This is a genomic window from Actinoallomurus bryophytorum, from assembly GCF_006716425.1.
GTDB classification, from domain to species: domain Bacteria; phylum Actinomycetota; class Actinomycetes; order Streptosporangiales; family Streptosporangiaceae; genus Actinoallomurus; species Actinoallomurus bryophytorum.
In genome coordinates, this window is the sequence record NZ_VFOZ01000002.1 from 1,085,562 (window position 1) to 1,143,232 (window position 57,671).

51 protein-coding genes and 1 tRNA gene (2 of these 52 cut by a window edge) are annotated in these 57,671 nt (G+C 70.4%); 12 read left to right on the forward strand and 40 right to left on the reverse strand.

Going from position 1 to position 57,671, the window contains the following annotated elements; translation table 11 throughout:
• Window positions 1-1,217, reverse strand: the beginning of a protein-coding gene (gene polA / locus FB559_RS41010) for a DNA polymerase I (RefSeq protein WP_141962998.1). The gene continues 1,477 nt to the left of window position 1, outside the view; only the first 1,217 of its 2,694 coding nucleotides appear in the window; the start codon lies at window positions 1,215-1,217; the stop codon falls past the left edge of the window.
• 83 nt (window positions 1,218-1,300) lie between these two features.
• On the opposite strand from polA, the gene FB559_RS41015 reads away from it, so the two are divergent.
• The gene (locus FB559_RS41015; RefSeq protein ID WP_141963321.1) at window positions 1,301-1,699 is read left to right on the forward strand and encodes a PaaI family thioesterase; all 399 of its coding nucleotides are present in this window, start codon (window positions 1,301-1,303) and stop codon (window positions 1,697-1,699) included.
• Between the two features lie 307 nt (window positions 1,700-2,006).
• A complete protein-coding gene (locus FB559_RS41020; protein ID WP_185792718.1) occupies window positions 2,007-2,567 on the forward strand; it encodes a DUF4352 domain-containing protein in 561 nt (186 codons plus the stop codon).
• A gap of 42 nt (window positions 2,568-2,609) precedes the next feature.
• Here the strand turns inward: FB559_RS41020 and FB559_RS41025 are convergent, their stop codons facing one another.
• The 6 genes from FB559_RS41025 to FB559_RS41050 form a co-directional block, all read right to left on the reverse strand.
• Window positions 2,610-3,329 (reverse strand): ABC transporter ATP-binding protein, encoded by a 720-nt coding sequence (locus FB559_RS41025; RefSeq protein ID WP_141963002.1) that lies wholly within the window; start codon window positions 3,327-3,329, stop codon window positions 2,610-2,612.
• Window positions 3,319-4,128: an ABC transporter ATP-binding protein gene (locus FB559_RS41030; RefSeq protein ID WP_141963004.1), complete on the reverse strand. Its 810-nt coding sequence runs from the start codon at window positions 4,126-4,128 to the stop codon at window positions 3,319-3,321. Before FB559_RS41030 ends, FB559_RS41025 begins: the two co-directional genes overlap by 11 nt.
• Window positions 4,125-5,312: an ABC transporter permease subunit gene (locus tag FB559_RS41035; RefSeq protein ID WP_141963006.1), complete on the reverse strand. Its 1,188-nt coding sequence runs from the start codon at window positions 5,310-5,312 to the stop codon at window positions 4,125-4,127. The genes FB559_RS41030 and FB559_RS41035 overlap by 4 nt, the downstream gene beginning before the upstream one ends.
• Window positions 5,309-6,274 (reverse strand): branched-chain amino acid ABC transporter permease, encoded by a 966-nt coding sequence (locus tag FB559_RS41040; RefSeq protein ID WP_246122874.1) that lies wholly within the window; start codon window positions 6,272-6,274, stop codon window positions 5,309-5,311. Before FB559_RS41040 ends, FB559_RS41035 begins: the two co-directional genes overlap by 4 nt.
• An 83-nt stretch (window positions 6,275-6,357) precedes the next feature.
• On the reverse strand, window positions 6,358-7,533 hold the full coding sequence (locus FB559_RS41045) for a branched-chain amino acid ABC transporter substrate-binding protein (protein WP_141963008.1): 1,176 nt from the start codon (window positions 7,531-7,533) through the stop codon (window positions 6,358-6,360).
• Window positions 7,534-7,795: 262 nt separating this feature from the next.
• Window positions 7,796-8,404, reverse strand: a complete 609-nt coding sequence (locus tag FB559_RS41050) for an ANTAR domain-containing response regulator (RefSeq protein WP_246122875.1) — start codon at window positions 8,402-8,404, stop codon at window positions 7,796-7,798.
• Window positions 8,405-8,492: 88 nt separating this feature from the next.
• Here FB559_RS41050 and FB559_RS41055 point away from each other — a divergent pair.
• Window positions 8,493-8,565, forward strand: a tRNA-Leu gene (locus FB559_RS41055).
• A 2,258-nt stretch (window positions 8,566-10,823) separates the two neighbouring features.
• On the opposite strand, the gene pyk is transcribed toward FB559_RS41055, so the two are convergent.
• Window positions 10,824-12,260, reverse strand: a complete 1,437-nt coding sequence (gene pyk, locus FB559_RS41060; protein ID WP_141963010.1) for a pyruvate kinase — start codon at window positions 12,258-12,260, stop codon at window positions 10,824-10,826.
• Window positions 12,261-12,473: 213 nt separating this feature from the next.
• On the opposite strand from pyk, the gene FB559_RS41065 reads away from it, so the two are divergent.
• The gene (locus FB559_RS41065; protein ID WP_141963012.1) at window positions 12,474-12,971 is read left to right on the forward strand and encodes a DUF1003 domain-containing protein; all 498 of its coding nucleotides are present in this window, start codon (window positions 12,474-12,476) and stop codon (window positions 12,969-12,971) included.
• 19 nt (window positions 12,972-12,990) lie between these two features.
• On the opposite strand, the gene FB559_RS41070 is transcribed toward FB559_RS41065, so the two are convergent.
• Complete coding sequence (locus FB559_RS41070; protein ID WP_141963014.1) at window positions 12,991-13,548, reverse strand: type 1 glutamine amidotransferase domain-containing protein; 558 nt, start codon at window positions 13,546-13,548, stop codon at window positions 12,991-12,993.
• Between the two features lie 397 nt (window positions 13,549-13,945).
• Between FB559_RS41070 and FB559_RS41075 the strand changes: the two genes are divergently transcribed.
• Together FB559_RS41075 and FB559_RS41080 are read left to right on the forward strand one after the other, a co-directional pair.
• Entirely contained in the window at window positions 13,946-15,376 is a 1,431-nt protein-coding gene (locus tag FB559_RS41075; RefSeq protein ID WP_141963016.1) for an alkaline phosphatase family protein, read from the forward strand.
• 25 nt (window positions 15,377-15,401) lie between these two features.
• The gene (locus tag FB559_RS41080; protein ID WP_185792719.1) at window positions 15,402-16,520 is read left to right on the forward strand and encodes an SMP-30/gluconolactonase/LRE family protein; all 1,119 of its coding nucleotides are present in this window, start codon (window positions 15,402-15,404) and stop codon (window positions 16,518-16,520) included.
• Between the two features lie 31 nt (window positions 16,521-16,551).
• Here the strand turns inward: FB559_RS41080 and FB559_RS41085 are convergent, their stop codons facing one another.
• The 20 genes from FB559_RS41085 to FB559_RS41180 form a co-directional block, all read right to left on the reverse strand.
• On the reverse strand, window positions 16,552-17,127 hold the full coding sequence (locus FB559_RS41085; RefSeq protein ID WP_141963020.1) for a YceI family protein: 576 nt from the start codon (window positions 17,125-17,127) through the stop codon (window positions 16,552-16,554).
• A 248-nt stretch (window positions 17,128-17,375) separates the two neighbouring features.
• Window positions 17,376-18,839, reverse strand: a complete 1,464-nt coding sequence (locus FB559_RS41090; RefSeq protein WP_141963021.1) for a glutamate synthase subunit beta — start codon at window positions 18,837-18,839, stop codon at window positions 17,376-17,378.
• A gap of 10 nt (window positions 18,840-18,849) precedes the next feature.
• Window positions 18,850-23,421: a glutamate synthase large subunit gene (gene gltB, locus FB559_RS41095; RefSeq protein ID WP_185792734.1), complete on the reverse strand. Its 4,572-nt coding sequence runs from the start codon at window positions 23,419-23,421 to the stop codon at window positions 18,850-18,852.
• 169 nt (window positions 23,422-23,590) lie between these two features.
• Window positions 23,591-24,580: a hypothetical protein gene (locus tag FB559_RS41100; RefSeq protein ID WP_141963023.1), complete on the reverse strand. Its 990-nt coding sequence runs from the start codon at window positions 24,578-24,580 to the stop codon at window positions 23,591-23,593.
• 169 nt (window positions 24,581-24,749) lie between these two features.
• Window positions 24,750-25,418 carry a hypothetical protein gene (locus tag FB559_RS41105; RefSeq protein WP_141963025.1) on the reverse strand — a complete coding sequence of 223 codons (669 nt, stop codon included), beginning with the start codon at window positions 25,416-25,418 and terminating at the stop codon, window positions 24,750-24,752.
• Window positions 25,419-26,700: 1,282 nt separating this feature from the next.
• Complete coding sequence (locus FB559_RS41110) at window positions 26,701-27,483, reverse strand: hypothetical protein (protein WP_141963027.1); 783 nt, start codon at window positions 27,481-27,483, stop codon at window positions 26,701-26,703.
• Between the two features lie 93 nt (window positions 27,484-27,576).
• Window positions 27,577-28,305, reverse strand: coding sequence for a VIT1/CCC1 transporter family protein (locus FB559_RS41115; RefSeq protein WP_141963030.1), 729 nt, complete (start codon window positions 28,303-28,305; stop codon window positions 27,577-27,579).
• Window positions 28,306-28,321: 16 nt separating this feature from the next.
• The gene (gene lgt / locus FB559_RS41120) at window positions 28,322-29,761 is read right to left on the reverse strand and encodes a prolipoprotein diacylglyceryl transferase (RefSeq protein WP_246122879.1); all 1,440 of its coding nucleotides are present in this window, start codon (window positions 29,759-29,761) and stop codon (window positions 28,322-28,324) included.
• A gap of 99 nt (window positions 29,762-29,860) precedes the next feature.
• Complete coding sequence (locus FB559_RS41125; protein WP_141963032.1) at window positions 29,861-30,679, reverse strand: DsbA family protein; 819 nt, start codon at window positions 30,677-30,679, stop codon at window positions 29,861-29,863.
• Window positions 30,680-30,717: 38 nt separating this feature from the next.
• Window positions 30,718-31,230 carry a MauE/DoxX family redox-associated membrane protein gene (locus FB559_RS41130; protein WP_221640688.1) on the reverse strand — a complete coding sequence of 171 codons (513 nt, stop codon included), beginning with the start codon at window positions 31,228-31,230 and terminating at the stop codon, window positions 30,718-30,720.
• An 886-nt stretch (window positions 31,231-32,116) separates the two neighbouring features.
• A complete protein-coding gene (gene trpA / locus FB559_RS41135; protein WP_141963034.1) occupies window positions 32,117-32,959 on the reverse strand; it encodes a tryptophan synthase subunit alpha in 843 nt (280 codons plus the stop codon).
• On the reverse strand, window positions 32,956-34,203 hold the full coding sequence (gene trpB, locus FB559_RS41140; RefSeq protein ID WP_141963036.1) for a tryptophan synthase subunit beta: 1,248 nt from the start codon (window positions 34,201-34,203) through the stop codon (window positions 32,956-32,958). The genes trpA and trpB overlap by 4 nt, the downstream gene beginning before the upstream one ends.
• 94 nt (window positions 34,204-34,297) lie before the next feature.
• A complete protein-coding gene (gene trpC, locus FB559_RS41145) occupies window positions 34,298-35,104 on the reverse strand; it encodes an indole-3-glycerol phosphate synthase TrpC (protein WP_141963038.1) in 807 nt (268 codons plus the stop codon).
• A 142-nt stretch (window positions 35,105-35,246) separates the two neighbouring features.
• Window positions 35,247-35,666: a DUF2752 domain-containing protein gene (locus tag FB559_RS46010; protein ID WP_246122881.1), complete on the reverse strand. Its 420-nt coding sequence runs from the start codon at window positions 35,664-35,666 to the stop codon at window positions 35,247-35,249.
• 547 nt (window positions 35,667-36,213) lie between these two features.
• Complete coding sequence (locus FB559_RS41155; protein ID WP_141963040.1) at window positions 36,214-36,876, reverse strand: response regulator transcription factor; 663 nt, start codon at window positions 36,874-36,876, stop codon at window positions 36,214-36,216.
• A 523-nt stretch (window positions 36,877-37,399) separates the two neighbouring features.
• The gene (locus tag FB559_RS41160; RefSeq protein ID WP_141963042.1) at window positions 37,400-37,963 is read right to left on the reverse strand and encodes a Trp biosynthesis-associated membrane protein; all 564 of its coding nucleotides are present in this window, start codon (window positions 37,961-37,963) and stop codon (window positions 37,400-37,402) included.
• Window positions 37,960-38,319, reverse strand: coding sequence for a phosphoribosyl-AMP cyclohydrolase (gene hisI / locus FB559_RS41165; protein ID WP_141963044.1), 360 nt, complete (start codon window positions 38,317-38,319; stop codon window positions 37,960-37,962). Before hisI ends, FB559_RS41160 begins: the two co-directional genes overlap by 4 nt.
• Window positions 38,320-38,494: 175 nt before the next feature.
• On the reverse strand, window positions 38,495-38,698 hold the full coding sequence (locus FB559_RS41170) for a cold-shock protein (RefSeq protein ID WP_141963046.1): 204 nt from the start codon (window positions 38,696-38,698) through the stop codon (window positions 38,495-38,497).
• 316 nt (window positions 38,699-39,014) lie between these two features.
• Window positions 39,015-40,853: an ABC transporter ATP-binding protein gene (locus FB559_RS41175; RefSeq protein ID WP_141963048.1), complete on the reverse strand. Its 1,839-nt coding sequence runs from the start codon at window positions 40,851-40,853 to the stop codon at window positions 39,015-39,017.
• Window positions 40,850-42,631: an ABC transporter ATP-binding protein gene (locus FB559_RS41180; protein ID WP_141963050.1), complete on the reverse strand. Its 1,782-nt coding sequence runs from the start codon at window positions 42,629-42,631 to the stop codon at window positions 40,850-40,852. The genes FB559_RS41175 and FB559_RS41180 overlap by 4 nt, the downstream gene beginning before the upstream one ends.
• A gap of 99 nt (window positions 42,632-42,730) precedes the next feature.
• Between FB559_RS41180 and FB559_RS41185 the strand changes: the two genes are divergently transcribed.
• On the forward strand, window positions 42,731-43,369 hold the full coding sequence (locus FB559_RS41185) for a TIGR03085 family metal-binding protein (protein ID WP_141963052.1): 639 nt from the start codon (window positions 42,731-42,733) through the stop codon (window positions 43,367-43,369).
• 384 nt (window positions 43,370-43,753) lie between these two features.
• Here the strand turns inward: FB559_RS41185 and FB559_RS41190 are convergent, their stop codons facing one another.
• Window positions 43,754-45,226, reverse strand: coding sequence for an MFS transporter (locus FB559_RS41190; RefSeq protein WP_141963054.1), 1,473 nt, complete (start codon window positions 45,224-45,226; stop codon window positions 43,754-43,756).
• A gap of 109 nt (window positions 45,227-45,335) precedes the next feature.
• On the opposite strand from FB559_RS41190, the gene FB559_RS41195 reads away from it, so the two are divergent.
• Window positions 45,336-46,313 carry an Lrp/AsnC family transcriptional regulator gene (locus FB559_RS41195; RefSeq protein ID WP_141963056.1) on the forward strand — a complete coding sequence of 326 codons (978 nt, stop codon included), beginning with the start codon at window positions 45,336-45,338 and terminating at the stop codon, window positions 46,311-46,313.
• 41 nt (window positions 46,314-46,354) lie between these two features.
• Window positions 46,355-47,584, forward strand: coding sequence for a HEAT repeat domain-containing protein (locus FB559_RS41200; protein ID WP_141963058.1), 1,230 nt, complete (start codon window positions 46,355-46,357; stop codon window positions 47,582-47,584).
• On the opposite strand, the gene FB559_RS41205 is transcribed toward FB559_RS41200, so the two are convergent.
• On the reverse strand, window positions 47,568-48,704 hold the full coding sequence (locus tag FB559_RS41205) for an FAD-dependent monooxygenase (RefSeq protein ID WP_141963060.1): 1,137 nt from the start codon (window positions 48,702-48,704) through the stop codon (window positions 47,568-47,570). The genes FB559_RS41200 and FB559_RS41205 overlap by 17 nt on opposite strands.
• 99 nt (window positions 48,705-48,803) lie before the next feature.
• Between FB559_RS41205 and FB559_RS41210 the strand changes: the two genes are divergently transcribed.
• On the forward strand, window positions 48,804-49,364 hold the full coding sequence (locus FB559_RS41210) for a TetR/AcrR family transcriptional regulator (protein ID WP_141963062.1): 561 nt from the start codon (window positions 48,804-48,806) through the stop codon (window positions 49,362-49,364).
• A gap of 31 nt (window positions 49,365-49,395) precedes the next feature.
• Here the strand turns inward: FB559_RS41210 and FB559_RS41215 are convergent, their stop codons facing one another.
• Entirely contained in the window at window positions 49,396-50,448 is a 1,053-nt protein-coding gene (locus tag FB559_RS41215) for a glucose 1-dehydrogenase (RefSeq protein WP_141963064.1), read from the reverse strand.
• 143 nt (window positions 50,449-50,591) lie between these two features.
• Between FB559_RS41215 and FB559_RS41220 the strand changes: the two genes are divergently transcribed.
• The gene (locus FB559_RS41220) at window positions 50,592-51,137 is read left to right on the forward strand and encodes a hypothetical protein (RefSeq protein WP_141963066.1); all 546 of its coding nucleotides are present in this window, start codon (window positions 50,592-50,594) and stop codon (window positions 51,135-51,137) included.
• A 4-nt stretch (window positions 51,138-51,141) separates the two neighbouring features.
• Here the strand turns inward: FB559_RS41220 and FB559_RS41225 are convergent, their stop codons facing one another.
• Window positions 51,142-52,692 carry an MFS transporter gene (locus tag FB559_RS41225; RefSeq protein ID WP_141963068.1) on the reverse strand — a complete coding sequence of 517 codons (1,551 nt, stop codon included), beginning with the start codon at window positions 52,690-52,692 and terminating at the stop codon, window positions 51,142-51,144.
• Window positions 52,693-52,827: 135 nt separating this feature from the next.
• On the opposite strand from FB559_RS41225, the gene FB559_RS41230 reads away from it, so the two are divergent.
• Window positions 52,828-53,337: a 2'-5' RNA ligase family protein gene (locus tag FB559_RS41230; RefSeq protein ID WP_141963070.1), complete on the forward strand. Its 510-nt coding sequence runs from the start codon at window positions 52,828-52,830 to the stop codon at window positions 53,335-53,337.
• Here FB559_RS41230 and hisF read toward each other — a convergent pair whose 3' ends face one another.
• The 7 genes in view from hisF to hisD are tightly spaced (at most 2 nt apart) and all read right to left on the reverse strand, a layout consistent with a single transcriptional unit that may run on beyond the window.
• Window positions 53,338-54,090, reverse strand: coding sequence for an imidazole glycerol phosphate synthase subunit HisF (gene hisF / locus FB559_RS41235; RefSeq protein ID WP_141963072.1), 753 nt, complete (start codon window positions 54,088-54,090; stop codon window positions 53,338-53,340).
• On the reverse strand, window positions 54,087-54,809 hold the full coding sequence (gene priA / locus FB559_RS41240; protein ID WP_141963074.1) for a bifunctional 1-(5-phosphoribosyl)-5-((5-phosphoribosylamino)methylideneamino)imidazole-4-carboxamide isomerase/phosphoribosylanthranilate isomerase PriA: 723 nt from the start codon (window positions 54,807-54,809) through the stop codon (window positions 54,087-54,089). The genes hisF and priA overlap by 4 nt, the downstream gene beginning before the upstream one ends.
• 2 nt (window positions 54,810-54,811) lie before the next feature.
• Entirely contained in the window at window positions 54,812-55,144 is a 333-nt protein-coding gene (locus FB559_RS41245; protein ID WP_141963076.1) for a hypothetical protein, read from the reverse strand.
• Complete coding sequence (gene hisH, locus FB559_RS41250; protein ID WP_141963078.1) at window positions 55,141-55,767, reverse strand: imidazole glycerol phosphate synthase subunit HisH; 627 nt, start codon at window positions 55,765-55,767, stop codon at window positions 55,141-55,143. Before hisH ends, FB559_RS41245 begins: the two co-directional genes overlap by 4 nt.
• Complete coding sequence (gene hisB / locus FB559_RS41255) at window positions 55,764-56,429, reverse strand: imidazoleglycerol-phosphate dehydratase HisB (RefSeq protein ID WP_141963079.1); 666 nt, start codon at window positions 56,427-56,429, stop codon at window positions 55,764-55,766. Before hisB ends, hisH begins: the two co-directional genes overlap by 4 nt.
• Window positions 56,357-57,442, reverse strand: a complete 1,086-nt coding sequence (locus tag FB559_RS41260) for a histidinol-phosphate transaminase (RefSeq protein WP_141963082.1) — start codon at window positions 57,440-57,442, stop codon at window positions 56,357-56,359. The genes hisB and FB559_RS41260 overlap by 73 nt, the downstream gene beginning before the upstream one ends.
• On the reverse strand, window positions 57,439-57,671 hold the 3' end of the coding sequence (gene hisD / locus FB559_RS41265; protein WP_141963084.1) for a histidinol dehydrogenase. 1,075 nt of this gene lie beyond the right edge of the window; the window shows 233 of its 1,308 coding nt (coding positions 1,076-1,308); the start codon falls outside the window, past its right edge; the stop codon is at window positions 57,439-57,441. The genes FB559_RS41260 and hisD overlap by 4 nt, the downstream gene beginning before the upstream one ends.

Genomic DNA, 57,671 nt, shown 5'->3' on the forward strand with positions numbered 1-57,671 from the left:
ATGCCGCGCGCGGCGAAGGCCAGCATCGGGCCCTTCGCGTCGTGCATCGCCTTCGGCTGCTTCGGGTCGGCGAGCCACGTGGCGAAGGCCCGCTCGTCCTCCTCCGGCAGCTCGACCGGGTCGAGGTAGGCGCCCACGCCCGCCTGGGTGGCCAGCGCGATGCCCGTGATGTCACCGACGCCCCGCCCCCACGTGCCGGTCACCGCGACGCCGACGCGCCCGGTGCCACTCGCGTGCTCGGCCAGCCACGCGGAAACCTCGCCGGGGCCCGGCCGGGCCATCTCGACCTCGAAGCCCTCCTCGGCCTCCGGCTCCACCGCCGACAGCGTCGCGTAGAGACGCTCGCGCAGGACGCGGAACTGCAGCGTGTCGAACAGCGTGTGGATCTCGTCGCGGTCCCACTGCCCCAGCACGAGGTCGGCCGGGCCGCGGTCGAGCGGCACGTCGCAGTCCAGCTTGTTGAGCTGCTGGTTGCGCAGCACGTCGCCGAGGTGCTCGCGCAGGCTCTCGCCGGCCTTGCCGGTGATCTCGTCGACGTGCGCGACGAGCTCGTCCAGGCCGTCGTACTTGTTGAGCCACTTGGCCGCGGTCTTGGGCCCGACCCCGGGCACGCCCGGCAGGTTGTCGCTGGTCTCCCCCACCAGCGCGGCCAGCTCGCGGTGCCGCTCCGGCGGCACGCCGTACTTTTCCTCCACCGCCGCCGGCGTCATCCGGGCGAGGTCGGACACGCCCTTGCGCGGGTAGAGCACCGTGCAGTGCTCGCCGACGAGCTGGAACGCGTCGCGGTCGCCGCTGACGATCGAGACGTCCATGTCCTGCGCGACGGCCTGGGTGGCGAGCGTCGCGATGAGGTCGTCGGCCTCGTAGCCGGCCACGGACAGCCGCGGGATGCGCAGCGCGTCGAGCACCTCGAAGATCAGGCTGATCTGGCTGCGGAAGTCATCGGGCGTCTCACGACGGTTCGCCTTGTACTCGACGTAGGTCTCGTGGCGGAACGTCGGCTCGCTCCGGTCGAAGCACACCGCCACGTGCGTCGGCGACTCGTCGCGCAGGACGTTGATCAGCATCGACGTGAAGCCGTAGACGGCGTTGGTCGGCTGACCCGTCGTCGTCGAGAAGTTCTCGATCGGCAGCGCGAAGAACGCCCGATACGCGAGCGAGTGCCCGTCCATCAGGAGCAGGCGAGGAGTTTCCGGGGTCGCTTCCGTCGTTGCCACGCAGGCAGCCTAGCCTTCGCCTAGGACAAATCTGAGCAGCCTCAGGGTATGCAACAGGAGGTTTCGTGGAAGACGCGGGCAGCATGGTTCCGGAGGGGTTCACCACGGAGGCGTTCGGTGGGCTCCCCGCCGCGATGGGCATCGAGATCATCGAGGCCTCGGCGAAACGTGTGGTGGCCCGCATGCCGGTGGAGGGCAACACCCAGCCGTACGGCGTCCTGCACGGCGGGGCGTCCTGCGTCCTCGCCGAGACGATCGGCTCCATCGGCTCCGCCCTGCACGCCGGCCCGGACCGCATCACCATGGGCGTCGAGATCAACGCGAGCCACCACCGCTCGGCCTCCGAGGGACACGTCACCGGAGTCGCCACCCAGCTGCACGGCGGCCGTACGCTCACCAGCTACGAGATCACCATCACCGACGACCGGGATCGCCGGGTTTGCACGGCACGTCTCACTTGTGCGCTCCGAGATCGACCCTAGATTTCTTCATCCCGGCCACCCCTCTGTGACCTGCGATTACGCCGGTTGTGGCCGAATCGTTTCCGATCGAGGCGCAACGGGTATGCCACAGGCTTTGCACGCATCACACCAGTCTCGCTACCGTTGCACCGTACGAGCCCGGAACGCCGAGTAGAAAACGTACCGATGCCTCCTGTGCAGGGCCGGGGAAGGCCTGCATGGGATCCACGACGGGACGGCACCAAAGGCGTTCCGGGCTCATCGCATCTTGATCCCGATTCTGCGAAGACCGCTTCTCAGGTCTCCTGCGCTGATCTACGGTCGCGCTGTGCGCCGACCCATCCTGCGTTCCGCTCTCGCGCTCTCGATCGCCGCCCTCACGATCGGCGGATGCGGTTCACCCGACCGCGACTACACGATCCCGCCGCAGCCGTTGCCCAGCGGCGAAAAAGCGCTCTCGGGAAAGACCGCCACGATCGGCGAGCTCGACTACACCGCGATCGGGCTCCGTACCCGGCTGGGCGAGGTCATCGGCTCACACGGGAGCTGGATCCCGCACGGCCAGTACGTCAGGGTCCGGCTCCTCATGGTGAACCACGGACGGGAACGCCACGACTTCGACCCCGGACGGCAGCTTCTCGTCACCGCGGACGGGAGGACGTACGGTCCCAACACCGACGCGACGCAGATCTCCCGCGCGGCGTCCGGCACGCAGACCATCGCGTCCCAGGAGCTGTGCGCCCTCGACCTGTGGTTCGACATCCCGAAGAACGCGACCGTACGGGCCCTGCGGGTGTTCGGCGACGCGTCGTCGTCCAAACTGGGCGACCAGCTCAAGGGCGCCAACGTCGCCGGCGCCAGGAACCCCGTCGACATCCCCCTGAAATGACCCGGGTGGTGACCGCGTACGCGGCCACCACCCGGCAGGACGTCAGATCGCCGACTCCGCGCCGCCACCGAGGTAGGCGGCCCGCACCTGGGGATCGTCCAGCAGCGAACGGGCGTCGGAGGACTTCACCACCGACCCCGTCTCGAGCACGTACGCGCGGTGCGCGATCTGCAGCGCCTGCTGCGCGTTCTGCTCGACCAGCAGCACCGTGGTGCCACGCCGGTTGATCTCCTCAATGATCGAGAAGATCTGCTGGATGAGCTTGGGTGCCAGCCCCATCGACGGCTCGTCCAGCAACAACACCTTCGGCTGGGTCATCAGCGCGCGCCCGATCGCGAGCATCTGCTGCTCGCCACCGGACATCGTGCCGCCGGCCTGGCTCTTACGCTCCGCGAGCCGGGGGAACAGGTCGAAGACCTCCGCGAGGTCCTTGTCGACGTTCCCCTTGCGCGCGTACGCGCCCATGAACAGGTTCTCGGTGACCGTCATGCCCGGGAAGATCCCGCGGCCCTCCGGCGCCTGGCCGATACCCATCAGGACCCGCTTGTGCCCGGCCACCTTGCTGATGTCCCGGCCGCCGAACAGGATCTTGCCGGCCGACAGCGGACGGAGCCCGGAGATCGTCTTCAGGGTGGTCGACTTACCGGCGCCGTTGGCACCGATCAGCGTGACGATCTCACCCTCGTCGACGTCCACGGACAGGCCCTTGATAGCAGCGATCTTGCCGTAGTGGACATGGATGTCCTTGATCTCAAGAAGCATCGGCAGGAGCCCCCAGATACGCCTCGATGACCCGCGGATTGTTCTGGATCTCGAGAGGCAGGCCCTCCGCGATCTTCTGGCCGAAGTCGAGCACGGCGATCCGGTCGCTGATGCCCATGACCAGGCTCATGTCGTGCTCGATGAGCAGGACGGTGCGACCCGAGTCACGGATCTTCCGGATGAGCTGCTGGAGAGCCTCTTTCTCGGTGGGGTTCATCCCCGCCGCAGGCTCGTCGAGCAGCAGCAGCTTCGGATCCGTTGCCAGCGCGCGGGCGATCTCCAGCCGCCGCTGGTCACCGTACGGCAGGTTCTTCGCCGTCTCGTGGATCCGATTGCCGATGCCGACGAACTCCATCAGCTCCTCGGCCGTGGCCCGGCCCTGACGCTCCTCCTTGCGGTGCCAGGGCAGCCCCAGCGCCGCGCCGGCGAGCCCGGTGCGGTGATGCGCGTCCGCGCCGACGAGGACGTTCTCCAGCGCCGACATGTTGTGGAACAGCCGGACGTTCTGGAACGTCCGTGCGACACCGAGCTTCGTCACCTTGAAGCGCTTGTTGCCATCGATACGTGAACCGTCGAAGACCACCTGGCCCTCGGTCGGCCGGTACACCCCGGTGACGACGTTGAAGACGGTCGTCTTCCCCGCGCCGTTCGGGCCGATCAGAGCGAAGATCTCGCCCTTGTCGACCCTCAGGTCGAGGCCGTTGATCGCGACCACGCCGCCGAAACGCATCGTGAGGCCGCGCAGCTCGAGCACGGGCTCCCGCTCGTTGGCCGCCGCGGCGGCCGCCGTCTCACTCATTCGCTCACCTCGCCGGCGACGACGGTCGTCGGAGCGGCGACCTCGGCACCCATCGTGCCCATTCCGCCCGTGCCTTCGGCGAGTTCCGCCTTTCGGCGCCGGGACGGCAGCAGGCCCTCCGGCCTGAACACCATCAAGAGCACGAGAACGCCACCGAAGACCAGGATCCGGTACTCCTGCAGGCCACGAATCCGCTCCGGGATCCACGCCACCAGGAACGCACCCAGGATGACTCCTGGCAGGTTGCCCGAACCACCGAGCACCACGGCCGCGAGGATCGTCGCCGACAGGATGAACGGGAAGTTCGTCGGGATGATCGACACCGCCTGGGAGCCGTACATCACGCCGGTCGCGCCGCCGATCGCCGCGCCGATCGCGAACGCCGCCAGCTTGAACTTGAACGTCGGGACGCCCATCAGCTCGGCCGCGTCCTCGTCCTCACGTATCGACGCCCAAGCCCGCCCGACCCGGCTGTTCTCCAGCCGTTTCACGAAGATGATCCCGACGACGATCAGGACCAGCATCAGGTAGTAGTACGGCTTGCCGTCCAGCGCGCCGTACTTGAACGGCTGGACACCGCCGAATCCCAGTGCGTCGAAGAACCCGTTGTCCGGGATCGTCCACTCGGTGAGCGTCGGCGGGTGCGGGATGCCGCCCATGCCGTTCGGGCCACCGATGTAGTCGGTGTTGTTCGCCGTGATCCGGACGATCTCACCGAAGCCGAGGGTCACGATCGCGAGGTAGTCACCGCGCAGCCGCAGCGTCGGAGCACCCAGGATGATCCCCGACAGTGCCGACAGGATGACACCGACGAACAGGATCTCCCAGAAGCTCCAGCCGAACTTCACCCCGAACACGGCCATCGTGTAACCACCGATGGCGAAGAACGCCACGTACCCCAGGTCGAGCAGGCCGGCCTGGCCCACCACGACGTTGAGGCCGATCGCGAGCAGGATGTAGCCGCCGATCGGGAAGAACAGCAGCGTCGGCCAGTCGGTGTAGGGGGACATGAAACTGCCGATGCCGTCCGCCGGCAGCACCAGCGCGACGACGATCAAAATCAGATAGACGAGCCAGCGGGCCCAGCCAGGAGCGTCCGACCAGCGGTCGCGGACCGAGTCCGATGCCGAGGAGTACGCGTCGCGTACTCGGTTGAGCGGGTTTCCGCCTGAGGAATCGTTCATGCGCGCGCCTGCTGAAGAGACTCACCGAGAATGCCGGTGGGACGGAACATGAGGACAAGCACCAGAACGCTGAACGCCACGACGTTCTGCCATTCCGAGCCGAAGATGGCCGCGCCGTACATCTCGAAGAGCCCGAGCAGCACACCGCCGACCAGCGCGCCGCGCAGGTTGCCGATGCCACCGAGCACCGCGGCCGTGAAGGCCTTGATACCCAGCAGGAACCCGACGTCGTACCGGGTCTCCTCGAAGCGGAGCATGTAGAGCGCCGCCGCGACACCGGCCATCGCACCGCCGATCGCGAACGTCGCCGTCACGATGCGGTCGATGTTGACGCCCATCAGCACCGCCGTCTCCGGGTCCTGCGCGGTCGCGCGGATGCCGCGGCCGAGCTTGGTCCGTTCCACGAAGATGTCGAGCAGGACCATCATCACGATCGCCGCGACGATCACGATGAGCCGGTCGTTGGAGAGCTCGAAGCTCCCGATGTGGATCACGTTCGAATGCTGGACGAAGTGACCCTGGACCGGCAGTGCCCCCTTCTCCTTCGGCAGGCCGAAGGCCCAGGGGATGACCAGCCGCGCGAAGAGCTGCTGCAGGAACAGCGACGCGCCGATGGCCGAGATGAGTGCCGCCAGGCGAGACGCCCCTTTGCGTCGCAACGGCCGGTAGGCCACGTACTCCAGGATCACGGCGCTGCCACCCGACGCCACGGCGCCGGTCACGGCGAGCACCACCAGCAGGCCGATCAGGGCGATCCCGCTGACGTTGGAGGGCATGCCGAACAAGTGGAGCATTCCGAGGACGGCGAACGTGCCGATCATGAATATCTCGGAGTGCGCGAAGTTGATGAGACGCAGAACGCCATAGACCATGGTGTAGCCGAGAGCCATCAGCGCGTAGATCGCGCCCAGCGCCAGCCCATCGATGGTGTACGGCCAGAACTGATCGAAAAGGTTGTTCAAGTTGGTCGCCTTCGCCGCAGGAGCGGGAGCGTCGTACGCTCCCGCTCCTGCGCGTTACATGAGGCCGCCTGACGGCGGACGGATTACTTGACCGTCGCGTTCTTGGAGTTGCCCAGCAGCGGCAGCTGGTCCCCCTTGACCTGGTACACGTAGACGTCAGTCGCAGTCGGCTCGCCGGCCGGGCTGAACTTGATCTGCTTGGAGACGCCCGGGATGTCGATCGTCGACAGGTAGGTGTTGATCTTCTCGGCCGTGGTGTTGCCGGCCTTGACCGCAGCGATGAACGCGGTGGCCGCGTCATAGCCCTCGGCGGAGTAGATCGCCGTGTCGGCGCCGAACTTCGCCTTGTAGTCGGTGGCGAACTTCTTGCTCGCCGGGCCCGCGGTGCCGTTCGGGTCGATCAGGCAGGGGCAGCCGATGATCGAACCGTCGGCGGTCGTGCCACCCGCACCCGCGGCGAGGCCCTTGTCCAGCGAACCGTCACCCGACAGGAACCGGGCCTTCACGCCGCCCTCACGGAGCTGCTTGATCAGCTTGCCGCCCTGGGCGTAGTAACCACCGAAGAAGATCGCGTCCGGCGCGAACGCCTTGACCTTGTTGACGGTCGAGGAGTAGTCCGACGCCTGCACGTCGATCGCGTCCTCGGACGTCTTGGCTCCGGCCTTCTCCACCGTCGACTTCACCGTCTCGGCGAACGGCTTACCGTACTCGGAGGAGTCGTGGATGATGAAGACCTTCTTGGCCTTCAGCTGGGTCGCGATGAAGCCGCCGATGCCGGCGCCCTGCACGTTGTCGTTGGCGATGAGCCGGTGCCAGTACTTCCAGCCGTGCGTGGCCAGCGCGGCGTTGGTCGCCGACGCCGAGATGCTCGGCACCTTGCCCTCTTCGAGGACCGGGTCAACCTGGGCGGACTCACCGGAGAACGCCGGCCCGATCAGGCCCGCGATCTTGTCCTTGGTGATCGCCTGCTTGGCCAGCGGCACGGCCTGCTCGCCCTTGCCCTGGCTGTCGTAGGTCTTGAGGGTGATCTTGACCTTCGGGTTGGTCGCGTTGTACTCGTCGATCGCAAGCTGGGCCGCCTGCTTCGGCGGGATGACGATGCCGGAGTTCTCACCGGTCAGGTCACCCATGAAGCCGATCGTGACGGTGTCGCCACCGCCGCCACCGCTGTCGGACTTTCCACCGCAGGCGGACGCGCCCAGTGCCAACGTCGCACTCACCGCCACCACGCCGGCGAGTTTCATGATCTTGCTACGCAAGGTCTTCCTTCCATCAAACATCCTTGGAGAGCACGAGTCCGGCCACCCGGTCCGCGCATTCGGCTTTAAGGGCGCTTTTTCACGGTTCATGGTGGCCAGGGCAGTAGTACACCGATCCGCTGGTAACGATTAGTAGCTTTCAGGGGATGCCGTTACTGCTTCGTTACTGACCCGTGCCAGATGTCCGCATTATTGCCACAAACGTGTTACAGCGGTATTAAGAGCCGAGCCATGAGATTCTGCTACATAAAGCGACGACCGCTTACTCTGCGTCGTCCGGCGCCCGTCCGAGACCACCGCCGATGACCGCTTCGGCCACGGCACGCATGGTCATCCGGCGGTCCATCGAGGTCTTCTGGATGAAGCGGAAGGCCTCTGGCTCGCTCCAGCCGCGCGCGGTCTGCAGCAGCCCCTTCGCCCGGTCGACGGCCTTGCGGGTCTCCAGCCGGTCCTCGAGGGTGCTGACCTCGGCCTCCAGGCTCTTGATCTCCTGGAAGCGACTCACCGCCATCTCGATCGCGGGCACGAGGTCGGCCTTGGTGAACGGCTTGACGAGGTACGCCATGGCGCCCGCCTCCCGCGCCCGTTCGACCAGCTCGCGCTGGGAGAACGCGGTGAGGATGACGACAGGTGCGATGCGCTCCGCGGCGATGCGCTCGGCGGCGGAGATACCGTCCAAGATGGGCATCTTGACGTCGAGGATCACAAGATCGGGGGCGTGCTCGATGGTCAGCCGGACGGCGGACTCGCCGTCGCCTGCCTCACCGACGACCTGGTAGTCGTCTTCTTCCAGCATCTCCTTGAGGTCAAGCCTGATCAGGGCCTCATCCTCGGCGATCACAACGCGGCGCGGGGTCTCGGTCACGCGCACGAGCGTACCCGGACCCGCTACTCTTGTATCCGTCCGGGGAGGCACTAGGCGGTCTAACTGGACATTGGCTGGAAAATACGCGGAATATGCCCCGATACCCCAACGGCAGAGGGAATGGTCTCAAACACCATCTAGTGTGGGTTCGAATCCCACTCGGGGCACTCTTGGAGAAAACCGCCACCCTGTAAATGGACGGCGGTTTTTGTCATACCCCGGTGTCATCCTGTTTCCGTGTACGGCGACAGAACGCGTGGTAACGCATTACAGCTCCTCAACCCGGGTCTGACCGACGGCCAGGTGAGCGGGCGCACCCGCATTGCACGCTGGGTCCTCGGTGACCGGCGGTGGCGGACCTGCCGTGGGCGGCCTCTCCTCTCTTTCGGGACCACGTCGTGCCCCCGCCGTGGGATGCCTCGGGCCGGCCTGGTCCGCCTGGGCAGGCACGTCTACCTGCCCGGACTCCCCTTCGGTGACGGACGCGCCTCCTCCGCTGAGCCGGTGCGGGGCCTGTCTTTCCTCTTCGGCGTCGCGTGTCCGGGGCTGAAGGACTCATATGCCGGGGCCGGCAACGCCATCCGTCCGGACAACGAAGCCTGTCTCTTTCAACTCTGTGGGTGCACTGAAGTCAACAGCCACTCCGAACATTGGCCGTGCCTGTTACCCCGGCGGGGAAACACATATGGAGGATCGCATTGGGGCCGTGGCGACAGGAGATCGTTCGTGAGATTCATGAGGGGGCTCATCCGCGTGCTGATCCACTCGGGCGGGAGCCTTTTTGCCGATCGGGTCCGGCATGGGTTCAGAGTGGCGGCCGATGGTACGAATGCCGGGGCTATTTCTTCATCGCCGAGTAGGTGGACATCGGGGGTCTCTTCACGGCCGCGCTTGAACGTCTCGGCACCGAGCGGAGGCGATCCGACGGCGATGACATCTCGATCACCGAGAGGAAGTCCGTCGCGCGGATGGACGAGTTCGTAGCACCGAAGTACTGACCGACCATCCCTCCGCGCGATGAATGGAGGACTCGCGCCGGGAGACGGCCACACCTGGCGCCGTCACACCACGGTCAGACGGACCGTCACGGGCGACGCTACGTGGCCGGACCGTCACGGGCGACGCTGCATAATCGGACGGGCGCGGGCGACGCTACATGGTCCCCATCCGGGGGTACGAGCGCCGTGCAGACGTCCCCACGGCCTCGACCATGCAACTCACGGCCCTGCGCTCATAGCGCCTGCAGTCACGGCCTCTGCACTCACCTCGCGCCGGGAGACGACCACACCGGGCGCCGTCACACCGCGGTCCGACGGGCCGTCGCGGGCGACGCTGCGTGGCCCCCATCCGGGGGGCACGAGCGGCCGTGCAGACGTCCCACAAGCTCGACCATGCAACTCATGGCCCTGTGCTCACAGCGCCTGGAGTTACGACCTCTGCACTCACGACGCCTGCGCTCACGGCCTCTGCACTCACGGCGCGTGCGCTCACGCCATGTCGCGCTTGAAGGAAGCGGCGGGGGCCACGACGGGAGGGGACCATGTCTCGACACCCCGACACATAATCCGACGAGGACCACGGCGCTCGGGCCCTCAACCCCGGCAAGGACCAAGTCACAGCACCCGAGGACACAATCCAGGCGGGAACCACTCACCACGCCCAAAGACACGAACCTGGCGGCCATCAGCCCGCCGGGTGGCACGCTGTGATCCCCATTCGGGGGTGCGCACGGCGCACGGATGTCCTCGCCAGCTCACGGCCCATCGCACTCACGGCCCCCTGCGCTCACGGCGTCGCCGCGCTCGAAGGAAGCGGCAGGCCAGGGCCGGCGGGACCACATCACGGCACCCGGACGCAGGACCCTGGCGAGAACCATGTCAAAGCACCCGAAGACACGATCCCGGCCACTATCAGCCCCCATCACGCGCCATGCCGTGGACCCATCGCGGAGCACCTACAAGGACCGCGTCACAGCATCCCAAGACACACCCCCCGGCGGCCGTCAGCCCACCGCGCGCCACGCTGTGGACCCCATCCCGGAGTACCTACAAGGGCCGCGTCACAGCAACCCAACACACAACCCCCGGGCGGCCTTCAGCCCCGCCACGCGCCACGCTGTGGACCCCGTCCCGGAGCACGTACACGGACCGCGTCACAGCACCCCAACACACAACCCCCCGGGCGGCATCAATCCGCCACGCGCCACCCGGTGGACCCCATCCCGGAGCACGTACACGGACCCGTGTCACGGCACCCCAAGACCCAACCCCCGGGCGGCCATCAAATCCACTACGCGCCACCCGGTGGACCCCATCCCGGAGTACCTACAAGGACCACGTCACAGCAACCCAACACACAACCCCGGCCGCCGTCGGTCCCGCCGTGTGTTTCTCGTGGCGGGGCGGGGGCGGCCGGTACGGCGTGCTCAGATGGGGCGGGACTGGGCGATGGCGTCACCGATGCGGTGGACGCGCAGCGCGTTGGTGGAGCCCGCGGTGCCCGGAGGGGAGCCTGCCACGATGACGACGCGGTCGCCCTTCTGGCAGCGGCCGATCTCCAGCAGCGCCGACTCGACCTGGTGGACCATCTCGTCGGTGTGGAAGACCTCCGGCACCGTGAACGTCTCCGTGCCCCAGACCAGCGCCAGCTGGCTACGGGTCTCCGGCAGTGCCGTGAAGGCCAGCAGCGGGATCGGGGAGCGATATCGCGACAGCCGCCGGGCCGTCTCGCCCGTCATCGTGAAGGCGACCAGGGCCTTGGCTCCGACCGTGGCGCCGACCTCGGCCGCGGCTCGGGCGATCGCGCCGCCGATGGTCTCCGGGACGCGGTCGAGCGAGTGCGTGGCCCGCAGGGCCGACTCCTCGGCGGCGCAGACGATGCGGCTCATCGTCTGGACCGACTCGATGGGATAGTCGCCGACACTGGTCTCACCGGACAGCATGACGGCGTCGGCGCCCTCGAAGACGGCGCCCGCGACGTCGGACACCTCGGCGCGGGTCGGCCGCGGTGCGCTGATCATCGACTCGAGCATCTGGGTCGCGACGATGACCGGGCGGGCCTTCTCGCGGGTGAGCTCGATGGCCCGCTTCTGCACGATGGGCACCTGCTCGAGCGGGAGCTCCACGCCCAGGTCGCCTCGGGCGACCATGATGCCGTCGAAGGCCTCGACGATCTCCTCGAGGTGTTCGACGGCCTGCGGCTTCTCGATCTTGGCGAGGAGGGGGACGATGCGTCCTTCCTCCTCCATGATGCGGCGTACGGGCTCGGCGTCGTCCGCGGTGCGCACGAACGACAGGGCGACCATGTCCACGCCGAGGCGCAGGGAGAAGCGGAGGTCCGCCTCGTCCTTGTCGGTGAGGGCGGGGACGCTGACGGCGACGCCCGGCAGGTTGAGGCCCTTGTGGTTGGAGACCATGCCACCGACGAGCACGCGGGTGCGGACACGCGGGCCGTCGACGGCGGTGACGTTGAGGACCACGCGGCCGTCGTCGATGAGGATGCTGTCGCCGGGGCCTACGTCTCCGGGGAGGCCACCGTAGGTCGTGGAGACCTCGTTACGGTCGCCCGGCACGTCCTCGGTGGTGACGGTGAACTCATCCCCGAGGGTGAGGCGTACCGGGCCCTCCGCGAACCGGCCGAGCCGGATCTTGGGGCCTTGGAGGTCGGCCAGGATGCCGAGGGCGCGGCCCGAGGTGGCGGCCGCCTCCCGCAGGAGACGGTAGACGTCCTCGTGCTGCTGCTGGGTGCCGTGGCTCATGTTGAGCCGGGCGATATCGATGCCGGCTTCCACCAACGCGGTGACGCGCTCAGGGCTGGAGCAGGCGGGACCAATGGTGCTGACGATCTTTGCTCGGCGACTCACGTCTACAACTGTAGGTAGTTACTGGCGAGTACGCGTATTCGTGCAGGTCACCGTTGCTCGCTGTTCACCCATTGGTCTAGACCGAACGAGGGTTCAGGCTCGTCTGGTGGCAAGCTGGACAGGTCTGCGGACCCGGCCGCGGCCGGTCGGACCGTGTCACGGTTCGGCAAGATCCCTGGCGCTTCGCCGGTATGGCCGGGAGCCTGCTGTCTCATGGCCACCCCCGCGGATTCTTCCAGCAGGCACTCCCGCCCCTGGCACCACCACCCCCATGTACGCAGCGGCAGTGAGCTGACCCTCGGCGAGAGGGCGGCGGACCGGCTTCGCAACGGCATGGGGTCGTGGCCGTTCGTCTTCGGCGCGCTGGTCTTCCTCGGCATCTGGATGGCCGGGAACTCCAACCGCGGGTTCGACAAGTACCCCTTCATCCTGTTGAACCTGCTGCTGAGCTGCCTGGCCGCGATGCAGGGCGCGATCCTGCTCATCGCGGCCAAGCGCAGCGACCAGGTGGCGAGTGAGCTGGCCCAGCACGACTACGACCAGGACCGCCGTTCGGAGCACATGCTGGAAAGGCTCAGCACCGAGTTCGCGCTGCTCCGCGAGCAGAACGCGGACCTGCAACGGCAGATGACCGCCGTCATGGCGGCCCTGAACCCCGCCTCCACCGCCGAGGTCGCCGGCGGCCAGAGCGCGGGGCCCGGGGAGGCCTGACTCCCCGGGCCGGTCCTCGTCAGACGGCGGCGAACGCCTCGAGGGCCTCCTGGCAGTACGCCTTGAGGTCGTCGGGCTTACGGCTGGTCACGAGGGTGTTCGGCCCGTCCGTGCAGACCTGGACCTCCTCGTCGACCCAGGTGGCGCCGGCGTTGCGGATGTCGGTCCTGAGGCTCGGCCACGACGTGAGCGTGCGGCCTCGTACGACGTCGGCCTCGACCAGCGTCCACGGCGCATGGCAGATCGCCGTGACGGGCTTGCCCGCCTCGAAGAACCCCCGGACGAAGGCGACGGCGTCCGCGTTCGTCCTGAGGAAGTCGGGGTTGGCGACTCCCCCGGGCAACGACAGACCATCGAAGTCATCCACCGACACGTCGTCGAGTGTGGCGTCGACCGGGAAGGTGTCGCCCTTCTCCAGATGGTCACGGCCCTGGATGTCGCCGGATTTGGTGGAGACAAGACGGGGTGTTCCGCCCGCCTGCTCGACCGCCTTCCACGGCTCGGTCAGCTCGACCTGCTCGACACCGTCCGGAGCGACGAGGAACGCGATGGTCTTCCCCTGAAGCTGTGTGCTCATGAGGGTGGAGCCTCCCCTGATCGGTTGCTTGAGCGTCGTTCACTGCTACGAGCCCTGCCCTGGATATGGCGGGGTATTCACGCCCACCGGCGCTGTGCCGCACAAGTGACACGCGTCACCGGACTCGACGACGGCCCGGCCGACACTGTTCAAGCGTCATGACCATATTGGTCGGAAGAATCCATATCCGCGCTCAGACGATCCGTTACAGGGCCGACCTGGCCGGATGTGCGTATAGGGACGGGTTGGAGCCGCCCCCACGGCAGCGGTTGACGCCACTTCTCCGTAGTGTCCGTCCAAATGGTAATTGACCACTGTCCATCCGGCCCAATTTGCGCCCACCCCGTTCGGTACGCCATTTTGCTGGAGGTGTTTTCGAGGGAGGGGAGCATGCCAGATGCCGGACCTGACCCGTCGCCGCCTGTTCAGTGCGGCGGGCGCGATGGCGGCGGCGACATTCGCCGCGGAGTTCCTGCCGCCCAACGTACGGCGGGCGATGGCCGACATATCCGGGGGCGTGAGAGGAAAACTCGGCGACATCAAGCATGTCGTTATTCTCATGCAGGAAAATCGCTCCTTCGACCATTACTTCGGCACTCTTCCGGGCGTACGCGGTTTCTCCGACCCGGACGCGATGACCCTGAGCACCGGCAGATCGGTCTTCTACCAGCCCGACGCGGTCAACCCGGCCGGCTATCTCCTGCCGTTCCGTCTGGACACCCGCATGACGAGCGCGCAGGCGATCCCTTCGACCAGTCACGCGTGGTCGGTGCAGCACAACGCCTGGAACAGCGGGAAGATGGACAACTGGCTGCCCGCGCACCGGGCGGCCGACGGCGTGAACGGCCCGTACGTCATGGGATACCACACGCGGGAGGACATCCCGTTCCAGTTCGCGCTCGCGGAGTCGTTCACCCTCTGCGACCGCTACTTCTGCTCGGTGATGGGGCCGACCTGGCCGAACCGCCTCTACCTGATGAGCGGCACGATCGACCCGGGCGGCACCCGGGGCGGACCGGTGATCGGCAACACGGACCCGGCTCCGTACCGCTGGAAGACCTATCCGGAGGCGCTGACCGAGGCGGGCGTCGGCTGGAAGGTCTACCAGGAGGTCGACAACTACGGCTGCAACGTCCTGGAGTACTTCGAGCCGTTCCAGAGCGCGCCGGCCTCGTCCCCGCTGTTCCGTGACGCTCTGCGTACCTACCCGGCGGGCCGGTTCGAGTACGACGCGGCGCACGACCGGCTGCCCACCGTCTCCTGGATCATCCCGACGAGCTACCAGTCCGAGCATCCGGACTACACGCCGGCGGCCGGTGCCGACTACGTCGCGAGCAAGATCGATGCCATCGCGTCCAACCCGGACGTGTGGAAGAAGACGCTCTTCATCCTCAACTACGACGAGAACGACGGCCTGTTCGACCACGTGCCTCCCCCGGTGCCTCCGGCGGGCGCGGCCGACGAGTTCGTGCAGGGGCTGCCGATCGGAGGCGGGTTCCGTGTGCCCTGCATCCTCGTCTCGCCGTGGACCATGGGCGGCTGGGTGGCGCGTGAGTCCTTCGACCACACGTCGACGCTGCGCTTCCTCGAGCGGCTCACCGGAGTGCGCGTCCCCAACCTGAGCGGCTGGCGGCGTTCGGCGTTCGGCGACCTGACCTCGGCCCTGGGCCTGCCGGACGCATCCCGTCCGCCGCGCCTGCCGGGGACCAAGCGGCGGCTGGAGGACGTGGTGCGCCAGGTGGCGACGCTGCCCTCGCCGATCTTCCCCGACGCGGACCAGACACCTCCGCGGCAGGAAAAGGGCCCGCGGCCCCGGCCGCGTGGCTGAACCGGCGGACAGAAGGGACTTCGAGGTGCGAAAGCGGATTTCACGGCGGCCCCTCCTGGCGGCGGGCGGCGCGGCGGGCCTCCTCATCCTGGCCGTACCGGCGCTGAGCCTAGCCGGGTCACCGGGCCGGCCGGCGCCGTACAACAGCCCGATCGGCGGGCCGAAGTGGACCTACGGCTCCCGGTCCCAGCCCCTGCGGTCGCAGGCCAGGCGCGCGGATGAGGGCTACCGGGCGTACGTCGCGCTGGCCGGCGGCTACAGCGTCTCAACGATCGACGTGGCGACCCGTACGATCATCGGGAAGGGCATCTCGACCGACGCGGGGCAGGGTGTGGCGGCCACGCCCGACGGCAAGAAGCTCTACATCGCCAACACCGGCCAGTACGACGTCCTCGCGGCGGACGCGGTCACGCACACCTCGCTGTCGGTGCGCGTCGGCCCGTACCCCCAGGACGTCGCGGTCTCCCCCGACGGCCGCAAGGTGTACGCGACGGTGACCGGCGGCGACACCGGCGCCGGCGGCTCGGCCGTCGTCGCGGTGATCGACACCGCGACCGACCAGGTCGTGCGCGACATCCACGTCGGCACGGCGCCTCGGCAGGTCGTCTTCAGCAGGGACGGCGCGCGGGCCTACGTCACCTACGCCGGCGGCGTCTCGGTGATCGACGCCGCCGAGGACAGGGTGGTGCGCTCGATCCGCGACCCGGCCGGCCCGCAGGGGATCGCGGTCGACCCTGCCGGCCGGCGCCTGTACGTGGCGGAGCCGCAGGCCGGACGGGTGTCGGTGATCGACGCGGCGACCGGCAAGGTACGCGGCAGGATCGCGGCCGGTGACCAGCCGTGGGCCGTGGACGTCACCCCCGACGGCTCGAAGGTCTACGTCGCGCGGATGAACGACAACGTGGTCTCGGTGGTCGACACGGCGAGCCGCAAGGTGATGGCCTCGATCGGCGTCGGGAAGCTGCCCCAGTCGGTCGCGGTCACCCCGGACGGCTCGGAGGTCTGGGTGGGCAACGGGTTCTCCGGAGACGTGTCGGTGATCGACGTGGCCTCCGGCACGGTCGTCGCGACCGTCGCCGGCGGCACCGGCACCAAGCCGCTGAACGCCGCGCCGCTCGGCCTGGCGTTCGGGAGGACGCCCTGACGGACCGGGGCGAAGTGACCTCGTCGCGAGGTCAGGAGTCGGCGCGGACCGCCTGGATCTGCAGGCCGATCTCGATCTCGTCGCCGAGCATGAGCCGGTCACCCTGCAGCGGAATGTTGAACTCGATGCCGTAGTCCGAGCGCAGGATCCGGGTGGAGGCGGTGAAGCCGGCGCGGACCCCGCCCCACTGGTCGACACCGGCGCCGTGGAACTCCGTCAGCAGGCTGACCGGCCGGGTCATGCCGCGGATCGTCAGGTCACCGTCGACGGTGTAGCGAGGGTGGCGGGCACGCCTGCCGGTACGCGCGTGGGAGACGGACGTCGCGGTGAACGTGATGTGCGGGTGGGCGGCGGCGTCGAGGATCTGGGGCGAGCGGATGAGCTCGTCGCGCTCGGCGTTCCTGGTGTCGATCGAGGCGATGGTGATCTCGGCGTGGGCGGAGGAGGCGAAGGGGTCCTCGGCGATGTCGATGCGCCCGCCGAACGCGGTGAAGACACCTCGTACGGTCGTCATCATGTGACGCACGCTGAAGGTGATCTCCGAGTGCCCTGGGTCGATGCGCCACGTGCCGGCGGCGAGACCCGGTGCGGTGATGGTCTCCGTCATGTCCTTTTCCCCGAACTTCCCCGAACTTCGACTTCCCCGAAGCCGTGCTGTCGAGCGCACCAATGTAGTTGAAACGGCACCCAGAACGCACATCAACCGTCGATTCGCGTCACATAGGACACTGGTGGTACACGGTCGGTCTGTACGGGCTTCGACCCTAACGACCCTTTTGACGGCCCCCGGACACGCCGAACGCCCTGCCGCATCGAGGATGCGGCAGGGCGTTCGTGACCCTCAGTGGCCGGCCGTCAGACGAGCGGCCTCGCGGTGGGCGGGATGGCGGTCGGCAGGGCCGTACGGCCCATCAGCCATTCGTCCACGCCGGCCGCCGCGGACCGCCCCTCCGCGATCGCCCACACGATGAGCGACTGCCCGCGGCCCATGTCGCCGGCGGCGAAGACGCCCTCGACCGAGGTGGCGTACGCGCCGTCGCGTACGACGTTGCCGCGCTGGTCCAGCTCGACGCCGAGCTGGTCGAGCAGGCCCTCACGCTCCGGGCCGAGGAAGCCCATGGCGAGGGTGACGAGCTCCGCCGGTACCTCACGCTCGGTGCCGGGGATCGGCTTGAAACCGTTCCCCGGTCCCTCGACGTCGACGAGCCGCAGGGCCTTCAGCCGCCCGTTCTCGTCGCCGACGAACTCCTGCGTGGAGACGGCATAGGCGCGCTCCCCGCCCATGTCGCGCAGTTCCTCGTGGGCGGTCTCCATCTTGAACAGCATCGGGTAGGTCGGCCACGGCTGAGCGTCGGGCCGGGCCTCCGGCGGCCGCGGCATGATCTCCAGCTGGGTGACCGAGCGCGCGCCCTGGCGTACGGCCGTGCCGACGCAGTCGGCGCCGGTGTCACCGCCGCCGATCACGATGACGTGCTTGCCCTCGGCCGAGATCGGCGAGGCGGTCAGGTCGCCCTCCTGCACCCGGTTGGACAGCGGCAGGTACTCCATCGCCTGGTGGACGCCGTCCAGTTCACGGCCGGGTACGGGCAGGTCGCGCCAGACGGTGGCGCCACCGGCCAGCACGACCGCGTCGTAGGCCTGGCGGAGTTCCTCGCCGGTCACGTCGGCCCCGACGTTGACCGAGGCGCGAAAATCGGTGCCCTCGGCCCGCATCTGGCCGATCCGGCGGTCCAGATGCTCCTTCTGCATCTTGAACTCCGGGATGCCGTAGCGCAGCAGCCCGCCGATCCGGTCGGCGCGCTCGAACACGACGACGTCGTGGCCGGCGCGGGTGAGCTGCTGGGCGGCGGCGAGCCCGGCCGGGCCGGAGCCGACCACCGCGACCCGCTTCCCGGTCTTGACCGAGGGCGGACGCGGGGTGACCCAGCCTTCGGCGAAGGCCCGGTCGATGATCTCCACCTCGACGCGCTTGATCGCGACGGGTTCGGCGTTGATGCCCAGGACGCAGGCGGACTCGCACGGCGCGGGGCACAGCCTCCCGGTGAACTCCGGGAAGTTGTTGGTCGCGTGCAGGCGCTCGATCGCCTCGCGCCAGGCGTCACGGTGGACCAGGTCGTTCCACTCGGGGATGAGGTTCCCCAGCGGGCAGCCGTTGTGGCAGAACGGGATGCCGCAGTCCATGCATCGTGCCGCCTGCTTGTTCAGCGAGTCCGCGGGGAAGTCCTCGTACACCTCGCGCCAGTCACGGATCCGAACGTCGACCGGGCGGCGCTTCGGGAGCTCGCGCGGATGGGTCATGAAGCCCTTAGGGTCGGCCATGTCTCCCCCTTCACCCGTTGCTGGCGGCCATGACCGCCTCGTCGATGTCGCGGCCCTCGGCCTCGGCCCTGGCCCGTGCGGTCAGTACGCGCTTGTAGTCGCGCGGCATGATCTTGCCGAAGCGCTCGATGGCCTCGTCCCAGGCCGCGAGCAGCCCGGCGGCGACCGTCGAGCCGGTCTCGGCGTGGTGGCGCGTGACGATGTCGCGCAGGTACTCGCGGTCCTCGTCCTCCAGGGGTTCGAGATCGACCATCTCCAGGTTGACGTGCTCGCGTTCGAGGTCCAGGAGGTACGCGACACCGCCGGACATCCCGGCCGCGAAGTTGCGGCCGGTCGGGCCGAGCACGACCGCGCGGCCGCCGGTCATGTACTCACAACCGTGGTCGCCGACCCCTTCGACGACGGCGGTGGCGCCGGAGTTGCGCACGCAGAACCGCTCGCCGACGACACCGCGGATGAACGCCTCACCGGACGTGGCGCCGTACAGGATGACGTTGCCGGCGATGATCTGCTCTTCGGCCGCGAACGCGGCCTCGTCGGACGAGCGTACGGTGATGCGCCCGCCGGACAGGCCCTTGCCGACGTAGTCGTTGGCGTCCCCGACCAGCCGCAGTGTGATGCCGCGGGGTACGAACGCGCCGAACGACTGCCCGGCCGAGCCGGTGAAGGTGATGTCGATCGTGTCGTCGGGTAGTCCGCCGGCCCCCCATTTGAGGGTGACCTCGTGGCCGAGCATGGTCCCGACGGTGCGGTTGACGTTGCGTACCGGCATCTCCAGATGAATGGGGTTGCCGTACGCGATGGCGCCCTCGGCCAGCTGGATCAGGCTGTTGTCCAGGGCCTTCTCCAGCCCGTGGTCCTGGGTCGTGGTGTTGCGCAGCGGCGCGCCCTCGGGCAGGTCGGGCCGGTGCAGGATGGGCGCGAGGTTCAGGCCGGAGGCCTTCCAGTGGTCGACGGCCTTGGTGGCGTCGATCAGCTCGACGTGCCCGATCGCCTCCTCCAGGGACCGGAAGCCGAGCGCGGCCAGGTGCTCGCGTACCTCTTCGGCGATGAACTCGAAGAAGTTGACGACGAACTCCGGCTTGCCGTTGAAGCGCTTGCGCAGCTCCGGGTTCTGCGTGGCGACGCCGACCGGGCAGGTGTCGAGATGACAGACCCGCATCATCACGCAGCCGGACACCACCAGAGGCGCGGTGGCGAAACCGAACTCCTCGGCGCCCAGCAGCGCGGCGATGATGACGTCGCGGCCGGTCTTCATCTGCCCGTCGGTCTGCACGACGATGCGGTCGCGCAGGCCGTTGAGCAGCAGCGTCTGCTGGGTCTCGGCGAGGCCGAGCTCCCAGGGCGCCCCGGCGTGCTTGATGGAGGTCAGCGGCGAGGCCCCGGTGCCGCCGTCGTGCCCGGAGATGAGCACGACGTCGGCGTGCGCCTTGGACACGCCCGCGGCGACGGTGCCGACCCCGACCTCGGCGACGAGCTTGACGTGCACCCGCGCCGAGGGGTTGGCGTTCTTGAGGTCGTGGATCAGCTGGGCGAGGTCCTCGATCGAGTAGATGTCGTGGTGCGGTGGCGGCGAGATCAGGCCGACGCCCGGTGTGGAGTGCCGGGTCTTGGCGATCCACGGGTACACCTTGTGCGCCGGGAGCTGACCGCCCTCGCCGGGCTTGGCGCCCTGCGCCATCTTGATCTGCAGGTCGTCGGCGTTGGTGAGGTACTCGGACGTCACGCCGAACCGGCCGGAGGCCACCTGCTTGATCGCCGATCGGCGCAGGTCGCCGTTGCCGTCCGGGGTGAAGCGCTCCGGGTCCTCGCCGCCCTCGCCGGTGTTGGACTTGCCGCCGATGCGGTTCATCGCGATGGCGAGGTTCTCATGGGCCTCGGCCGAGATGGAGCCGTACGACATCGCACCGGTGGAGAACCGCTTGATGATGGACTCGACCGACTCGACGTCCTCGATCGGGATCGCCGGCCTGGCGCCCTCGCGCAGCTCGAACAGGCCGCGCAGGGTCATCAGCTTGGCCGCCTGCCCGTCGACGAGCCTGGTGTAGTCCTTGAACACCTCGTAGCGGCGGGTCCGGGTCGCGTGCTGCAGCTTGAAGACCGTCTCGGGGTTGAACAGGTGCTGTTCGCCCTCGCGGCGCCACTGGTACTCCCCGCCGACCTCCAGGGTGCGGTGCGTGGCGGCGTTGCCGCCCGGCGGGTACGCGCGCCGGTGCCGCTGCGCGACCTCCTCGGCGAGTACGTCGAAGCCCACGCCGCCGAGCCGCGAGGTGGTGCCGGCGAAGCACTCGTCGATGACCTCGGCGCCGAGACCGATCGCCTCGAAGATCTGCGCGCCGGTGTAGGAGGCGACCGTCGACACGCCCATCTTGGACATGACCTTCAGGACGCCCTTGCCGTACGCCTTGACCAGGTTGCGCACCGCGGTGGCGCGGTCCAGGTCGAGTTCGCCGCTCTCGATCAGGTCCTCGACCGTCTCGATGGCGAGGTAGGGGTTGACCGCCGAAGCGCCGTACCCGATGAGCAGCGCCATGTGGTGGCACTCACGGGCGTCCGCGGTCTCGACGACCAGCCCGACCTGGGTACGGGTCTTCTCCCGGATCAGGTGGTGGTGGACGGCACCGGTGAGCAGCAGCGAGGGGATCGGCGCCTTGGACGTGCCGGCGCCGCGGTCGGACAGCACGAGGATGCGCGCGCCGTCCTTGATCGCGGCCGACACCTCGTCGCAGATCTCCTCGAGCCGCTGGGACAGCGACGCTCCCCCGCCCGTCACGTCGTACAGACCGGACACCACGTGCGGGGCGAACCCGGGCAGGTCACCCTCGTCGTTGAGGTGGATGATCTTCGCCAGCTCTTCGTTGTCGAGGATCGGCGTGGGCATGACGAGCCGGCGGCACGAGTGCGGTCCGGGGGCGAGGAGGTTCGCCTCGGGGCCGAGAGTGGACTGCAGGCTGGTCACCAGCTCCTCGCGGATCGCGTCCAGCGGAGGGTTGGTGACCTGGGCGAACAGCTGCTTGAAGTAGTCGAACAGCTGCCGTGAGCGGTCCGAGAGCACGGCCGGTGGCGTGTCGGTGCCCATCGAGCCGATCGGCTCGGCGCCGTTCTTGGCCATCGGCGACAGGATGACCTTCAGCTCCTCGCCGGTGTAGCCGAAGATCTGCTGGCGCTTGACGAGCGTCTCGTGGGTGGGGCTCTGCCCGTTCCCCATCTCCGAGACGGCCCGCAGCTCACGCTGGGGCAACTCCTCGAAGCGGATCAGCCCGGCGTGCAGCCACTCCGCGTACGGGTGCTCGGCGGCGAGCTCGGCCTTGATCTCGTCGTCCTCGACGATGCGTCCCTTCGCCGTGTCGACGAGGAAGATCCGGCCCGGCTGCAGCCGGCCCTTGCGGACGACCTTGGAAGGCTCGATGTCGAGCACGCCGGCCTCGCTGGCCAGCACGACGAACCCGTCGTCGGTGACCCAGAAACGTCCTGGGCGCAGGCCGTTGCGGTCGAGCACGGCGCCGACGACGGTGCCGTCGGTGAACGTGACGCTGGCGGGGCCGTCCCACGCCTCCATGAGCGTGGAGTGGAACTCATAGAACGCCTTGCGCGCCGGGTCCATCTCGGCGTGGTTCTCCCACGCCTCGGGGATCATCATGAGCACCGAGTGGGCCAGCGAGCGCCCGCCGAGGTGGAGCAGTTCCAGACACTCGTCGAACGAGGCCGTGTCGCTGGCCTCGATGTCGATGACCGGGAAGATCCTCGACAGATCGCCGGGGAGCACGTCGGAGGCCAGCAGCGCCTCGCGTGCCCGCATCCAGTTCCGGTTGCCCTTGACGGTGTTGATCTCGCCGTTGTGCGCGATGAAGCGGTACGGGTGGGCCAGCTCCCAGGCCGGGAAGGTGTTGGTGGAGAACCGCGAGTGGACCAGGGCGATGGCACTGGTGTAGCGGCGGTCGGACAGGTCGGGGAAGAAAGGCTCCAGCTGCGGGGTGGTCAGCATCCCCTTGTAGACGATCGTGCGGCTGGACAGGCTCGGGAAGTACACCGGCGCGTCCTGCTCGATGCGCTCGCGCGCACAGAAGACGATGCGGTCCAGTTCCAGCTCGCGGGCACCGCCGGTGGCACTCAGGAACAACTGGGCGAAGTGCGGCATGACACGGCGCGCCGTGGGCCCGGAGAAGTCCGGGTCGTAGGGCAGCTCGCGCCAGCCGAGGACGCTCAGGCCCTCCTCGCCGGCGATCCGCTCGATCGTAGCGATCGCCTCGGTGCGTTCGGCGGCGCCGGCGGGGAGGAACGCGATGCCGGCGGCGTACGCGCCGGCCTCGGGAAGCTCGAAGTCCACGGCCTCGCGGAAGAGCTCGTCGGGGATCTGAGTGAGGATCCCGGCACCGTCGCCGTCGTCCGGCTCGGCGCCCTTCGCACCGCGGTGATCGAGGTTTCTCAGGACGGTCAAGGCTTTGACCACGATATCGTGGCTCTTACGTCCGGCCAGGTCAGCGACCATGCCGACGCCACAGGCGTCGTGCTCGTTGGCGGGGTCGTACAGACCCTGACGCTTCGCGCGTCCCTGGCCCGGAGTCATGGCGGCAGGCACCATCAACCCTCCCGTCGTCTCGTTCTGCTCCTTCATCAGTGCAGTCCGGGACGACGTTGGCCCTGCTGCGGTGACTAGAGGTTACAGCACTGTCTGTTTCATCCCCGACGCGACATGATCGCGAAACTTACCGAGCTGTACCCATCTAGTCTCAATAAGTAGTCTGGCCCGTTTAATTCCGATGAAACAGGAACTGCTTGGCTGCCTGCTGGACGGACGAACTCGGGCTGATCGTGTCGATCCCGTAGTTGCTGCCCGGGGCGCCGTCGACGCGCCCGGCCCAGCCGACCACGACGAAGTGCCCGTACGCGCCGCTCTGGGCACCGGTCTGGGCGGTCTTGCCGAACTTGTCCACGGGAGAGGCCCCGGTCAGCGGCACGAAGAAGCCCTTGCCCGACTTGGGGTCGAGGTCGTCGAGGAAGGCGTTGGCCGAGGTGACGTCCTTGAGGTTGAAGATCGCGATATGCCCGACCCACTTCTGGTCGGCGGAGACGTACGCGGCGCGGACCACCTGGGTGCACCCGTAGCCCTGCAGCGCCGTCTGGAGCGCGGGGCCGGACACGGTGCTGCCGCAGACGGTGTCGAGCCGGCCGGTGCCCTGCAGGTTGAACACCGTGTTGTCCGAGGTGTCCTTGTAGGCCTTGGCCTCCGAGTCGGCGAACACCTCCTCCAGGGTCAGCGGTTTGCTGTCCTGGGCGGCGGTGTTCAGGCTGTCCCACAGCGACCAGGACTTCATCGAGTTGTAGCTCGCCGGCTTGTTCGGCATGGCGGCGGCGGCCGGCGGGTTCGCGGCCGGTGACGAGCCGGCCGCCGAGGGCGACGCGGTGGGGCTGGCGTCGTCATCGCTACCGCTGGCGGCCAGGAAGTACGCACCGCCCAGGGCGCCGGCGACGACGACGAAGGCGATGGCGACCACGATCGCGATGAGGCCGCCGCTGCTCTTCTTGGGCGGCGGCATCGGGGGCGGGCCCATCGGCGGGCCCATGGGCGGCCCCGGGGGCAGCATCTCCGGGCCCTGCCAGCCTTGTACGGGGGGCGGAGGGTACCCGCCGGGCTGCTGGGGCATGCCGTACCCGCCCTGCGGTGGCGGCGCTCCCCAACCGCCGGGCTGGCCTCCGGGCGGTGGCTGGCCGGGCCCCATGGGTGGGTAGGGGTAGCTCATCTCGATCTCCTTGGGGGGCACCGCACAATCGGTGAATGAGTAGAGCTTAGAACGTGATTCGCGACCTTTGCCTGGTTCCTGGCGTTAGATCCTTGAGGTGCTGCGCTATTGATATTGACCACTGACGCTTGCGCGGGCTGACAGGCGCCGCTGACTGCCTGCGCTGCGACTACCCGGTCGCGCGCAGGAGGACCGCGTTCGGGCGCCCGGCAGTCACCAGCAGGGACAGCAGGGCGGCGTCGCTCTCGTCCCCGGAGCCGTCGGCGCGCTGCACCCATGTGATCACCGCGTAGTGGCCCATCGCGACGCCGCGTGCGGTGCTGAACGCCTGCCCGAACGGCGGCGAACGGGGCGGGGCGAGCGGGAAGCCGTTCCCCGACCTCGGGTCGGCGCTCGCGACGACACGGTCCGCGGCCTGCGCATTCGCCAGATTGAAGATCGTCACAAGGGCGCCGAAGTGCTTGTCTGAGTAGGTGGCGCGCGCGGTCTGGGTACAGCCGCCCTGCTGGAGCAGGCCGGCGAGCCGGGTCCCCCAGATGGCCACCGTGCAGTGGGAGTCCAGCCGGGAGGCGGTCAGCTTCAATGTCGCCTTGGCGTCGGTGTCGCTGATCTTCTTGGTGGCGAACGCCTCGGCCGCGGTGAGCGGCTTGGGATCCTTGGACCGCTCGGCGATCGCGGCGAACGCCGCCGTCGAGGCCGCCTGGGAGTACGCGGAGGCGCCCGGCCCTTCCGCCTGGACGTCATTCACGTCCGGGGCGGCCGCGCCATGACCACCACCGCCGCCCCTGCCCAGGACCAGCACGGCGGCGGCCACGACCACGGCGAGGACGACGATCACACCGGCGGCGGCGAAGAAGGCGACCGGGGGTACCGGGCCCTTGCGCGGTGGACGCCGCGGGGTAGTCCGCTCGCCGGACTCGGCGGGTCCCCGCCGCCCCCGTCGCGGCCGCCGTGCGGAGCGCCGCCCACCAGGCTCACCACCGGCATCCTCCGGCGGGTACTGCCCCTCAGACTCGCCGTAGCCACCCGGGCCAAGGTCCTGGGGATACTGCCCCTCAGGCTCACCGAATTCGCCCTGGCCTCGGCCTCGGCCTCTCCCGCCGCGACCGGCGGGCGCACTCTGGCCTCGGCGCGGAAGCCGCGAGGAGCGCCGCCCACCAGAACCCTCCGGTGGGTACTGCCCCTCGGGGGCGCCGTAGGCGCCCTGGCCGACGTCCGCGGGATACTCCGCACCGGGCTCGCCGTAGGCACCCTGACCAGAGGCCGGTGAATACCGTCCCCCGGGCTCACCATGGGCACCCTGGTCCAGGTTCCCCGGATACTCCGCATCGGGCTCCGCGGCGCCCCGCCGCCCTCGACGCGGACGTCGCGAAGAACGCCGCCCACCACCAACACCGTCCGGCGGGTACTGCCCCTCAGGCTCGCCGTAGCCACCCGGGCCAAGGTCCTGGGGATACTGCCCCTCAGGCGCGCCGAACTCGCCCTGGCCTCGGCCTTGGCCTCTCCCGTCGCGACCGGCCGGCCCACTCTGGCCTCGGCGCGGAAGCCGCGAGGAGCGCCGCCCACCAGAACCCTCCGGTGGGTACTGCCCCTCGGGCGTGCCGTAGGCGCCCTGGCCGATGTCCGGCGGGTACTGCGCGCCAGGCTCGCCGTAGCCACTCTCACCGAAGCCCGGAGAGTACTGACCCCCGGGCTCACCGTAGGCACCCTGGCCAGGGTCCGGCGGATACTCCGCACCGGGCTCCGCGGCTCCCTGCCGCCCTCGGCTCGGACGCCGCGAAGGGCGCCGACCACCAGGCTCACCGCTTACGCCCTGGGGCGGATACCGGCCCTCGGGGGTGCCGTAGGCGCCCTGGCCAAGGTCCGGCGGGTACTGCGCGCCAGGCTCGCCGTAGGCGCCCTGACCGACGCCTGGAGGGTATTGACCTCCAGGCTCGCCGTAGGTGCCCTGGCCAAGGTCGGGGGGATACTGCCCCTCCGGCTCACCGAAACCGTTCTGGCCTCGGGGCCGCCCGCCGGGGCCGTTCTGGCCTCGGCGGGGACGTCGCGCGGAGCGTTGCCCCTCGGGCTCGCCGCGTCCGCCTTGGCCCTGGCGGCGTCCGGGCCGACCGGCCATCGCGCTATCCGCCGACTAGGACGAGGCGCTCCCAGACGAAGTCGTCGGCACGCTCGATGGCGATGCTCGCGTCCAGCAGCTCGTTCATGGTCTGCGGCTGCGCGCCTCCGGCGCGCTCGACCCAGCTGATGACCACGTAGTGGCCGAACGACTGGGAGTAGGCGGCGCTGAACCCGCTGCCGAAGTTCTCCGTGCCGGCGGCCGTCAGCGGTGAGACGAATCCGGCGCTGCTGGCCGGGTCCAGGTCACGGACGACCTGCTCGGCCCCCTGCAGTCGCTCGAGGTTCATCGCGATGAACTGGCCGAGGTACTTTTTGTCCTGGGTCACGTACGCGCCGCGCGCCACCTGGGTGCAGCCGTACTTGCGCAGGTCGTTCTGGAGCTCCTGGCCCCAGGTGACCGAGGCGCAGTCCGTCAGGTCCGAGCCCACGAGCGTGAAGTTGTACGCGCCGTGCTTGACGGACTTGGCGTCGTCGCCGAAGACCTCGCTCTTGTTGAGCGGGCGCTTGTCCTTGCTGCGCTCGTTGAGCTTGTTCACCAGCGAATTGGCGGGCGTGTTGACGTACACCTTCGGCGACACCCGCGCGGCGGCCGCCGCTTCGCTCTTCTTGCCGTCGCCACCGCCCAGGGCCACCAGGGCCACCGCGACGACCACGACGATGACGGCCAGCGCCGCACCACCGATGATCAGAAGATTTCGGTTGGAGCGGCGCGGCCGGCGGCGCCTGCGGGAACTCTGTCGTCCCTCGCCGCCGTCGTAACCACTGTCATAACCCGTCTCGCTCACGAGCGGTGAGCTTAGCGAACGTCGGGCCGTGGCAGGTCCATATCGCCATCCCGCCATGAGCCGCCCCGACCCGTACGGCGAGGTTCGCGCACGTCAGACGCTGTTGGTGCCGATCAGGGATCCGACCACGAAAGTGATGGCGGCGGCGGCACCACCGAGGGTCAGCTGCCGGAGACCGCCGTACCACCACGACCGTGCGGTGACACGGGACACCAGTGCCCCGGCGCCGAACAATCCGACCGCGGCGAGCATGGCGGCGGGCCAGAGGCTGGTCGCGCCCAGGAGGTAAGGGAGCACGGGCAGGCATGCGCCGACCGCGAACGACAGGAACGAGGATCCGGCGGCGAGCACCGGCGAGGGCAGGTCGCCGGGGTCGATGCCGAGCTCCTCGCGGGCGTGCACCCCGAGTGCCTCCTCGGGGTCTCGGGACAGTTGCCGTGCGACCTCGCGGGCCAGCTCGGGATCGAGGCCACGGGCCTCGTAGAGCTGCGCCAGCTCGAGCTCCTCGGCCTCGGGCCGGTGTTGCAGCTCCCGCCGCTCGACCTCGATCTCGGCCTGGGCCAGCTCGGCCTGCGAGGCGACGGAGATGTACTCCCCCGCCGCCATTGAGAACGCGCCGGCCGCCAGCCCCGCCAGCCCGGTGAGCACGATCACCTGATGGTGCGCGCGGCCGCCGGCCACCCCGGCGATCAGGGCGAAGTTGGAGACCAGCCCGTCCATGGCGCCGAACACGGCGGGGCGCAGCCACCCGCCGGTCACGTCGCGATGCTCGTGATGGATCTCGGCTCGCGCGCCGCTGGTGGCTGCGTCCTCGACGCTCATGGAGCCTCCCCGCGGGTCAAGAGGTCCTCTCGCCCGGCTCGCCGCCGGTCGAGGCCTTCTCTCTGCCGCCGTCCTTGCCGTGATCGGTCCCACCGGGCTCGCCGGGCGCCTCGGGCTCGGCCGTGTCGCCGGGCTCTCCCGCGTCCGCGGTGCCCGCGCCGTTCGGCTCCACCTCGACGGCCTCGTCGTGGACCTCCCGTACGGGGACGTCGCCCGGCCCGCCGGCGTCCGCGCCGTTCGACTCCACCTCGACAGGCTCGTCGTGGACCTCCCGTACGGGGACCTCGCCGGAGTCCGCGCCGCTCGGCCCCGCCTCGGCAGGCTCGACCTCGGGTGCGGGGACCTCGCCCGGCCCGCCGGCATCGGCGCCGTTCGACTCCAGCTCGTCCCGTACGGGGATCTCACCGGCGTCCGCGTCGTTCGACCCCGCCTTGACGGGCTCGGACGGCACTTCCGTCTCACCGGCGGTCTCGTCCTCGTCCGAGGGCTTGTCCTGCGGCGTCTCCGGCTCGTCACCGGGTGAGCCCGGGGTGCCGGCCCCCTCGGGCGCCTCTGCGGCCGCAGCGGAGCTCTCCTCCGCCGTGGCGGCGGAGGCTTCGGTCTCGGTCTCCTCGGCGGGCGTGCCGACCGCGCCCTCCGGGATCGTGGTGCGGTCCCGGTAGACGTAGAGGTAGGCGACCGCGCCGAGGAAGACGATCAGCGAGGTCCAGTCGTTGAGGCGCAGGCCGAGGATGTGGTGGGCCGAGTCGACGCGCAGCCACTCGATCCAGGCCCGTCCCACGGTGTAGGCGGCGACGTACAGCGCGAAGGTGCGGCCGTACGCCAGCCGGAAGCGCTTTTCCGCCCAGATGACCAGCAGGGCCACGCCGACGCACCACAGCGACTCGTACAGGAACGTCGGGTGGTAGGTGCCGATGTCGGGGGTGTTCGCCGGACGGTGCGCCGGGTCGATCTTGACCGCCCACGGCAGCGTGCTGGGGCGGCCGTACAGCTCCTGGTTGAACCAGTTGCCCCAGCGGCCGAGCGCCTGCGCCAGGGCGATGCCCGGCGCGGCGGCGTCGGCGAAGACCCGCAGGGATATGCCACGGCGCCGGCAGGCGATGTAGGCACCGAGAGCGCCGGCCGCGATGGCGCCCCAGATGCCGAGGCCGCCGTTCCAGACCTCGAGGGCGCCGACCGGGTGCCAGTTTTTACCGAAGTAGAGCTGGTAGTCGGTGATGACGTGGTAGAGGCGCCCGCCGACCAGCCCGAACGGGACCGCCCACACCGCGACGTCCACGACCGTGCCCGCGGCGCCGCCTCTGGCGGTCCATCGCCGCTCGCCGAGCCAGACGGCGGCGATGACCCCGAGAATGATCATCAGGGCGTACCCGCGGAGGGGCAGGGGCCCGAGGTGGACGACCCCTTGCGAAGGGCTGGGTATGTAGGCGAGCGGCTGCTGCATGGGAAGTGACATTACCGGCTATGAGAGACGGGTCGATGACGATCAGGTGGCGAAGTGACCGCCGTCCTCCGGTGTGAACACCGGCGGACGGCGGTCGTACCTACCTTCTCGTCACTTCTTGGCCGTCGCCGACGGGCTGGCCGCCGGTGCGCTCGGCGGCGAGCTCGCCGCTGCGGGCTTGGCGGCGAGGATGGCCTTCTCGAGGTTCTTCGCGTTGAGCAGGGTGCTGTTGAGGTCCATCGACTGCCCGTTGAGGAAGACGGTCGGAGTCCCGGTCACCTTGCGGGTGGTCTCGGCGTAGTTGGTCATCGAGTCGATCTGCGACTGCTTCTGGTTGCCGTTCACACACTGCTGGAACTGCGGAGTGGCGAACCCGAGGTCCTTCGCCCAGCCGATGAGGTCCTTGTTGGAGAAGCCGTTCGAGCCCTCCGCGGGCTGGTGCTTGTAGATCGTGTCGTGGTACTGGATCCACTTGTCCGCGGGGGCGCACAGGGCGGCGTTGGCGGCGCGCTGGGAGTTGCCCCGGATCGGATCGGGCTGCTGCTTGAACAGCCAGAACGGGTAGTACAGGACGTTGACCTTGCCCTCGGCGGCCAACCTCTTGATCGTGCTACCGCTGGAGTTTTCGAACTCATGGCAGATCGGGCACTGGAAGTCCTCGAAGAGCTCCAGTTTGGGGGCCTGGGCACCCGGCTTGGACGCGAGGATCGCCCCGTCGCTCTGGCGGGTCGCGGGAGCGAGCGCTCCGGAGTAGGTGCTCGTGTCCTTCTTGTTGACGAAGTACACCGTGATGACCACGGCCAGCGCCACAATGACAAGCCCGCTCAGGGTGATCATCAGCCGCCGCGTCCGCTGCTGCTTCTGCACCTGACGCTTGCGTTCCTCCGCCAGCCGCTCGCGGGCCGACCGCTGTCGAGCGGCCTTACTCATCTGGTCTCCTCTGAAATTTCGTTTAACGGCTCAGGTGCTTAGAGCCCGAGCCAGCGATCGAGCGCGGCCTTGCCGCGCGGGAACACCATGAGCCAGGCCGCCAGAACGAGGAAGCCGAGGTCTCGGAAGATCTCCCTAAGGTAGTGGGTCTGGCCCTTGGAGACCTGCCCCCCACCGCCGAAACAGCCGCAGTCGATGGCCAGCCCTCGCGCCCACACCGAGATGATCCCGGCGATGAAGACGACGAACAGCAGGCCGACGCAGATCGCCATGGTCCGTGTGGCGAACCCGAGCAGGATCATCGCGGCGAGCGCCATCTCCAGCACCGGCAGGCCGAGCGCCACGGGCGCGACCATGCTCTGCGGCAGGATCCGGTAAGAGGACACTGCGACCTTCTGCAGCCCCTCCGCCTCACTGAACTTGGCAAATCCGGCGATGCCGAGAATGGCCGCGAGCGCGACGCGGACCACCAAGGTGATCCACTCCTGCTGCCGCAGCAGGGCACGCGGAACTCTCTGTCCGCCTCCGGCGGCCGCCATCTCTCCAGCCACAGTCGTTTCCTAACGGTTTCGCGATCCGGCGCGCGCCAGCTTAGGCGGTGAACCATAAGACCGCTGTCAAGCGCGCGGGCAACATCCTGTCACTTTCGTGCTTGCGGTGAGTGGCTGAGGGGGGGTCCTGTGGATAACCGCCATCGCGAGCCGAGTCCAGGTAGACGCGTCGCGAGGCGCGGGCGGGAGTCCGTCCGGGTCCGGCGCCGCACGTCACGCCGATCCGGTTCCGCTCGACGGAGACGACCTCGTCTTCGCCACGTACGAGTCCGAGCGTCAAGGGCGAGGCCCTACGCCGCGACCCGCGTCCGCGTGGACGACACCCTGCCGATCCGACGACGCGGCCGGACGCCACCCTGGCGCCCTGCGGCGAGCCGGCAGGGCTCCCCTCCTGCTGGGCGGCGCCCAGCAGGCCACCTCGCGACATCGGTCGTCGGCCGACGCCAGGCTCCCCCGCCCTGCGGCGCGCCGCCTGGACCTCGCCCGCTACGGACGGATTCGTCCGACACGCCTGGGCGCGTCCGACAGACCCGTGATCGAGGTCCGCCCGCCGCTTGCCGCCGGTCACCCGACCTACGCCAGGCTCCCCGCCTTACGACGTGCCACCTGACACGCCCCTTACGAACGGGATCCGTCCGAAACACCTCGGTGTGTCCGACAGACCCGTGATCGACGTCCGCCCGCCACGTCGCCGCCGGTCACCCAACCGACGCCAGGCTCCCCCGCCCTGCGACGCGCCACCAGAACACCGCCCCTCACGGACGGGATCCATCCAAAACACCTCGGCGCGTCCGACAAACCCGTGATCGACATCCGCCCGCCACGTCGCCGCCGGTCACCCGGCCGACGTCAAGCCCCCCGCGACGCGTCGCCTGAAAACCGCTCCCTAAGAGCGGGTGCCGTCCAACACGCCCTGGCGCCGGACGCCGGCGGCGAGTTCGGCGGTGAGTTCGCGTATGGACTTCAGGCCCTCCTCCGGTGAGGGCGCGTCGAGCAGCCGGCGGATGAACGCCGAGCCGACGATCACGCCGTCGGAGAAGGCCGCGACCTCGGCCGCCTGCACGCCGTTGCTCACGCCCAGGCCGAGGCCGATGGGCAGCCGGGAGCCGGGTGCCATGGCCTTGCGGGTGCGTTCGACCAGGCGGGCGGCGCCCGTGTCCACGGCCGAGCGCGCCCCGGTGACGCCCATGACGGACGCGGCGTAGACGAAACCGCGGCAGACCTCGGTGATCTTGGCGAGGCGTTCGTCGGTGGAGCTGAGCGCGACGAGGAAGACCCGGTCGAGGTCGTGCTGGTCGGCGGCGGCCAGCCACGTGCCGCCCTCCTCCGGCGTGAGGTCGGGCGTGATCAGCCCGGAACCGCCGGCCGAGGCCAGGTCGCGCGCGAAGGCGTCGACGCCGTACCGGTCGACGGGGTTCCAGTACGTCATCACGAGAGTGGGCACGCCGGTCGCGGCGATCGCCTCGACGGTGTCGAAGACGTCCGCGACGCGGGCGCCGCCGACGAGCGCCTGGTGCACGGCGTCCTGGATGGTCGGGCCGTCCATCAGCGGGTCGGTGTAGGGCAGGCCGACCTCGATGACGTCACAGCCGGCCTCGGCCATGGCCTTGGCCGCCGCGATCGAACCCTCGCGAGACGGGAAGCCGGCCGGCAGGTAGCCGACCAGGGTCCCGCGGCCTTCCGAGGCGGCCTTCTCGAACGTCGTCGCGACGCTGTGTCCCGCGCTCACCGCGTGCTCCCGTCTTCGTCGACGAGCCCGAACCACTGGGCGGCCGTCTCCATGTCCTTGTCGCCGCGCCCGGAAAGGCAGACGACGACGGTGGGCCGTTCGTCGGCGCCGGCCGCGAGCTCGGGACCGATCCGCAGGACGCCGGCGAGCGCGTGCGCGGACTCGATGGCCGGGATGATCCCCTCCGTACGGCACAGCAGCGCGAAGGCGTCCATGGCCTCGGCGTCGGTGACCGCCTGGTAGGTGGCCCGGCCGCTGTCGCGCAGCCAGGAGTGCTCCGGGCCGACGCCCGGATAGTCCAGCCCGGCCGAGACCGAATGCGTGTCGAGGGTCTGGCCGTCCTCGTCCTGCAGCAGGTAGGTGCGCATGCCGTGGATGACGCCGACGGAGCCGCCGGCGAGCGTGGCCGCGTGTCGTCCGCTGTCCAGGCCGTCGCCGCCGGCCTCGAAGCCGTAGAGGCGTACGCCCTCGTCCGGGACGAACGCGTGGAAGGCGCCGATGGCGTTGGAGCCGCCGCCCACGCACGCGACGACGGCGTCGGGCAGCCGGCCGGTCATCTCGATGACCTGGCGGCGCGCCTCCACCCCGATGATCCGCTGGAAGTCGCGGACCATCATCGGGAACGGGTGCGGGCCCATCGTCGAGCCGATGCAGTAGTGCGTGTGGTCGACGCTGGCCACCCAGTCGCGGAATGCCTCGTTGCAGGCGTCCTTGAGCGTACGGCTGCCAGTCTTGACCGGGATGACCTCGGCGCCGAGCATGCGCATACGGGCGACGTTGAGCGCCTGGCGTACGGTGTCGACCTCGCCCATGTAGACCGTGCACTCAAGGCCGAGCAGGGCCGCGGCCGTGGCGGTCGCGACGCCGTGCTGGCCGGCGCCGGTCTCGGCGATCACCCGGGTCTTGCCCATCCGCTTGGTGAGCAGCGCCTGCCCGAGCACATTGTTGATCTTGTGAGAACCGGTGTGGTTGAGGTCCTCACGCTTGAGCAGGACCCGTACGCCCGCCTTCTCGCCGAACCGTTCGGCCTCGGTGAGGAGGCTGGGGCGGCCGGCGTAGGTGGCGAGAAGGTGGTCGAGCTCGCCGCGGAAGCCGGTGTCGTTCATCGCCTCGGCGTGCGCGGTGGTCAGCTCGTCGAGGGCGGCCATCAGCGCTTCGGGCGCGAACCGCCCGCCGAAGCGGCCGAAGTGGCCGTCAGAGTCGGGAACAGCGTTAGTAACGCCGTAAACGGCATCGGTCGTCATGGAGTGTCCTGTCGCGTGTGCAGGTGAAAAGGGGCTATCCGGTCGGCAGTGAGGCGGATAGACGCCATCGTTCGCGCAGGCTCATGGACATACCCTACTTGCCCTGCCGCAACGCCGGGTGGGTTCCGGCCGCGACGAGGTCGGCCACCGCCGACCGCGGGTCCTTGCCCGTCACCAGACTCTCGCCGACGAGGACGGCGTCGGCACCCGAGGCCGCGTAGGCGAGCAGGTCGTGCGGCCCGCGTACACCGGACTCGGCGATCTTGATGATGTTGGAGGGGATCTTCGGCGCGATGCGCGCGAAGGTGTTCCGGTCGACCTTCAGGGTGGTGAGGTCACGGGCGTTGACGCCGATGACGCGCGCTCCCGCGTCGACCGCGCGCTCCAGCTCCTCTTCGGTGTGCACCTCGACGAGCGGGGTGAGCCCGATCGACTCGGCCCGCTCGACGAGCGAGATCAGAGCCTGCTGCTCCAGGGCGGCCACGATGAGGAGAGCGAGGTCGGCGCCGTACGCGCGGGCCTCCCACAGCTGGTAGGAGGTGACGATGAAGTCCTTGCGCAGCACCGGCACGTCGACACGGTTGCGCACCTGGGCGAGGTCGTCGATGTCACCGCCGAAACGCCGCCGCTCGGTCAGCACGCTGATCACGGCGGCGCCACCGGACTCGTAGTCCTCGGCGAGCCCTGCCGGGTCGGCGATCGCGGCGAGCGCTCCCTTCGAGGGGCTGCTCCGCTTCACCTCGGCGATCACGGACACACCCTGCCCGCGGAGGGCGCCATGGCCGTCCTTAGGTGAGGGCGCGTGGACCGCCATCTCCTTGAGAGCGTCGAGCGAGACGGCCTGCTGGCGCTCCGCGAGGTCGGCACGCACCCCATCGAGGATCTCGTCGAGAACCGTCACCTGTCCTCCTCGCCGGAACGTGAGCGGGCCCGAATGGCCCCTGGGTCCGCTCCGCTCAACGTGATCGATCCCCCTGTGCTCGTGGTGTCGTGTCTCCCGATCGTAGCCCGGTCGGCCCGCTGTTCCCGCGCCGGGTGCTGGGTCAGGGGGCCAGAGCGTGTCCGGCAGGGAGGTTGCGGACCACCCAGAAAACGACGATGACCACGGCGAAGACGATGATCGCCCACGGTTGGAGGATTTTGGCCTGCAGTGGCCGGTCCCGCCGCGCGGCGACCGTCCACCGGACCCAGAGATAGCCGAGAAGCGGCAGGGTTACGAAGGCGAGCGCGTTACGCCCGAAGGCCTCCGCCACGTGCCCGTGGGTGAGCGCGTGGATCATGCGGAGAGAGCCGCAGCCCGGGCAGTAGTCGCCGGTCAGGGCGTAGAAGGGGCAGGTCGGGTAGTGACCGGGGTGGTTCGGGTCGACGAGGGCGACATATCCGGCGGCACCGGCGGCGACGGCGAGCACCGCGTACGGCGCCCAGCGGCTTCGGCCACCTCTCCACGTCCGCACGGTCGTCACGCACCAAGGGTAGACCGCGCGCCCGGCTCGTCCTCGCTCTCGCGGCCCGCCCTGGAGAGGTCGCGGGCACCGCCCGCGAGGCCGGGCGTGGCCCCAGACAGGCGCGACTTGAGATCGGGGCGTAGCCCAGACCGGCGCGACTTGAGATCGGCCTGGTTCAAGGCGGGCGCGGCCCAAGGCGGGCGTAGCCCAAGGCGGGCGTAGCCCAAGGCGGGCGTAGCCCAAGGCGGGCGTAGCCCAAGGCGGGCGTAGCCCAAGGCGGGCGCGGCCCAAGGCGGGCGTAGCCCAAGGCGGGCGCGGCCCAAGGCGGGCGCGGCCCGAGGTCGGCCGCTCCCCCACGCCTCCCTGCACCCGGCACCCTGTCGGCCGCCCTGGGCATGGTGTTCGGCGGCGGACCGATGTGCCCGGCTCGTCCATCACCAGTGCCGGCGCCGCGACGGCCTGCGTTGCGGCGGCGAGGTCGCTCTGCGACGGCCATCACTCTTGGCAGGTCACTCGCCCCGCTCACAAAGTGAGCGGCGGCGGCCTCGGGCGAGGCCGGGCGCGGTCATGGGTCGGCGGCGTAGCCGATGCCGCGGACCGTGCGCAGCGGGCTCAGGGCGCCGAGCTTGGCGCGTAGCTGGGCGATGTGGACGTCGACCGTACGGGTGCCGGCCGACTCCGCCGAACCCCACACCGCGGCCAGGAGCTGCTCCCGCGTGAACACGCGTCCGGGGCGGCCCATCAGGAAGCCGAGCAGGTCGAACTCCGTCGCGGTGAGCGACTTCGGCGTGCCCGCCGCGGTGACCGTACGGGTGGCGGTGTCCAGGATGACCTCGCCGACGCGCAGGAGGCCTTCGGGCGGGGGTTCCGGTTCGTGGCCGCGCAGGGCGCGGGCGACCGTCGACACGAGGACGCGCGGGCTGAACGGTCTCGGCACGGCGTACGGGCCCGGGCCGGGCCCGCCGTCCGGGACGACGCACACGATCGGTGTGGCGCCGACCGCGGCCATGACCTCCTGGTGGACGCCCGTGGACAGGTCGAGGACGACGACGTCGGGCTTCAGGCGCCGCGCGGTGGACGCCGCGTGTTCGGGGTCGGTCACCAGGTGGACGTCGAACCCCTCGCGGGACAGGTAGAGCCCGGCCAGGTCGGCCACGCCCGGATCGTGTTCCACCACGAGCACGGTGCCGTCACGGTCGGTCTCCGTCACCTCGACACGGCCAGCCATGTCGGACCTCCGTCGATGGGAACCGGGTGCCCCCCGCGAGCAGCTGGTGTGATCGTCGTCGACCTCGGACCAGCGCCACCCACGCGGTCGACGGCGGGATGTCGCGCCGATCGTACCGGGACTCCGGCCGGGACCACAGCCGCCGGACGCCGCGGCCACACGGCCGTGATCGCGGGCGCCAGGCGACGCGACGCCGGCCGCGACACGTCACACCGACCGAACCCGCCGACGTGACGCCCACGCGGCCCGGCAGGTTCTACACCGGGCTCGTCCACGACGAGAGAACGCCCGCAGACCCGGGGAGCAGGACGGCCGAGACCAGGCGACGCCGACCGGTACGGCACCGCGCCACGCACGCGACCCCGCGCCGGCAGCCACCCGGCAACGCGCGACCACCACGGCCAAAAGCCGCCGCGGCCGACGCACTCCCACTGCCGGCACGGAGACGACCACGAGACATCAGCCCGCCGAGCCGCGCCGGCGAGGCCGAAAAAGGCCATCACACTCGGCGGCCGAGATGCCGTCAGGTGGGGTCGTCGCCCCTGTCGAGGGCCTTCCACAATGACGCGGGGTCGTCCGTGGACGGCTGTGCGGCGCTGGGGCGCTCGTACCGAGACGACATTCCCGGCCATCGGCGTCCTCGCACGGTCGTGAGGAGGCCCGCCGCCGCCAGGAGTACGCCTCCCGCCAGTGACAGGGTCCACCACGCGTTGACGTGCACGACCAGGTCGCCGCCCAGGCGGGCGAGGTTGGTCTTGTCGCCCGCGATCGAGGCCACGTGGGCGTGGCGTACGGCGCCCGGTGAGGCGATCGCGACGATCACCCCGAAGGCGGCGAGGAGTACGCCCACCGCGACGCGTGCCCAGCCGCGTGTGGCCAGGAGCGCGGCGATGCCGGCCAGGCCGGCCCAGCCCAGGGCGGCGATGACGCCGCTGAGGGATCGGCCGCTGAGATGCTGGTTCAGCGTCTCCACGCCGGTGCCGCGTTCGGTGACCGTCGCCCAGCTGCGCCCGGCGAAACCCACCACGATGGCCGCACCCGCACCGCCCAGCAACGTGGCGGCGGCGAGCTCGCGGCGGCTCGTCACCGCGGGCGCTCGCCGATGGCCGGCTCGAGGACGTCGGTGTCCCAGCACGTACGGTCGCCGGTGTGGCACGCGGCACCGACCTGGTCGACCTTGAGCAGGACGGCGTCGCCGTCGCAGTCGAGTGCGACCTCCTTGATCCACTGCTGGTGGCCGGAGGAGTCGCCCTTCACCCAGTATTCCTGACGGCTGCGCGACCAGTACGTCGCACGGCCGGTGGTCAGCGTGCGGTGCAGGGCCTCATCGTCCATCCAGGCGAGCATGAGCACCTCGCCCGTGTCGTACTGCTGGGCGATGGCGGCGACGAGACCGTCGGAGTTTCGTTTGAGACGATCGGCGATCTTGGGGTCCAAGGACATGACCCCTATTGTGCCGGGTCACCGAGGCGGATCGGCGAAGGGGTACGGGAACGCGCGGACACGGGTTGCCCGGAACCAGAGGCACAAAAAACCGGATTTCCGCCTGAATTCGGGCAGAAAATGAAGAGGCCCGCACCGAGAACGGCACGGACCCCAACGGGTGGATGTCGGCGAACTACAGCGGGCGGACCTGGTCCGCCTGCGGGCCGCGGTCGCCTTGAACGACCTCGAACTCCACACGCTGATTGTCCTCGAGCGAACGGAAGCCGGAACTGGCGATCGCCGAGTAGTGTACGAAGACGTCCGGACCACCGCCATCAATGGCGATGAAGCCGAACCCCTTGTCGGCGTTGAACCACTTCACGGTGCCCTGGGCCATGCCTAACTCCTTGCGGGACAAACAGACCCACACTTCATGGGCCATTTAGTGGTTGCTGCGAAGCGTGCGAGATCCCGAAGAAGCAGAACACGCCCGCTAGTCATCGGTCCGCGGGCGTCTGGCAAACGAACGTGGAACTACGACTACAACCGCTGTGAGCTTACCAACATCGATGGCCTCTCACACGCGCCCCGGCGAAAGATCACTTTTCGGCGTCTCGTCCCCGTCTGGGGTGGTCGTCGTTCACGTCCCCCCGCCAATAACGTCGCAAAGGCTTTACCTGTCCAGATGCGCGCTGACCGTGCCCAGACCGTACTCAGCCCTCGAGCTGGGCGGCCCATGACGCGTACAGCTCGGCATATCGGCCAGGCCGCCCGACCAGCTCCGCGTGCGATCCGCGCTGCACGATCCGGCCCTGGTCGAAGACGATGACCTCTTCGGCGGCCTCCGCGGTGGAGAGCCGGTGGGCGATCGAGACGGCCGTACGGCCGCGGGTGATGCCCTCCAGCGCCCGCTGAAGACGTACCTCGGTGGCCGGGTCGACGGCCGAGGTGGCCTCGTCCAGCACCAGCAGGTCGGGGTCGGCGAGGTACGCGCGTGCCAGCGCGACGAGCTGACGCTCCCCGGCCGACAGGGACTCGCCCCGCTGCCCGACGTGGCTGGCGAGCCCGTCCGGCAGGCTCTCCAGCCAGTCGCCCAGTCCGAGCTCGGTGAGCGCGAGCGTGATCTCCTCGTCGGTGGCGCCCGGCCGCCCGTACCGGATGTTGTCGGCCAGGCTCGCGTCGAACAGGTAACCGTCCTGCGGCACCATCACGATCCGCTCGCGCAGCGAGGAGAACCGGATGCCGGTCAGCGGCACGCCGTCGATGAGCACCCGCCCCGAGGTCGGGTCCATGAGCCGGGTCAGCAGCTTGGCGAAGGTGGTCTTGCCCGACCCGGTCTCGCCCACGATCGCGACCCGCGCGCGCGGCGCGATCGACGCCGAGATGTCATGGAGCACGGTCGGGCCGCCCGGGTAGGCGAAGGACACGTCCTCGAAGCGCACCTCGATCGCGCCTCGTGGCAGCTCGCGGCCCTCCTCGCCCGGATCGGCCACGTCCGGCGTCGTCTCGAGGACGCCGAGGACACGGCGCCAGCCGGCGATGGCGTTCTGGGCGTCGTTGAGCACCTCGGTGGCGATCTGCAGGGGGCTCACGAACAGCGTGACGAGGAACAGGAACGCGACGAGCTCCCCGGCGGTGATGTGGCCCCCGATGCCCAGCGCGGTACCCGCGATGACCACCGCGGCGGTGGCGATCGCGGCGGCCAGCTCGGTCGAGGGGTAGGTCGCCGCGACGAGCTTCTGGGCACGGGCCTGCGCGTCGCGGTAGGCGTCGACGGACTCGTCGATGCGGCGCGCGGTGCGGTCCTCGGCGGCGTACGCGCGGATGACCGACGCGCCGACGACCGACTCGCCCACGGCCGAAAGCATGTCGCCGACCCGTTCGCGCGCGATGCCGTACGCCCTGGACAGCCAGCGCTGGAAGAAGCGCAGCGCGAGTGCCAGGGGCACGAACACCGCCCAGACCAGCAGGGCCAGCGGCCAGGAGTAGATCGCCATCAGCCCGCTGGCCACGATCAGCTGGCCGCCCGCGATCAGGATCATCAGGCCGCCGTACTGCATGAACTGGCTGATCTGGTCGACGTCCGTGGTGACACGCGAGACCAGCCCGCCGCGCCGCTCGGCGCTCTGGGTCAGCATGGAAAGGTCGTGGATGTGCCGGAACGCCCGTACGCGCAGGGCCGCCAGGCCGCTCTCGCTGGTCCGGTAGAGCCGTACGTTCATCCGGTACGCCGCGACGGCGGTGACGATGACGGCGACGGCGCACAGCAGGCAGGCGTTGCGGATGAAGCCGATGTCGGCGCCGCCCGGCGAGTCCAGCCCGCGGTCGAGGGTCTGCTGGACCGCCACCGGCACGACGATGCGGCCGGCGGTGGCGATGAGGGCGAGCAGCAGCGTCACCCCGATCCCCCGGTGGAACTCCGGGGTCAGGCGCAGGCCGGTACGGAGTGTGCCCAGGCCGGAATCCCGGCCGGCGCCGATGCCCTGCCCCGGGCCCGCCGTCGGGTCGGCCTGTTCCGTCGCCTCGTCGGCTCTCGGATCCGTGACGGTCACGCCGGCACCCCTTCGTTCTCGTCGTCCTGGTCGCGTTCGTAGGCGGTGACGAGGTTCCGGTAGCCCTCGGAGACCTCGATCAGGTCCTTGTGCGCGCCCTGGCCGGCGATCCGGCCGCGTTCGATGTAGATGACGTCGTCGGCCAGCTCGATGGTCGCCTTGCGGTACGCCACGACCACCACGGTCGCGGCCGAGTCGCGCAGGCCGCTGAGGATGCGCGCCTCCACCTGCGGGTCGACGCTGGACGTCGCGTCGTCGAGGATGAGCAGGCGCGGCCGGCGTACGAGCGCGCGGGCCAGGGCGAGGCGCTGCCGCTGACCGCCGGACAGTGTGGCGCCCCGCTCCCCCACGCGGGTGCCGAGCCCCTCGGCGAGGGCGGAGACGAAACCGTCGGCCTGGGCGAGCCGCAGCGCCTCCCACACGTCCTCGTCGGGGACGTCGAGGCCGAGCGTCACGTTGCCGCGCACGGTGTCGTCGAACAGGTAGGTCTGCTGGGGGACCACCGCGGTCGTACGGGCGAGCCCGCCGCGCTCGACGTCGCGTACGTCGACACCGTCGAGGACCACGTCGCCGCTCGCCGGGTCGACCAGGCGGACCAGGAGGTTGGTGAGGGAGGACTTGCCGGAGCCGGTGGGGCCGACCAGGGCGATGGTGTGTCCCGGCCGAACGGTGAAGGTGACGTCGTGCAGGACGTCGCCCTCGGTGTAGCCGAACCGGACGCCGCGGACCTCCAGGCGGGCCGGACCCTCGCCGGTGAGGGACTTGTCCCCGTACGGGAGGGAGCCCGTGGCGTCCAGGACACCGCGTACGCGGTCCCAGCCGACCACGCTGCGCGGCACCTCGGCGAGTACCCAGCCGAGTGCCCGGATCGGGAAGGCCAGCAGCGTGAACAGGTACGCGACGTGGACCAGGTCGCCCGCCGACATCGCGCCGGACCGCAGCCGGATCGACCCGACGAGCAGGACGGCGAGCACACCGAGGTTGGGCAGCGCCTCCAGGACCGGGTCGAACAGGCCGCGCACCCTTCCCACCGCGACGTTGGCGTCGCGCAGCTCGTCGGCGACCACGGCGAAGCGCTCGGTCTCCGCCGCCTCGCGGCCGAGCGTCTTGACCACCAGGGCACCGTCGAAGCTCTCGTGCGCGACCTCGCTGACCTCGGCGCGCAGCTGTTGTGCCCGCGCCGCGATCGGCGCCAGCCGCCGCTGGTAGACGACGTTCAGCCCGGCGATCATGGGGAAGACGAGGAAGCCGACGATGGCCACCATCACGTCGGTGAAAACGATCTCGACGGCGGCGATCAGCAGCATCAGGACCACGCCGACGGCCATCGGCATCGGCGCGATCGGCGCCCAGGCGGCCTCCACGTCGGCGTTGGCGTTGGACAGAAGCTGCCCGGTCGGGTGACGGTGGTGCCAGGCGAGCGGCAACTGCAGGTACTGGCGGGTGACGGCACGCCTGTACGTGGCCTGCATGTTGTACTGCATCAACCCGGCGAACAGCCGCCGTCCGGCCACGCCGATGGCCTTGAGCGCGGCCACGCCGACGATCGCCAGCCCACCGGCGGTGAGCACGCCCGCCGTCGTGTGCCCGTCGTGGAAGGCGGGCAGCACGACCTCCTCGGTCACGCGGCCGAGTACCCAGGCGCTGCCCACGGTCATGGCCGCGTAGAGCCCGCTGAAGATGACGGCGAGCGTGAAGAGAAGGGGCTCGGCCCGTACGGCGACGCCCAGCACCCGCATCCCCTTGCGCAGGATGTCGGATGTCACCTTCTGCGGCATCAAATCCCCTCTCGAGGGCGGTTACAGGGCCGATAATCCCTATCACGCGAAAGCGCGCGGTTATTCCGCCACGGGCGAGGCAGGCATACGATCATGACGATGGCTGACCAGAACTGGGCCCAGATCGAGCGCCAGGCGCTGTGCGATCTGCTCATCGAGACCGGACCGGACGCCCCGACCCTCTGCGAGGGCTGGACCACCGGTGATCTCGCCGCGCATCTCCTGATCCGCGAACGCCGTCCGGACGCGGCGGCGGGCGCCATGCTGCCGTTCCTGGAGGGATACTCCGAGCGCGTACGCCGGCAGGCCCTGGAGCGAACGCCGTTCCCCCAACTGGTGGAGCTGATCCGGCAGGGCCCGCCCACTCTGTCGCTGTTCGGGCTGCCCGGTGTGGACGGCCTCGCGAACACGGTGGAGTTCTTCGTCCACCACGAGGACGCCCGTCGCGGACTCCCCGGCCGGGAACCACGCCGCCCGCCCGCGGAGCTGGAGGAGCTCCTGTGGCGGCGGCTGAAGATGGGCCGCTTCGCACTCCGGCGCCTACCGGTGGAGATCACCATGGCCGAGCCCGGCGGCCGTACGCAGCGGCTGACCAAGGGCGGCCCGCAGGTACGGGTCCACGGCCTGCCGAGCGAGCTGACACTGTGGACCATGGGCCGCAAGGAAGCCGCCCGCGTCGAGCTGACCGGCGAGGCCGACGCCGTGAACCTTCTCTCCCAGTCCCGCTGGGCCGTCTAGGCCTGTCTCGGCCCTCGGCCCTCGGCCCTCGGTCTGGGCCGCGCCCTGCCTGGGCCGCGTCGTGGAGCCCGCCCGCCGTGGAGCCCACCCCCCTGGAGCCCACCCCCCTGGAGCCCACCCCCCTGGAGCCCACCCGCCCGGGGGTGCCATCCCACTCTCATTGTCCAGCCAGAACAGCGACAGGCGGAAGTAGAGCGGGGTTCTGTGGATAACCCAGGGCGGCGCCGCCCTGGGTGGCGCCGCCTGGCTGGTGCCGCCCTGGGTGGTTCCATCCAGGCGGTACCACCCAGGCGGCGCCGCACGGCAACAGCATGACTTCGAGACAAACCCTGGGTCCAGGCGCGGACGTGGGCCTTGTCCGGCCGGCACCTCCGCGCCTGGACGTCAGGCCGCGGCGGTTTCGCGGGCCGGTTCGGGGTCCCGGACGCTACGGGCAGGGCGGACCAGGGCCAGGACGATGATCCCGCCCGCGAGGCCGAGGGCCGCCGAGACCGCGTACACCGCGTTCAGACCCGAGGCGACCGCGGAGCCCACGATGGCGACGTGCGGGGCGCGGCCACCGCTTGCCGCACCGGCCATGGCGTGCGCGTCGGGTACGTGACCCGTCAGGACGTGCTCGACGCGGGACCGCAGCACCACCCCCAGCACCGCGATGCCCAGGGCGTACCCGAGCTGCCGGAACGTGTTGAACGCGCCGGCGGCCATGCCGCCGCGCTCATGCGGGGCCACCGCCATCGCGGCCGAGGACAGCGCCGGGATGGCGATGCCCACGCCGAGGCCGCCGACCATCAGTCCCGGCACAAGGGCGGTCCAGGACGAGCTCGCGTCGAGTACGGCCTGCAGGCCCGAGCCGGTGCCGATCAGCAGCAGGCCGATCCCGATGGTCAGCCGCGGCGAGACGCGGTTCAGCAGGCGGGCGCTCGCGGCCGAGGCCACGAACGACGTCACCGCCATCGGCAGCAGCGCCAGGCCGGCCCTCACCGGGCCCAGGCCCAGCTCGGCCTGGAGCCAGACCGAGGTGAACGCCAGGCAGGCGAACGCCGAGGCCATGAGCAGCAGGCCGCCCAGCATGATCGCGGTGAAGGACGGGCTGCGGAACAGCCCGAGGTCCAGCAGCGGATGCCCGATCCGTCGTTCGACCACGACGAAGACGACGAGGGCCACCGCCGCCAGGCCGAACATGCCGACCGGCACCGCCGCGCCGAAGCCGTCGCCGCCGGCCCGGATGAGCCCGTACGTGAGGGCGCCCGCGCAGACGGTGAACGCGCCCATCCCGGCCACGTCCGGCCGGGCGCCCGGCATGCCGGGTGACGCCCCGACGCACGCGAGCGTGAGCGCGATCGTGACGGCGCTCACCGGGAGGTTGACCAGGAAGATAGAGCGCCAGCCCACATGCTCGGTGAGCAGGCCGCCGAGGATGGGACCGGCGGCCGCGGCGACACCGTTGACGGCACCCCACACGGCGAAGGCCACCCCCCGGTCCCTGCCCTGGTACGTGCTGTTGATCAGGGCCAGGGTGGTGGTGAACATGGCCACTCCGCCGATGCCCTGAACGCCACGCGCGGCGATCAGAGTCGCGGCGTTCGGCGCGAGGCCGCAGGCCAGCGAGGCGGCGGCGAACAACACGAGCCCGGCGATGTACACCCTCCTGCGGCCGAGCAGGTCGGCGAGCGACCCGGCGCCGAGCAGCAGCGCGGCGAGCGAGAGCGCGTAGATGTCCAGCACCCACTGCAGCCCGGCGAACGAGGTCCGCAGGCCGCGGGCCATCGCGGGCAGCGCCACCGTCACGATCGTCACGTCCACCAGCAACATGAACGCCCCCAGGCAGACCGCCACGAGGGGCCACCATTTGCGCATCGAGATTCCTCTCCTCAGAACGTGGACTCATCACGATGGACGATGACGGCGATCCGGCCGAGTCACGACGGAAAAGACGGCTCTTTTCGACATGAGATAGCTTGCAGTGGTGGAAACCGTCACACTGGACGAGCTCGACCGGGGCCTGGTGCACGCGCTGCAGGTCGACGGGCGCGCACCGTTCGGAAAGATCGCCGCGGTGCTCGGCGTCTCCGACCAGACCATCGCGCGCCGCTACCGGCGGCTGCGCTCGGCCGAGGCTCTGCGGGTGGTCGGCTCGGTCGACGCCATGCTGCTCGGCTATGCCTCGTGGGCGATCCGGCTGCAGTGCGCGCCGGACGCCGCCGGCCCGATCGCCGCGGCGCTGGCACGGCGGCAGGACACCTTCTGGGTGCACCTGCTGTCGGGTGGCACCGAGGTCGCCTGCGGGACGACGGCGCGCACCCCCGAGGAACGCGACACGCTACTGCTCCAGCGGCTCCCGCGTACCGGCCGGGTGGTGTCCGTGTCCGCCCACTCGCTGCTCCACCTGTACGTGGGCGGCCCGGTGAGCTGGCCCGGCGCCGCCAGCGCGCTCACCGACGATCAGGTCGGACGGCTGCGGCCCGACCCCCCGGCCGTCCACGACGGAGAGCCGGTGGTCCTGGACGACGGTGACCATGCCCTGCTCGCGGCGCTCTCCCTGGACGGGCGCACCGGCCACGCCGAGCTGGCCGGGATCACGGGGTGGTCGGAGTCCACGGTCCGGCGGCGCATGGACCGGCTCGTCGGCTCCGGGGTGCTGTTCTACGACATCGACATCCCGCCCGAATACCTGGGCTACCGGTACGAGGCACGGCTCTGGATGTCCGTGCGGCCCGCCGACCTGGCTTCGGTGGGCGCGGCGCTCGCCCGCCATCCGGAGGTCTCGTTCGCCGCCGCCATGACCGGCCCGGCGAACCTCATGGCCGCCGTGGCCTGCCGCGACGAGCAGGCCCTTTACCGTTACCTGACCGAGCGCATCGGCGCCCTCGACGGGGTCGCGCACCTGGAGACGGCGCCGGTGATCCGCACCGTCAAGCGGGCCGGGACCGTCCTGAAGCCATAATTTACTTGCCCGATTTGTAATCGGGTGCGCATCCTGCAGCCGTGGAAGAAATCGTCCTTGACTCAGCGGAATCGCTGCACGGCCGCCTGCAGCGCGGGCGGGGCTGCGCGGCACGCCGCGCGGCCGCCACTCCAGGCGCGGGCGAACTCATCTACGACTGCGTGTGCCACGATCCCCGGTGGGACACGCTCGAGGACCGCGGCCTGTATTACGCGCGGTTGATATGTGACCTGGAGCTCGGCCTCGGTCCCGTCATCGGCCACCTGTTCGATCCGGCCGACCATGCCGACCTGGAGGAGGACCGTACGAACCTCGCCGTCGATGTGCTCGCGCGCCTGGTGAGACTGGGCCGGCGGGAGGCGGCGACACCGCTGCGGCGGTACGCCCGCGAGGGGTGGAACTGGTACGCCGCGCTCGCCGAACTCGTCGAGCTGGACGACCCGGCGCTCGCCGAGGGACTGGACGAGGTCGCCGCGACCCGCTGCGACGACAACGAGCTGGCCTGGCTGTGCGGCGTGGACGGCGTGGTCACCCGCAACTGGGCCGAGCGGCATCCGCGCATCGCGGCCGCCCGCCGGCCCGAGGTGCGGCCCTACGAGCCACGCCTGGCTCTCCGCGGCCGCAGCGACGACGACCTCGCGGCGCTGGCACGCGAGCATGGGGAGAGCGTGACCGCGGCGATCCTCGAGCTCGGCCGCCGCCGCAGTCCGGTCGTCCTCGACCTGGCCGAGGAGCTGCTGCCCTCCGGCGATCTGGACGGTCCGCTGTGCCGGGCCGTACGCGATCTCGGCGCCGGTGCGCTCCTCCGCGCTCGCGAGTGGACCGCCGGGCAGCGCTCCTACCGTGACGTCGGCATCGACGTGCTCGCCGCGCACGGGACCGAGCGGGACGCGCCGCCCCTTCTGGAGGCGCTCGGCACGGCCCTGGCCGAGGAGGACTGGGACCTGGCGGCGGTCCCCGCCGACGGGCTGGGGCGGCTGCGGTCCCGCCCGGCGATCCCGCTGCTCCTGCACGCCTGGGAGGAGAGCGCGTGCTCCCAGCTGCGCGTCAACCTGCTCGGCGCGCTGACCGCCATCGACCGCCATGTGGCGGAGCCGTACCTCATCGAGGCCCTGTGGGACTGCGAGGACGGTGTACGCCGGATCGCCGCCGGAGCCGTGCCTCTCGAGGGCGAGGCGCGGACCCGGCTGCGGCGGCTACGGCAGGAGGCCGCCGAGGATCCCTGTGTACGGTCGACGGCGGCCGACCGCCTGGTCAGCGGTCCACACTGAGCTCGGACAGGCTCATCGCCAGCTTCTGGCGCACCGAGCCGCCCCGGCCCGCCACCGTCAGCACGGTGTCGCGGATCGCCCGCGCGACCGGGTTACGCACCGTGGCGGCGCGCGTCATCCGGTCGGTCATGGCGAGGACACCGGCCGCGACCGGGCGGCGTACGGCCTCGTAGTCGTCCTCGGTGCCCTCCAGGATGCGGCGGGCGAGCTCGGCGGCGTCCTGGATTCCGGTGTTCATGCCCTGTCCGCCGGCGGGGCTGTGCACGTGCGCGGCGTCACCGGCGAGGAAGATCCGTCCCGCCCGGTAGTGGTCGGCGATCCGGTGGTGCACGTGGAACCGCGAGCTCCACGCGACCTCACGGATCCGCGCCGGGACCGTCTGCGGCCCCCGGGCATCGAGCAGCGCCCGCAGGTCGGAGGCGTCCGGGTGCTCGGGCGCGTCGTCGACCGTCGCGACGATCCGGTAGCGGCCGCCCGGCAGCGGCGCGACGACGACGAGCCCGGCCGCGGCGAAGAACAGCTGGACCTCGTCGCCCGGCAGCGGCCAGTCCATCGCCACGTCGGCGAGGACGAACGACTGCGGGTAGCTGTCGCCGGTGAAGGCCACGCCGGACCGTTCGCGGACCACGCTGTGCATGCCGTCGGTCCCGACGACGTAGCGCGCCCGCACCGTCTCCCCGGTCGCGGTGGTGACGGTCACGCCCGTCGCGTCCTGGCTGACGCCGGCCGCCTCGTACGGCCGGTGCACCTGGCCGCCGAGCTCGCGCAGGCGGGCCAGCAGGACCTCCTCCGTGGTGCTCTGCGGGATCATCAGCGTGTACGGGTGCGCGGTGGGCAGTCCCCCGAACGACACGGTCATCAGCACGCGGTCGCGGTCGCGGACGGTGAAGGTCGGCGTGATCAGGCCGCGCTCAACCAGCTCGCCGCTGACGCCGATCCCCTCGAGGACCTCGAGCGTACGTGCGTGCACGACCGCGGCGCGCGAGGTGCCGTCGCTCCCGGCCGCCTTGTCGAGCAGGACCACGTCGGCGCCCCCGGCGGTGAGGAACGCGGCGAGCGTGAGGCCGGTGGGTCCGGCTCCGACGATCGCGACATCGGTGGTGGCGGGCGGCTTCGTCATCTCGGCCTCCGAGTCAACGGTTGATGGCCAACGTCTGTTGGCACCAACGTACCCCCGCATCACGCGTTTGCCAACACGTGTTGGCCTACACTCTTCGGCATGGCCTTCACCCAGCGCTCGGAGGAGACGCGCAACGCGATCCTGACCGCCGCACGCCGTCGCTTCGCCGATGACGGCTACGAACGCGCCACGATCCGCGCCATCGCCGCCGACGCGGGCATCGACCCGTCGATGGTGATGCGCTACTACGGCTCCAAGGACGGGCTGTTCGCCGCCGCCGTCGACGTGACCCTGCGCCTGCCCGCCCTGGACGACCTGCCGGCCGGGCGGCGCGGCGAGACCCTCGTACGGCACTTCCTGTCGCTGTGGGAGGGCGGGCGTACGAGTGACGTGCTGACCGTCCTGCTCCGGTCCGCGGTCACCAACGAGGCCGCCGCCGACCGCATGCGCTCCGTCTTCGCCACCCAGGTCGGCGCCGTGATCGGCCCTGTGACCGAGGACGGGCCGGCCCGCGCGGCGCTCGTGGCCAGCCAGCTGCTGGGCGTGGCACTGTGCCGGTACGTCGTGCGGCTACCGGAGATCGTCGCCCTCGACACCGACGCTCTCGTCGCCGCCCTCGCCCCGACCGTCCAGCGCTACCTCACCGAGCCGCTCGGCTAGGAGATGGCGGGGCATCGGTCCTCGTAGGGGGTCAGGAACCCAGATCGATGACGACCTTGACCTCTTCCCCGCCCTGTTCGAACGCCTCGTGCGCCCGCTCCAGCGGCAGCCGCCGCGTGACCAGGCCCGCCAGCCACGCGTGGTCGGCCAGGCCGAGCGCGCGTACCGCCAGGTCGTAGTGGCGGCGGTTGGCGTTGACCGTGCCGAAGACGACGTCGTTCTGGAGCACGATCCCGCGGTTCAGCGAGCCGGCGTCCACCTCGATCGGCCGCCCGGTCGGCGACACTCCGGTCAGGCAGACGACGCTCGCCGCCGCGTTGTTCGCCATGGCGTCCAGGACGAGCCGCGCGACACCGGTGGCCTCGATGACGATGTCCGGCTCCGCCTTCGCGGCGACCTCCGGGATCGACCCGGTGTGGTACGTCGCGCCGAGCGCGGCGACCAGCTCGGGCTTGGGGCCGTCCTTCACCTGGTCAAGAACGTGGACGTCGAGGCCGCGCTGCACCCCGAGCATGGCGGCCAGCAGGCCGATCGGGCCCGCGCCGGCGACGAGCACACAGTGCGGCTCGAACCAGGCGCGCTTGCCGATGCGCTCGATGTGCTCCCACGCCTTGGCCACGACCGTCGTGGGCTCCACCAGCATTCCGACGTCTTCCAGGGACGGGTCGAGGCGTACGGCGTAGTCGGCCTCGACCGTCCACAGCTCCGAACCGTAGCCGTGGATCTCCTTGATGCCGTGCTCGGTGTAGCGGCCGTTGCGGCACATGTCGAACTCACCGTGCGCACAGGCGCCGCAGGGTACGGGGTCGGGCCGCCGTACGATGCCGACGACCAGGTCACCGGCGCTGAACCCGCTGCCGGGTGGCGCCTCGCGTACCCGGCCGAGCGACTCATGGCCGAGGATCAGGCGCTCCTCCCCCTGCGGCGCCCAGCCGTACTGTCCCCCGGCGATCTCCCGGTCGGTACCGCACACGCCGAGCGCGATGCCCTCGACCAGCAGCTCACCCTCGCCGGCCACCGGGTCGGCGAACTCCGACACCTCGAGCGAACCCGCCTGACGCGGTACGACGGTTAGAGCGCGCATGATCATCCCCTCCGCCGACATCTTCCCGGACCGCCCGAACCGTAACGTCAAGGGGGTGCCCGCGACGGCATCTTGGGACATTCGTGACGCGAAGACCGGGCGCCCCGCGAGGGCCCGGCCGCCCGCGTCCTAGACTTCCAGGCATGCGGCGGCTGAGCAGCACGGTGGTCGTGGTGGCGGGCGAGCAGGCCGGGAAGGTCGTCGCCGGCCTGGACGGCCTGCGCAACGTACGGGCGATCACCCGCGATGGACGCTCCCCGGCCGAGGTCGACCAGGCCGTCAACCAGGCCGTGGCCACATACGTCGTCCATGACGCGGATCCGCTGGGCGCGGTCGGCGACGCCTGGGCCGGCCTGTTCGACGGCGCGGCGCCGGTCGGTGCGCTGGAGGTCGCGACCGAGACGGCACTTGCCGCGTTGCGCTCGGAGCGTGTGGTCCTGCCCGACTACTACGTCGTCCTCGACCCCGGCGAGATGCCCGTCACCCGGAGGCACTGGTGGCTCGGCGTGCTCGCCGGTGCCGCCCCGGCGCGCGTGGTGCCCGCCGGGGCCTCGGCCTCGGCCGTCACGGAGGTGCTCGGCAGGCTCTCGCCGGGCCGCTGGTGGCCGGCGGACGTGGAGGGCTGGCTCCGCGAACTGCCGAGAGTCGTTCCGGATCAGGCCGGTCTTCCATCGAAGCCCACCGCCTGACCCTCTACCTGAGGGCCTCGACGCGCGGTTCATCGGCGGTGTCCGGCTCGACCGGCTCACCGCTCGGGCGCACGTTCCGTAGCAGCGTGGCCACGACGGCGGCGACGACGATCAGCAGGACCGCGCTGACCGTGGCGGCCACGTGCATGCCGCTCACGAAGGCCACACGTGCGGAGTCGAGGAGCTGGGTGCCCACGCTCGAGGGCAGCCGGCCGGCCACGGTCACCGCACCCGCCAGCGAGTCGCGGGCCGCGCCGGCGGGGACACCGGCCGGCACGCTGACCTTGCCGCGGTAGACCACGGTGCCGAGGCTGCCCAGCGCGGCGATGCCGAGGGCGAAACCGAACTCGCCGCTGGTCTGGTTCATCGCCCCCGCGGAGCCCGCCTTCTCGACCGGTGCGGAGCCGACGACCAGGTCGGTGCCGAGAGTGACCATGGGGCCGGCGCCGAAATTGGTGACGCCGAAGCCGATCACGACGGCCGCCAGGCCCGACACGGGATCCGCCGAGGCGATGAGCAGGAGGCCGCACACGGAGACCACCATGCCGCCGCCGATCAGGTACGCCGGCCGTACCCGGCGAGCGAGGTGCGGCGACGCCAGGAAGCTCACCATCGACCCGCCCACGCCGGGGAGCATGCACAGGCCCGCCTGGAGCGGCGACAGGCCCCGCACCAGCTGGAAGTACTCCGCGATGAACATCATGATCGCGCCCATGAGCATCGTGCCGAACATGATGCTGCCGAGCGCGGCACTGAACGCGCGGTGGGCGAACAGGCGCAGGTCCAGCAGTGGGTCGGCCAGCCGGTGCTGGCGCCGGACGAAGACCCAGCCGAAGGCCGCGCCGGCCACCACAGCCGCGATCGGGATGGGCTGCCAGCCGCTGCGGGCCAGCTCCTTGAGCCCGTACACCAGGGGCAGGATCGCGGCCAGGGACAGTCCCACGCTCGGCAGATCGATGCGGCCGGCCCCGGCGTCGCGGTACTCCGGCAGGAGGAACGGGCCGAGCACGAGCAGCAGCACCATCGCCGGCACACCGAGCAGGAACACCGAGCCCCACCAGAAGTGGTCGAGAAGGACCCCGGCGACCAGCGGGCCGAGGGCGGCACCCGACATGAAGCAGGCCATCCAGACGCTGATCGCCACCGCCCGCTGCCGGGGCACGGTGAACATGTTGCTGATCAGGCCGAGCGTGGAAGGCGCCAGCGTCGCGCCGGCGATGCCCAGCAGCGCGCGGGCGACGATGAGCATTCCGGCGCTGGTGGAGTACGCCGCGAGCACCGACGCGGCGCCGAAACCGGCCGCACCGATCAGCAGCAGCCTGCGGCGCCCGATCCGGTCGCCGAGGCTGCCCATCGTGATCAGGAAGCCGGCTATCAGGAAGCCGTACACATCCATGATCCACAGCTGCGCGGTGCTGCCGGCGCCGAGGTCGGTGCTCAGTCGCGGCAACGCGAGCAGCAGCACGAATACATCGATCGAGACGAGCAGCGTGGGCAGGGCCAGCACGGCCAGTCCCACCCACTCTCGCTTTCCGGCCCCAGTCGTGGCGTTCATAGAGACTCATTTCGCGGTCCGGCGCGCCCGGCGGGCGCGCTCTCACGGGTGAGTCGGAGCGCGTGCGAGGTTCTCGACACGGATCACAGGAGAAATCGGCTGGATCGCGAGCCGCGGCGGCCGGAGACTGTCGCCATGGACCCCACCCAGACCGCCCTGACCGTCGCGATACCCGAGGCCGAGCCGGCGGTGGGCCCGTTACGGGCATCGCCCGACCCCTCGCACGTGACGGTGCTCTATCCGTTCCTGCCGCCCGAACGGATCGATGAGCGGATCCTGTCCGTCATCGGCGACGTGGTCGCGGCCGTCCCCCGGTTCGACGTGGTGTTCCGCCGCGTCGGGTGGTTCGGTGACAGGGTCGTGTGGCTCGCACCTGAGCCCGACGGGCCGTTCCGGCGGCTTACCGCCGCGATGTGCCGGCGCTTTCCGGAAACACCCCCGTACGGTGGCGAGCACACCGGCTCGACGCCGCACCTGACCGTCCGGCACGGCGAGCCGCGGCGGCTGCTGGACAGGGCGGCCGAGGCCGTCTCCACCCGGCTGCCGATCCGGGCCACGGTCGCGTCGGTCCAACTCGTCACCGGCCCACCGGAGCCGGGCCCCTGGCGTACCCTCGCGGAGTTCCTCCTGGGAGAGCCGGTGTGATCAGCGGACCGGGTGGCCGGCCTCGCGCAGGGACTCCTTGACGTCGGAGATCTTGAGTTCGCCGAAGTGGAAGACGCTGGCGGCGAGCACGGCGTCCGCGCCCGCCTCGACCGCCGGGGTGAAGTGCGCGACCGCGCCCGCTCCCCCGCTCGCGATCACCGGCACGCTCACGACCGCGCGCACGGCGCGGAGCATCTCCAGGTCGAAGCCGTTCTTGGTGCCGTCGGCGTCCATCGAGTTGAGCAGGATCTCACCGACGCCGAGTTCCTCACCCCGCCGTGCCCACTCGATCGCGTCCAGCCCGGTCCCCCGGCGGCCACCGTGGGTGGTGACCTCGAAGCCCTCGCCGGAGCGGCGCGCGTCCACGGACAGCACGATGCACTGGGAGCCGAACCGGTGGGCCGCCTCGCGCAGGAACTCCGGCCGGGCGATCGCGGCGGTGTTGACCGACACCTTGTCCGCGCCGGCCCGCAGGAGCCGGTCCACGTCCTCGACCGAGCGGATGCCGCCGCCGACCGTCAGCGGGATGAACACCTGCTCGGCGGTACGGCGGACCACGTCGTAGGTGGTCGCGCGTTCGCCGCTGGAGGCGGTGATGTCGAGGAAGGTCAGCTCGTCGGCGCCCTCGGCGTCGTACCGGCGGGCCAGCTCGACCGGGTCGCCCGCGTCACGGAGGTTTTCGAAGTTGACGCCCTTCACCACCCGCCCGGCGTCCACGTCCAGGCAGGGGATCACGCGTACGGCGACGCTCACGTCGCCACCGCCGCGAGGGCGTCTTCGAGGGTGAACGCGCCCGCGTACAGGGCCTTGCCGACGATGGCGCCCTCCACCCCGTCGGGTGCGAGGCCGGCCAGGGCCCGCAGGTCCTCCAGGGACGACACCCCGCCGGAGGCGACCACGGGCCGGTCCGTACGCCCGCAGACCTCGCGAAGCAGCTCGACGTTGGGGCCGCGCAGCGTGCCGTCCTTGGTCACGTCGGTGACGACGTAGCGGGGGCAGCCGTCGGCCTCCAGCCGGTCGAGCACCTCCCACAGGTCGCCGCCCTCACGGGTCCAGCCACGGGCCGCGAGCGTCGTGCCCCGCACGTCGAGGCCGACCGCGATCCGGTCCCCGTGCTCGGCGATGATCTTGCGGCACCACGCGGGGTTCTCCAGCGCGGCGGTACCGATGTTGACGCGCGCGCAGCCGGTGGCGAGCGCGGCGGCGAGCGACTCGTCGTCGCGGATGCCGCCGGACAGCTCCACCTTCACCTCCAGCTTCCCGGTCACCGCGGCGAGCATGGCGTGGTTGGACCCCCGCCCGAACGCGGCGTCCAGGTCGACCAGGTGGATCCATTCGGCGCCCGCGCTCTGCCAGGCCAGCGCCGCGTCGAGCGGCTCGCCGTACGACGTCTCGGTGCCCGCCTCCCCCTGCACGAGGCGCACGGCCTGCCCGTCGGCGACGTCGACGGCGGGCAACAGGACAAGGGACATATCTACGACCTCCGGTCGAAGGCGAGCGTGATGAAGACCGGGACCAGGAACGCCGACAGCGCGAACACGGCCAGGCGACCCGTCCAGGACGAGAGGGAGATCCAGGCGAACACCTGGACCAGCAGGAACGCCACCACCACGATGGCGTTCTGTTCACGGCGGCGGCGCGCCAGCAGCCCGCCGGGCCGACCGGACCGGCGCGGCGCGAGCCGGGACACCCGGGCGACCCGGGCCCGGCGGCGTGCCGCGCGCGCGTTGCGCCGGGCGCTCTCGGCGGCGGCGCGTTCGCGAGCGGCCTCGCGTTCGGCCCGCAGCCGCTGGCGTTCCTTGCTCATGAGACCGTCGACAGCCAGTTCTTCAGGACCTGTGACCCGGCGTCGCCGGACTTTTCCGGGTGGAACTGCGTGGCGCACAGCGCGCCGTTCTCCACCGCGGCCACGAAACGCTCGCCGTGCTCGGCCCAGGTCACCAGCGGCGCCGTGAACCGGCCCGGCTCCAGCTCCCAGGTGCGCACGCCGTACGAGTGCACGAAGTAGAAGCGCGTCTCGGCGTCCAGGCCGGCGAACAGCGCCGACCCGTCCGGTGCGTCGACGGTGTTCCAGCCCATGTGCGGCAGGATCGGGGCGTTCAGGCGCTCGACCGCGCCGGGCCACTCCCCGCAGCCGTCGGTGGTGATGCCGTGCTCGACGCCCTTCTCGAACAGGATCTGCATGCCGACGCAGATGCCGAGCACCGGGCGCCCGCCCGCGAGCCGGCGGCCGATGAGCTGCTCGCCGCGCACCCCGCGCAGGCCGTTCATGCACGCGGCGAACGCGCCGACCCCCGGCACGACGAGCCCGTCGGCCTCCAGCGCCGTGTCGAAGTCGGCGGTGACCGTCACCTCCGGGCCGAGCCGGGCGATCGCCCGCTCGGCCGAGCGGAGGTTGCCCGACCCGTAGTCCAGGACGACGATCTTCACAGCGCGCCCTTGGTGGAGGGAATGCCCTGGGCGCGCGGGTCGTGCTCGCACGCGTCGCGCAGGGCGCGGGCCAGCGCCTTGAACTGGGCCTCCACGATGTGGTGCGCGTTGCGCCCGTACGGCACGTGGATGTGCAGGCAGATCGCCGCGTTGTAGACGAGCGCCTCGAAGATGTGCCGGGTCATGGTCGTGTCGTAGTCCGGCCCGATCATCGGGGCGATGCCCTCGGGCTCGCTGTGCACCAGGAACGGGCGGCCGGACAGGTCGACGGTGACCTGCGCCAGCGTCTCGTCCAGCGGGACACTCGCGTTGGCGAACCGCCGGATGCCGGACTTGTCGCCGAGCGCCTCGCGGAACGCCTGGCCGAGCGCGATCGCGGTGTCCTCGATCGTGTGGTGGCTGTCGATGTGCAGGTCGCCGGTGGTCTTGGCGGTCAGGTCGAAGGAGCCGTGCTTGCCGAGCTGGGTCAGCATGTGGTCGAAGAAGCCGACGCCGGTGGCCACGTCGACCTGGCCGGTGCCGTCGAGGCCGACCTCGACGAAGACCTGGGTCTCCTTCGTGCCCCGCTCGACCCGCCCCCTGCGCTCAGTCACTGACTCTCCTTCAGGGCGGCGCGGAACGCCGCCATCTCGTCGGGCGTGCCCACGCTCACCCGCAGCCATTCGGGCGGGCCGACCTCGCGGATCAGCACGCCACGATCAAGAATGCCCTGCCAGACCCGGCGCCGATCGGGGAACCGGCCGAACAGCACGAAGTTCGCGTCCGAGTCGGCCACCTCCAGGCCCTCACCGCGCAGCCACCCGACCAGCGCGTCGCGTTCGGCGCGCAGCGTCTCGACCGCGCCGAGCAGCTCCTCCTGGTGGGCGATCGCGGTACGCGCCACCGTCTGGGTGACCGCCGACAGGTGGTACGGCAGGCGGACGAGCAGCAGCGCGTCGATCACGGCCGGGTCTGCGGCCAGGTAGCCGACACGGGTGCCGGCCATCGCGAACGCCTTGCTCATCGTCCGGGTGACGATGAGCCGCGGATTGCCGGGCAGCAGCGACAGCGCGCTCGGCGTGCCCTCGCGGCGGAACTCCGCGTACGCCTCGTCCACCACGACCATGCCCGGCGCGACCCGCAGCACGGCCTCGATGGCCTCCAGCCGCAGCGACGTCCCCGTCGGGTTGTTCGGCGAGGTCAGGAAGACGATGTCCGGCCGGTGCTCCTCGATCGCGGCGACCGCGCGCTCGGCCTCCAGCCCGAAGTCCTCGTCGCGGTGGGCGTTGATCCACCCCGTGCCGCTGACCGCCGTGATGATCGGGTGCATGGAGTACGACGGCTCGAAGCCGATCGCCGTGCGTCCGGGCCCGCCGAACGCCTGCAGGATCTGCTGGATGATCTCGTTGGAGCCGTTCGCCGCCCAGACGTTGCGAGCGGTCACCTCGTGGCCGAGGTAGTCGGCCAGGTCCTTGCGCAGCTCGACCGCGTCACGGTCGGGGTAGCGGTTGAGGCCGCCCGCGATCTCCCCGATGGCCGCCGACAGGGCCGCGACCAGCCGCGGCGACGGCGGGTAGGGGTTCTCGTTGGTGTTGAGGCGTACCGGCACGTCGAGCTGGGGGGCGCCGTACGGCTCACGGCCGCGCAGGTCCTCGCGCAGCGGCAGGTCGCCGAGCGAGATCGCGTTGTCGGTCATTCGGGAATCCCCCAGTCGTACCTCGCCTTGAGCGCGGCGCCGTGCGCGGGCAGGTCCTCGGCCTCGGCGAGCGTGACGACGCGCCGGGTCGCCTCGGCCAGGGCCGCCTCGTCGTAGTCGATGACGTGGATGCCGCGCAGGAAGGTCTGCACGGACAGGCCTCCCGAATGACAGGCGCAGCCGCCCGTGGGCAGCACGTGGTTCGAGCCGGCGAGGTAGTCGCCGAGCG

Excerpts from the sequence above, each read along its gene's own strand:
- FB559_RS41015 (WP_141963321.1), top strand. The coding sequence starts at position 1,301 with ATGGTTCCGGAGGGGTTCACCACGGAGGCGTTCGGTGGGCTCCCCGCC.
- FB559_RS41025 (WP_141963002.1), bottom strand. The coding sequence starts at position 3,329 with ATGCTTCTTGAGATCAAGGACATCCATGTCCACTACGGCAAGATCGCT.
- FB559_RS41030 (WP_141963004.1), bottom strand. The coding sequence starts at position 4,128 with ATGAGTGAGACGGCGGCCGCCGCGGCGGCCAACGAGCGGGAGCCCGTG.
- FB559_RS41035 (WP_141963006.1), bottom strand. The coding sequence starts at position 5,312 with ATGAACGATTCCTCAGGCGGAAACCCGCTCAACCGAGTACGCGACGCG.
- FB559_RS41065 (WP_141963012.1), top strand. The coding sequence starts at position 12,474 with ATGGCCACCCCCGCGGATTCTTCCAGCAGGCACTCCCGCCCCTGGCAC.
- FB559_RS41070 (WP_141963014.1), bottom strand. The coding sequence starts at position 13,548 with ATGAGCACACAGCTTCAGGGGAAGACCATCGCGTTCCTCGTCGCTCCG.
- FB559_RS41075 (WP_141963016.1), top strand. The coding sequence starts at position 13,946 with ATGCCGGACCTGACCCGTCGCCGCCTGTTCAGTGCGGCGGGCGCGATG.
- FB559_RS41085 (WP_141963020.1), bottom strand. The coding sequence starts at position 17,127 with ATGACGGAGACCATCACCGCACCGGGTCTCGCCGCCGGCACGTGGCGC.
- FB559_RS41090 (WP_141963021.1), bottom strand. The coding sequence starts at position 18,839 with ATGGCCGACCCTAAGGGCTTCATGACCCATCCGCGCGAGCTCCCGAAG.
- gltB (WP_185792734.1), bottom strand. The coding sequence starts at position 23,421 with ATGGTGCCTGCCGCCATGACTCCGGGCCAGGGACGCGCGAAGCGTCAG.
- FB559_RS41100 (WP_141963023.1), bottom strand. The coding sequence starts at position 24,580 with ATGAGCTACCCCTACCCACCCATGGGGCCCGGCCAGCCACCGCCCGGA.
- FB559_RS41115 (WP_141963030.1), bottom strand. The coding sequence starts at position 28,305 with ATGAGCGTCGAGGACGCAGCCACCAGCGGCGCGCGAGCCGAGATCCAT.
- lgt (WP_246122879.1), bottom strand. The coding sequence starts at position 29,761 with ATGTCACTTCCCATGCAGCAGCCGCTCGCCTACATACCCAGCCCTTCG.
- FB559_RS41125 (WP_141963032.1), bottom strand. The coding sequence starts at position 30,679 with ATGAGTAAGGCCGCTCGACAGCGGTCGGCCCGCGAGCGGCTGGCGGAG.
- trpB (WP_141963036.1), bottom strand. The coding sequence starts at position 34,203 with ATGACGACCGATGCCGTTTACGGCGTTACTAACGCTGTTCCCGACTCT.
- FB559_RS41155 (WP_141963040.1), bottom strand. The coding sequence starts at position 36,876 with ATGGCTGGCCGTGTCGAGGTGACGGAGACCGACCGTGACGGCACCGTG.
- hisI (WP_141963044.1), bottom strand. The coding sequence starts at position 38,319 with ATGTCCTTGGACCCCAAGATCGCCGATCGTCTCAAACGAAACTCCGAC.
- FB559_RS41170 (WP_141963046.1), bottom strand. The coding sequence starts at position 38,698 with ATGGCCCAGGGCACCGTGAAGTGGTTCAACGCCGACAAGGGGTTCGGC.
- FB559_RS41180 (WP_141963050.1), bottom strand. The coding sequence starts at position 42,631 with ATGCCGCAGAAGGTGACATCCGACATCCTGCGCAAGGGGATGCGGGTG.
- FB559_RS41185 (WP_141963052.1), top strand. The coding sequence starts at position 42,731 with ATGGCTGACCAGAACTGGGCCCAGATCGAGCGCCAGGCGCTGTGCGAT.
- FB559_RS41190 (WP_141963054.1), bottom strand. The coding sequence starts at position 45,226 with ATGCGCAAATGGTGGCCCCTCGTGGCGGTCTGCCTGGGGGCGTTCATG.
- FB559_RS41205 (WP_141963060.1), bottom strand. The coding sequence starts at position 48,704 with ATGACGAAGCCGCCCGCCACCACCGATGTCGCGATCGTCGGAGCCGGA.
- FB559_RS41210 (WP_141963062.1), top strand. The coding sequence starts at position 48,804 with ATGGCCTTCACCCAGCGCTCGGAGGAGACGCGCAACGCGATCCTGACC.
- FB559_RS41215 (WP_141963064.1), bottom strand. The coding sequence starts at position 50,448 with ATGCGCGCTCTAACCGTCGTACCGCGTCAGGCGGGTTCGCTCGAGGTG.
- FB559_RS41220 (WP_141963066.1), top strand. The coding sequence starts at position 50,592 with ATGCGGCGGCTGAGCAGCACGGTGGTCGTGGTGGCGGGCGAGCAGGCC.
- FB559_RS41225 (WP_141963068.1), bottom strand. The coding sequence starts at position 52,692 with ATGAACGCCACGACTGGGGCCGGAAAGCGAGAGTGGGTGGGACTGGCC.
- FB559_RS41230 (WP_141963070.1), top strand. The coding sequence starts at position 52,828 with ATGGACCCCACCCAGACCGCCCTGACCGTCGCGATACCCGAGGCCGAG.
- priA (WP_141963074.1), bottom strand. The coding sequence starts at position 54,809 with ATGTCCCTTGTCCTGTTGCCCGCCGTCGACGTCGCCGACGGGCAGGCC.
- FB559_RS41245 (WP_141963076.1), bottom strand. The coding sequence starts at position 55,144 with ATGAGCAAGGAACGCCAGCGGCTGCGGGCCGAACGCGAGGCCGCTCGC.
- hisB (WP_141963079.1), bottom strand. The coding sequence starts at position 56,429 with ATGGCTGCGGGTGAGCGTGGGCACGCCCGACGAGATGGCGGCGTTCCG.
- FB559_RS41260 (WP_141963082.1), bottom strand. The coding sequence starts at position 57,442 with ATGACCGACAACGCGATCTCGCTCGGCGACCTGCCGCTGCGCGAGGAC.